The organism is Streptomyces sp. NPDC058335 (assembly GCF_042723915.1).
Lineage (GTDB): Bacteria > Actinomycetota > Actinomycetes > Streptomycetales > Streptomycetaceae > Streptomyces.
Genome location: NZ_JBHXHX010000005.1, coordinates 341830 through 396467 on the forward strand (window position 1 = coordinate 341830; position 54638 = coordinate 396467).

Annotated in this window: 53 protein-coding genes, 4 tRNA genes and 1 pseudogene (1 of these 58 running past the window's edge); 28 read left to right on the plus strand and 30 right to left on the minus strand. The window is 72.3% G+C overall.

Annotated features, from left to right (window positions below):
- Window positions 1–127: 127 nt before the first annotated feature.
- The 3 genes from ACFWJX_RS11920 to ACFWJX_RS11930 form a co-directional block, all read right to left on the minus strand.
- Window positions 128–1093, minus strand: a complete 966-nt coding sequence (locus ACFWJX_RS11920; protein ID WP_383240511.1) for a DUF5926 family protein — start codon at window positions 1091–1093, stop codon at window positions 128–130.
- A gap of 175 nt (window positions 1094–1268) precedes the next feature.
- Entirely contained in the window at window positions 1269–1847 is a 579-nt protein-coding gene (locus ACFWJX_RS11925) for an ATP-binding protein (RefSeq protein WP_383240514.1), read from the minus strand.
- A gap of 274 nt (window positions 1848–2121) precedes the next feature.
- A complete protein-coding gene (locus ACFWJX_RS11930) occupies window positions 2122–2961 on the minus strand; it encodes a glycerophosphodiester phosphodiesterase (protein ID WP_383240517.1) in 840 nt (279 codons plus the stop codon).
- Between the two features lie 313 nt (window positions 2962–3274).
- Between ACFWJX_RS11930 and ACFWJX_RS11935 the strand changes: the two genes are divergently transcribed.
- Both ACFWJX_RS11935 and ACFWJX_RS11940 read left to right on the plus strand, forming a co-directional pair.
- On the plus strand, window positions 3275–4786 hold the full coding sequence (locus tag ACFWJX_RS11935) for a S1C family serine protease (protein ID WP_383240520.1): 1512 nt from the start codon (window positions 3275–3277) through the stop codon (window positions 4784–4786).
- 85 nt (window positions 4787–4871) lie between these two features.
- Window positions 4872–4956 (plus strand) — tRNA-Ser (locus ACFWJX_RS11940).
- A gap of 73 nt (window positions 4957–5029) precedes the next feature.
- Here ACFWJX_RS11940 and ACFWJX_RS11945 read toward each other — a convergent pair.
- Window positions 5030–5959 (minus strand): bifunctional DNA primase/polymerase, encoded by a 930-nt coding sequence (locus ACFWJX_RS11945; RefSeq protein WP_383240523.1) that lies wholly within the window; start codon window positions 5957–5959, stop codon window positions 5030–5032.
- Between the two features lie 370 nt (window positions 5960–6329).
- On the opposite strand from ACFWJX_RS11945, the gene ACFWJX_RS11950 reads away from it, so the two are divergent.
- The 6 genes from ACFWJX_RS11950 (at window position 6330) to ACFWJX_RS11975 (ending at window position 11994) form a co-directional block, all read left to right on the plus strand.
- Complete coding sequence (locus ACFWJX_RS11950; RefSeq protein ID WP_383240525.1) at window positions 6330–6644, plus strand: hypothetical protein; 315 nt, start codon at window positions 6330–6332, stop codon at window positions 6642–6644.
- Between the two features lie 196 nt (window positions 6645–6840).
- Complete coding sequence (locus ACFWJX_RS11955) at window positions 6841–7764, plus strand: bifunctional MaoC family dehydratase N-terminal/OB-fold nucleic acid binding domain-containing protein (RefSeq protein ID WP_383240528.1); 924 nt, start codon at window positions 6841–6843, stop codon at window positions 7762–7764.
- 58 nt (window positions 7765–7822) lie between these two features.
- Window positions 7823–8260: a MaoC/PaaZ C-terminal domain-containing protein gene (locus tag ACFWJX_RS11960; RefSeq protein ID WP_383240531.1), complete on the plus strand. Its 438-nt coding sequence runs from the start codon at window positions 7823–7825 to the stop codon at window positions 8258–8260.
- Window positions 8257–9423: a lipid-transfer protein gene (locus ACFWJX_RS11965; RefSeq protein WP_383240534.1), complete on the plus strand. Its 1167-nt coding sequence runs from the start codon at window positions 8257–8259 to the stop codon at window positions 9421–9423. The genes ACFWJX_RS11960 and ACFWJX_RS11965 overlap by 4 nt, the downstream gene beginning before the upstream one ends.
- Before the next feature lie 223 nt (window positions 9424–9646).
- Entirely contained in the window at window positions 9647–10195 is a 549-nt protein-coding gene (locus ACFWJX_RS11970) for a SigE family RNA polymerase sigma factor (protein ID WP_383240536.1), read from the plus strand.
- Between the two features lie 155 nt (window positions 10196–10350).
- The gene (locus ACFWJX_RS11975) at window positions 10351–11994 is read left to right on the plus strand and encodes a long-chain fatty acid--CoA ligase (RefSeq protein WP_383240825.1); all 1644 of its coding nucleotides are present in this window, start codon (window positions 10351–10353) and stop codon (window positions 11992–11994) included.
- A gap of 547 nt (window positions 11995–12541) precedes the next feature.
- Here ACFWJX_RS11975 and ACFWJX_RS11980 read toward each other — a convergent pair.
- Window positions 12542–13777: an MFS transporter gene (locus tag ACFWJX_RS11980; RefSeq protein ID WP_383240539.1), complete on the minus strand. Its 1236-nt coding sequence runs from the start codon at window positions 13775–13777 to the stop codon at window positions 12542–12544.
- Window positions 13778–13908: 131 nt separating this feature from the next.
- On the opposite strand from ACFWJX_RS11980, the gene ACFWJX_RS11985 reads away from it, so the two are divergent.
- Window positions 13909–14505 carry a TetR family transcriptional regulator gene (locus ACFWJX_RS11985; protein ID WP_383240541.1) on the plus strand — a complete coding sequence of 199 codons (597 nt, stop codon included), beginning with the start codon at window positions 13909–13911 and terminating at the stop codon, window positions 14503–14505.
- A gap of 10 nt (window positions 14506–14515) precedes the next feature.
- Here the strand turns inward: ACFWJX_RS11985 and ACFWJX_RS11990 are convergent, their stop codons facing one another.
- Window positions 14516–18742, minus strand: a complete 4227-nt coding sequence (locus ACFWJX_RS11990) for a PAS domain-containing protein (protein WP_383240543.1) — start codon at window positions 18740–18742, stop codon at window positions 14516–14518.
- 336 nt (window positions 18743–19078) lie between these two features.
- Window positions 19079–19567 carry an SSI family serine proteinase inhibitor gene (locus ACFWJX_RS11995; protein WP_383240546.1) on the minus strand — a complete coding sequence of 163 codons (489 nt, stop codon included), beginning with the start codon at window positions 19565–19567 and terminating at the stop codon, window positions 19079–19081.
- Window positions 19568–19723: 156 nt separating this feature from the next.
- Here ACFWJX_RS11995 and ACFWJX_RS12000 point away from each other — a divergent pair.
- The 4 genes from ACFWJX_RS12000 to ACFWJX_RS12015 all read left to right on the plus strand — a co-directional run bounded on the left by ACFWJX_RS12000 (window position 19724) and on the right by ACFWJX_RS12015 (window position 20792).
- A tRNA-Ser gene (locus ACFWJX_RS12000) sits at window positions 19724–19814 on the plus strand.
- Window positions 19815–20022: 208 nt separating this feature from the next.
- Window positions 20023–20095: transfer RNA gene (locus ACFWJX_RS12005), tRNA-Arg, on the plus strand.
- Between the two features lie 215 nt (window positions 20096–20310).
- Window positions 20311–20517, plus strand: a complete 207-nt coding sequence (locus ACFWJX_RS12010; protein ID WP_383240549.1) for an Imm53 family immunity protein — start codon at window positions 20311–20313, stop codon at window positions 20515–20517.
- Between the two features lie 53 nt (window positions 20518–20570).
- Window positions 20571–20792, plus strand: a complete 222-nt coding sequence (locus tag ACFWJX_RS12015; RefSeq protein ID WP_383240552.1) for a hypothetical protein — start codon at window positions 20571–20573, stop codon at window positions 20790–20792.
- A 290-nt stretch (window positions 20793–21082) separates the two neighbouring features.
- On the opposite strand, the gene ACFWJX_RS12020 is transcribed toward ACFWJX_RS12015, so the two are convergent.
- Entirely contained in the window at window positions 21083–21805 is a 723-nt protein-coding gene (locus ACFWJX_RS12020) for a GAF and ANTAR domain-containing protein (RefSeq protein ID WP_383240555.1), read from the minus strand.
- 396 nt (window positions 21806–22201) lie between these two features.
- Between ACFWJX_RS12020 and ACFWJX_RS12025 the strand changes: the two genes are divergently transcribed.
- Entirely contained in the window at window positions 22202–22747 is a 546-nt protein-coding gene (locus ACFWJX_RS12025; protein ID WP_383240558.1) for a YciI family protein, read from the plus strand.
- 33 nt (window positions 22748–22780) lie between these two features.
- Here ACFWJX_RS12025 and ACFWJX_RS12030 read toward each other — a convergent pair.
- Window positions 22781–23250 (minus strand): annotated as a pseudogene (locus ACFWJX_RS12030) (carboxymuconolactone decarboxylase family protein); the annotation flags it as partial.
- A 66-nt stretch (window positions 23251–23316) separates the two neighbouring features.
- Entirely contained in the window at window positions 23317–23793 is a 477-nt protein-coding gene (locus tag ACFWJX_RS12035) for a MarR family winged helix-turn-helix transcriptional regulator (RefSeq protein ID WP_383240561.1), read from the minus strand.
- 115 nt (window positions 23794–23908) lie between these two features.
- On the opposite strand from ACFWJX_RS12035, the gene ACFWJX_RS12040 reads away from it, so the two are divergent.
- From ACFWJX_RS12040 to ACFWJX_RS12080, 9 genes are all read left to right on the plus strand, one after another.
- Window positions 23909–24328 (plus strand): HGxxPAAW family protein, encoded by a 420-nt coding sequence (locus ACFWJX_RS12040; protein WP_383240564.1) that lies wholly within the window; start codon window positions 23909–23911, stop codon window positions 24326–24328.
- Window positions 24249–25127, plus strand: a complete 879-nt coding sequence (locus tag ACFWJX_RS12045; protein WP_383240567.1) for a DUF2797 domain-containing protein — start codon at window positions 24249–24251, stop codon at window positions 25125–25127. The genes ACFWJX_RS12040 and ACFWJX_RS12045 overlap by 80 nt, the downstream gene beginning before the upstream one ends.
- 156 nt (window positions 25128–25283) lie before the next feature.
- Window positions 25284–26267, plus strand: coding sequence for an alpha/beta fold hydrolase (locus tag ACFWJX_RS12050; RefSeq protein ID WP_383240570.1), 984 nt, complete (start codon window positions 25284–25286; stop codon window positions 26265–26267).
- 232 nt (window positions 26268–26499) lie between these two features.
- On the plus strand, window positions 26500–27240 hold the full coding sequence (locus tag ACFWJX_RS12055; protein WP_252555963.1) for a response regulator transcription factor: 741 nt from the start codon (window positions 26500–26502) through the stop codon (window positions 27238–27240).
- On the plus strand, window positions 27237–28841 hold the full coding sequence (locus ACFWJX_RS12060; protein ID WP_383240573.1) for an ATP-binding protein: 1605 nt from the start codon (window positions 27237–27239) through the stop codon (window positions 28839–28841). The genes ACFWJX_RS12055 and ACFWJX_RS12060 overlap by 4 nt, the downstream gene beginning before the upstream one ends.
- Window positions 28842–28855: 14 nt before the next feature.
- Window positions 28856–30361, plus strand: a complete 1506-nt coding sequence (locus ACFWJX_RS12065; protein WP_383240576.1) for a glycosyltransferase — start codon at window positions 28856–28858, stop codon at window positions 30359–30361.
- Entirely contained in the window at window positions 30358–32523 is a 2166-nt protein-coding gene (locus ACFWJX_RS12070) for a glycosyltransferase family 39 protein (RefSeq protein WP_383240579.1), read from the plus strand. Before ACFWJX_RS12065 ends, ACFWJX_RS12070 begins: the two co-directional genes overlap by 4 nt.
- 120 nt (window positions 32524–32643) lie before the next feature.
- Window positions 32644–34125, plus strand: a complete 1482-nt coding sequence (locus ACFWJX_RS12075) for an MFS transporter (RefSeq protein ID WP_383240582.1) — start codon at window positions 32644–32646, stop codon at window positions 34123–34125.
- Window positions 34126–34220: 95 nt separating this feature from the next.
- Entirely contained in the window at window positions 34221–34979 is a 759-nt protein-coding gene (locus ACFWJX_RS12080; protein WP_383240585.1) for a TetR/AcrR family transcriptional regulator, read from the plus strand.
- Between the two features lie 98 nt (window positions 34980–35077).
- Here the strand turns inward: ACFWJX_RS12080 and ACFWJX_RS12085 are convergent, their stop codons facing one another.
- The 4 genes from ACFWJX_RS12085 to ACFWJX_RS12100 all read right to left on the minus strand — a co-directional run bounded on the left by ACFWJX_RS12085 (window position 35078) and on the right by ACFWJX_RS12100 (window position 39577).
- On the minus strand, window positions 35078–35548 hold the full coding sequence (locus ACFWJX_RS12085; RefSeq protein WP_383240588.1) for a PPOX class F420-dependent oxidoreductase: 471 nt from the start codon (window positions 35546–35548) through the stop codon (window positions 35078–35080).
- A gap of 49 nt (window positions 35549–35597) precedes the next feature.
- Window positions 35598–36419 (minus strand): YceI family protein, encoded by an 822-nt coding sequence (locus ACFWJX_RS12090; RefSeq protein ID WP_383240591.1) that lies wholly within the window; start codon window positions 36417–36419, stop codon window positions 35598–35600.
- Between the two features lie 70 nt (window positions 36420–36489).
- Window positions 36490–39006 carry an MFS transporter gene (locus ACFWJX_RS12095; protein ID WP_383240594.1) on the minus strand — a complete coding sequence of 839 codons (2517 nt, stop codon included), beginning with the start codon at window positions 39004–39006 and terminating at the stop codon, window positions 36490–36492.
- Between the two features lie 13 nt (window positions 39007–39019).
- Complete coding sequence (locus ACFWJX_RS12100) at window positions 39020–39577, minus strand: MarR family winged helix-turn-helix transcriptional regulator (protein WP_383240597.1); 558 nt, start codon at window positions 39575–39577, stop codon at window positions 39020–39022.
- A 215-nt stretch (window positions 39578–39792) separates the two neighbouring features.
- Between ACFWJX_RS12100 and ACFWJX_RS12105 the strand changes: the two genes are divergently transcribed.
- Window positions 39793–39990, plus strand: coding sequence for a hypothetical protein (locus ACFWJX_RS12105; protein WP_383240599.1), 198 nt, complete (start codon window positions 39793–39795; stop codon window positions 39988–39990).
- Window positions 39991–40488: 498 nt separating this feature from the next.
- Here ACFWJX_RS12105 and ACFWJX_RS12110 read toward each other — a convergent pair whose 3' ends face one another.
- From ACFWJX_RS12110 to ACFWJX_RS12150, 9 genes are all read right to left on the minus strand, one after another.
- On the minus strand, window positions 40489–40779 hold the full coding sequence (locus ACFWJX_RS12110; protein ID WP_383240602.1) for a hypothetical protein: 291 nt from the start codon (window positions 40777–40779) through the stop codon (window positions 40489–40491).
- Window positions 40780–41286: 507 nt separating this feature from the next.
- Entirely contained in the window at window positions 41287–42198 is a 912-nt protein-coding gene (locus ACFWJX_RS12115) for an RNA polymerase sigma factor SigF (RefSeq protein WP_383240604.1), read from the minus strand.
- Window positions 42199–42556: 358 nt separating this feature from the next.
- Window positions 42557–43387, minus strand: coding sequence for an RNA polymerase sigma factor SigF (locus tag ACFWJX_RS12120; RefSeq protein ID WP_383240607.1), 831 nt, complete (start codon window positions 43385–43387; stop codon window positions 42557–42559).
- Window positions 43388–43562: 175 nt separating this feature from the next.
- Window positions 43563–43856: a Dabb family protein gene (locus tag ACFWJX_RS12125; RefSeq protein ID WP_383240610.1), complete on the minus strand. Its 294-nt coding sequence runs from the start codon at window positions 43854–43856 to the stop codon at window positions 43563–43565.
- 35 nt (window positions 43857–43891) lie between these two features.
- Window positions 43892–44068 carry a hypothetical protein gene (locus ACFWJX_RS12130; RefSeq protein WP_319263458.1) on the minus strand — a complete coding sequence of 59 codons (177 nt, stop codon included), beginning with the start codon at window positions 44066–44068 and terminating at the stop codon, window positions 43892–43894.
- A gap of 181 nt (window positions 44069–44249) precedes the next feature.
- Window positions 44250–44334: transfer RNA gene (locus tag ACFWJX_RS12135), tRNA-Ser, on the minus strand.
- A gap of 93 nt (window positions 44335–44427) precedes the next feature.
- On the minus strand, window positions 44428–44859 hold the full coding sequence (gene tadA / locus ACFWJX_RS12140; RefSeq protein ID WP_383240613.1) for a tRNA adenosine(34) deaminase TadA: 432 nt from the start codon (window positions 44857–44859) through the stop codon (window positions 44428–44430).
- 59 nt (window positions 44860–44918) lie between these two features.
- Window positions 44919–45470, minus strand: coding sequence for a hypothetical protein (locus ACFWJX_RS12145; RefSeq protein ID WP_383240828.1), 552 nt, complete (start codon window positions 45468–45470; stop codon window positions 44919–44921).
- A 312-nt stretch (window positions 45471–45782) separates the two neighbouring features.
- Window positions 45783–46001 carry a hypothetical protein gene (locus tag ACFWJX_RS12150; RefSeq protein ID WP_383240616.1) on the minus strand — a complete coding sequence of 73 codons (219 nt, stop codon included), beginning with the start codon at window positions 45999–46001 and terminating at the stop codon, window positions 45783–45785.
- 138 nt (window positions 46002–46139) lie between these two features.
- On the opposite strand from ACFWJX_RS12150, the gene upp reads away from it, so the two are divergent.
- A complete protein-coding gene (gene upp / locus ACFWJX_RS12155) occupies window positions 46140–46775 on the plus strand; it encodes a uracil phosphoribosyltransferase (RefSeq protein WP_359063363.1) in 636 nt (211 codons plus the stop codon).
- Between the two features lie 28 nt (window positions 46776–46803).
- Here the strand turns inward: upp and ACFWJX_RS12160 are convergent, their stop codons facing one another.
- Window positions 46804–47445, minus strand: coding sequence for a LytR C-terminal domain-containing protein (locus tag ACFWJX_RS12160; protein ID WP_383240619.1), 642 nt, complete (start codon window positions 47443–47445; stop codon window positions 46804–46806).
- Between the two features lie 124 nt (window positions 47446–47569).
- A complete protein-coding gene (locus ACFWJX_RS12165; protein WP_004943146.1) occupies window positions 47570–47866 on the minus strand; it encodes a type II toxin-antitoxin system VapB family antitoxin in 297 nt (98 codons plus the stop codon).
- A 105-nt stretch (window positions 47867–47971) separates the two neighbouring features.
- Here ACFWJX_RS12165 and ACFWJX_RS12170 point away from each other — a divergent pair, with 105 nt between their 5' ends.
- Window positions 47972–49537, plus strand: coding sequence for a helicase HerA-like domain-containing protein (locus ACFWJX_RS12170; RefSeq protein ID WP_383240623.1), 1566 nt, complete (start codon window positions 47972–47974; stop codon window positions 49535–49537).
- Window positions 49538–49556: 19 nt separating this feature from the next.
- Here the strand turns inward: ACFWJX_RS12170 and ACFWJX_RS12175 are convergent, their stop codons facing one another.
- The 5 genes from ACFWJX_RS12175 to ACFWJX_RS12195 all read right to left on the minus strand — a co-directional run bounded on the left by ACFWJX_RS12175 (window position 49557) and on the right by ACFWJX_RS12195 (window position 52342).
- Window positions 49557–49694, minus strand: coding sequence for a hypothetical protein (locus ACFWJX_RS12175; protein WP_383240626.1), 138 nt, complete (start codon window positions 49692–49694; stop codon window positions 49557–49559).
- 66 nt (window positions 49695–49760) lie between these two features.
- Window positions 49761–50072, minus strand: a complete 312-nt coding sequence (locus ACFWJX_RS12180; RefSeq protein ID WP_383240629.1) for a hypothetical protein — start codon at window positions 50070–50072, stop codon at window positions 49761–49763.
- 102 nt (window positions 50073–50174) lie between these two features.
- Window positions 50175–50873, minus strand: coding sequence for an HdeD family acid-resistance protein (locus ACFWJX_RS12185; RefSeq protein WP_383240631.1), 699 nt, complete (start codon window positions 50871–50873; stop codon window positions 50175–50177).
- A 55-nt stretch (window positions 50874–50928) separates the two neighbouring features.
- Window positions 50929–51522: an HhH-GPD-type base excision DNA repair protein gene (locus ACFWJX_RS12190; RefSeq protein ID WP_383240634.1), complete on the minus strand. Its 594-nt coding sequence runs from the start codon at window positions 51520–51522 to the stop codon at window positions 50929–50931.
- A gap of 109 nt (window positions 51523–51631) precedes the next feature.
- Window positions 51632–52342, minus strand: a complete 711-nt coding sequence (locus tag ACFWJX_RS12195) for a siderophore-interacting protein (RefSeq protein WP_383240637.1) — start codon at window positions 52340–52342, stop codon at window positions 51632–51634.
- 76 nt (window positions 52343–52418) lie between these two features.
- Here ACFWJX_RS12195 and ACFWJX_RS12200 point away from each other — a divergent pair, with 76 nt between their 5' ends.
- Together ACFWJX_RS12200 and ACFWJX_RS12205 are read left to right on the plus strand one after the other, a co-directional pair.
- On the plus strand, window positions 52419–54542 hold the full coding sequence (locus tag ACFWJX_RS12200; RefSeq protein ID WP_383240640.1) for a penicillin acylase family protein: 2124 nt from the start codon (window positions 52419–52421) through the stop codon (window positions 54540–54542).
- Window positions 54535–54638, plus strand: the start of a protein-coding gene (locus ACFWJX_RS12205) for a GNAT family N-acetyltransferase (protein WP_383240643.1). The gene runs 490 nt beyond the window's last position; only the first 104 of its 594 coding nucleotides appear in the window; its start codon is at window positions 54535–54537; the stop codon falls past the right edge of the window. The genes ACFWJX_RS12200 and ACFWJX_RS12205 overlap by 8 nt, the downstream gene beginning before the upstream one ends.

Here is a 54638-nt window from a genome sequence, read left to right on the forward strand (position 1 = left end):
GCTTTCGTGCGGTTTTTTCGGCTTAACATACTGTTTATAGTGGGGTTGTGGGGCGCGGCCCCCCCCCCCCCCGCGGGGGGCGGCGCGCCCCCCCCCCGCCCCCCCCACCGCCGAACGGATTCGTGCGTCAGCTGAGCGTCACCTGTCGGTTGGTCAGGCCGCCACGCGCCCGACGCTCGTCGGTCGTGAGCGGCGCGTCCGAGGCCAGCGCGGTGGTGAGCCGGTCGGCGAACTCGGCGGCCGGCTTCTCCACATCCTCCGCGGAGACCCCGCTCGGCAGGTCCCACACGGGCACGGTCAGGCCGTGCGCCCGGAAGGACCCCACCAGTCGGGTGCCCTCGCCCAGGCTCGACCGACCCGCCGCGTGCAGCCGCGCGAGCGCGTCCAGAAGATGCTCCTCCGGGTACGGCATGACCCAGCGAAGGTGGTTCTTCTCCGGGGTCTCGCACCAGTACGCGGCGTCCACACCGGTCAGCTTCACGGTCGGGATCGCCGCCGCGTTGGCCCGCTCCAGGGAGGCGGCCACCTCCGGCGTCGCGTTCTCCGGGTCCGGGACCCAGAACTCGAAACCGCTGTGCACAACTGGCTCGAACGCGCCTTCCGGGTCGAGCAGATCCTGCATCCGCGGACCGTCGGCCGGTGCGCGCCGGGCCTGCACGGGCGTGCCCGGCTCCGCCGCCAGCGCCCGCAGGAGGGTGTCGGCCAGGTCGCGGCTGATGTCGCCGGAGGGGGTGTCGTTCTGCAGACCCAGGAGGACCGAGCCGTCGTCGCGGCGCAACGCCGGCCAGGCCATCGGCAGCACCGTGGCGAGCGTGACCGACGGGACGCCCTCGGGCAGGCCGTCCTTCAGGGGCAGTTCCACCGTGGCCGCCGGGACCAGCTCGCGCAGTGCCACCCAGTCGCCCTCGCCCGGCAGGCCCTCGAAGGGACGCTGCACCAACTCGGTCACGGCATGGGCGGCGGCCCGGCCGTGACAGGCCTTGTAGCGGCGGCCGCTGCCGCAGGGGCAGGGCTCCCGCGCGCCGACGACCGGGATCTCCCCCTCGGTGAGCTGCGGCCGCTGGGCCTTCGTCTGAGGTCGCTTCTTGGCCATCTGGGTGTCTCCCGGGTACGGCTCGTCTGGTACTGGCGGGAGCCTAGCCGCTCGCACGGAGAGCCACGGGAACCTGTGGACGACGGCGGGGCCTGTGGACACCGCGCCGGGGCCTGGCGGGCGGAGAGCCCGGCCGGTTCCGACCGGTTCCCGTCGGCCCTTGTCGGTCCCGCGGTCAGCGGTGCCGGATGTGCGGTCCCGCCTGGTCGAAGTCGTCGAACGCGTCCGCGAAGTCCAGGCCCGGCATCGACGCCACCGACGGCGCCCCGACCCGGGAGGCGAAGTCGTCACGCCGGCAGCCCGCGTCGGGGTCGTACGCGTCCGCGTGGACGACGACCCACACGGTGATCTCACCGCGGACGTCGTCCCGGACGCCCCAGTCGTCGGCCAGCGCCGTGATGATGTTGAGTCCGCGTCCGCCGTGCGCCGTGACGGAGGGGGTCGCCGGGGCCGGCCGGGTCGGCCCGCCGCCGTCGGTCACCTCGACGACCAGCCGGCCGCCGGAGTCCACCCGCCACGCGGCCCGCACATCGCCGTCCCCGGCCAAGGCGTCGCCCAGCGGACGGCCGTGCTTGCACGCGTTGCTCAAAAGTTCGGAAAGGATCAGAACGGCATCGTCGATGACCGCCTCCGAGACTCCGCCCGTGCGCAGTTGATCGCGCATACGGTGTCTCGCCTCACCCACGCCCGCAGGGCCATGGGGTACGGCCATGCTTGACGACGTGGGCACCTCTTGTGCCACCACCAACGCCACCCCCGAGACCTCCTTCGCCCCACGCCACGGTGTGGATGCCCCATTGGCCTGTACCGGAAACCGGCCAATCCATGTCCCGTGACGCACTCGCACCGATCGAACACGGAGCGAATGCGCCGGAGCACTCCCGGTGAGCGGAAGGTCGTCATGTGGCTGGATTTCTTCGGTATGGCCGAGAAGCGAGGATGGTTCAGGTGGTGCTCGGGGTCAAGAGGTGTGGATGGGGCCAGTGGGGCTTCTGCGACTTTCTGTTCCTTCCTACGGAAGAGGGGGTTCAGCGGCCCAGGCGGTCCAGCACCGCGCGCGGGCGGTTGGTGATGATGGCGTCGACGCCCAGACGCACACAGAGGTCGACGTCCGCCGGTTCGTTCACCGTCCACACGTGCACCTGGTGGCCGGCCTTCTTCAGCCGCTCCACATAGGCGGGGTGACTGCGCACGATGCGCATCGAGGGCCCGGCGATGCGGACGCCCGCCGGCAGGCGGCCGTCGCGCAGCCGGGGCGAGACGAACTGCATCAGGTAGACCGTCGGCAGCGTCGGCGAAGCGGCACGCACGCGATGCAGTGAGCGCGCCGAGAAGCTCATCACCCGCACCGGGGACGCCTCGCCGGTGACGGGCGCGTCCAGGCCGAACCGCTTCAGGAGCACCAGCAGCCGTTCCTCGACCTGCCCGGCCCAGCGCGTCGGATGCTTGGTCTCGATGGCCAGCTCCACCCGGCGCCCCGCGTCGGCGACCAGCTCCAGCAGTCGCTCCAGGGTGAGGACGGAGGTCGCGTCGCGGTCCTCGGGCCGCACCTCCCAGTCGGGCTCCTCGTCGCGCGTGTTCCAGGCCTCCCGCGCCGCTCGCGTCTTCCAGGAGCCGAAGTCCAGGGCCGCCAGGTCGGCGAGCTCCAGCTGGGAGACCGCGCCGCGGCCGTTGGACGTACGGTTGACGCGGCGGTCGTGGACGCAGACGAGATGGCCGTCCGCGGTCAGCCGTACGTCGCATTCGAGGGCGTCCGCGCCGTCCTCGATCGCCTTGCGGTACGCGGCCAGGGTGTGCTCGGGAGCATCCTCGGAGGCCCCGCGGTGGGCGACGACCTGGATGCGTTGCTGCTGCCGTGCGTGGGTCACCGCGTCATGGTGCCACCGGTACGGGGTACGCGTCCGGCGGGCCGTATCGGAGGTGTCGGCGGGTGGCTGTCTGAGAACCCTCTGAGAACCGTCTGAGATGTTCCGGGGAAGTGCCGCCAATGCGCCAAATGCCCCGTATAAAGAATGGCCAAGGACCCACAGGCAGCGCTTATGGTGCTCTGACGGCCCGTGGGAAAAGCTGACACCGAACAAAAGCACATGCACAGCTACAGCGCGCGGGGTCGACGACAAGCGTGAACGGGCGTGACCGAGTGCGACCGAGTAAGACAGCCGTGGACCGAGGAGAACAGCTGTGAACACCGAGAACGAGGGCACCAACGAGGGCACCCCGGTTCCCCCGGCCCCGTCCGCGCCCCCCGTGCCGGTGGAATCTCCCACGGCCTCCCCCCAGCAGGCCGCCCCCGGCACCGGGGCACCCACCACCCCGCTGCCGACGACGCCCCCGCCGGCGCCGACCGCCCACCACGCCCCGCAGGGCAGCGCCCCCGACGGTGACTGGCCGCCGCCCACCGCCCCCAGCGCGGCCGCCCCCGCGGACGGCGCCTGGCCGCCCCCGCAGCCGCCCGCCCCGTCCTACGCCGACAACGGCTTCGGCGCGCCCTCGGCGCCCCCCGGGAACCCCGGCGGAACCGGAATCGACACCGCCGCCTGGGGCGCCGCCTACCCGCAGCCCGCCCCGCCGAAGGCCCGCCGCGGCCGCGGCGGTCTCGCCGCCGCCGTCCTGGTCGCCGCGCTCGTCGCGGGCGGCCTCGGCGGAGGCCTCGGCTACACCCTCGCCAAGAACGACGACACGGGCTCGACCACCGTCTCCGCCTCCGACAGCGGCGGCTCCGTCAAGCGCGACCCGGGCACCGTCGCCGGCGTCGCCGCCAAGGCACTGCCCTCCACCGTCACCATCCAGGCCGAGTCCAGCGACGGCGAGGGCGGCACCGGCACCGGCTTCGTCTTCGACACCCAGGGCCACATCGTCACCAACAACCACGTCGTCGCCGACGCCGTCGACGGCGGCAAGGTGACCGCCACCTTCCCGAGCGGCAAGAAGTACGACGCCGAGGTCGTCGGCCACGCCCAGGGCTACGACGTCGCGGTCATCAAGCTGAAGAACGCCCCCTCGGACCTCAAGCCGCTCACCCTCGGCGACTCCGACAAGGTCGCCGTCGGCGACTCGACGATCGCCATCGGCGCGCCCTTCGGCCTGTCCAACACCGTCACGACCGGCATCATCAGTGCGAAGAACCGCCCCGTCGCCTCCTCCGACGGCACCGGCAGCAGCGCCTCGTACATGAGCGCCCTCCAGACGGACGCCTCGATCAACCCGGGCAACTCCGGCGGCCCGCTGCTCGACGCCCAGGGCAACGTGATCGGCATCAACTCCGCGATCCAGTCCACCGGCAGCGGTGGCCTGGGCGGCACCACCCAGTCCGGTTCGATCGGCCTCGGCTTCGCCATCCCGATCAACCAGGCCAAGTACGTCGCCCAGGAGCTGATCAAGGACGGGCAGCCGGTGTACGCCAAGATCGGCGCCTCCGTCTCGCTGGAGGAGTCCACCGACGGCGCGAAGATCACGGACCAGGGCGCGGGCGGCGCCGCCGCGGTCGAGGCGGGCGGCCCCGCGGCCAAGGCCGGCCTCAAGCCCGGCGACGTCATCACCAAGCTCGACGACACGGTGATCGACAGCGGCCCGACCCTCATCGGCGAGATCTGGACCCACAAGCCGGGCGACAAGGTCACCATCACCTACGAGCGCGACGGCAAGACCCACACGGTCGACCTCACCCTCGGCTCCCGCAAGGGCGACAGCTGACCGTCTCCCACCCCCACGACGACACCACACGCGCGTGGCCACCCGTTACTCTTGTCCTCGCGTCACCCCTCAACGGGTGGCGCGGGGTGGGTTGCCCGAGCGGCCTAAGGGAACGGTCTTGAAAACCGTCGTGGCGCGAGTCACCGTGGGTTCAAATCCCACACCCACCGCGTAGCAGGTCAGAAGGTTGCAGTTCAGAAGGGGTGCCACCCTCCCAGGTGGCACCCCTTCCCTGTTCCCCCGTCACTGTGGCTCGTCCGGGCCGGGGTGTCGGTGGGGGAGGCCGGGTCGCGGGGAGCGTCGCGGGTAGGTCATGTGGGCTGCCGAGGCCAGGGTGGAGCGGGCTTCTCGGGGGGTCAGGCCGGTGCGGACGGCCGCGTCGATGAGGGCGTCGGAGAGGGCGTCGCCGATGCCGTCCTCGTAGGCCCGGCAGGCCGCCCAGTACAGGCGGGTGTTGCGTTGGCCCTGGTGGGCGGCGAGGACGAACTGGACGAGGCCGCGGCCGTGGGCGCCGCCCGCTGCCGGGGACGTGGAGCGGGGAGTGCGGGGCGGGGGGAGGAGCAGGCGCAGGAGGGCGCGGGGGCAGGGGGCGGGGACGAGGTGGGCGGTGCCGGGGGCGGTGGCGTACACGCCGTGGTCGGTGCGGGAGCCGGGGCCGACGAGGTAGCCGCCGGCGCCGCGGATGTCGATGCCGGGGGCGAGGCGGCCGGCCGAGTTGGGGACGACGGCGTCCGGGGGGCCGCTGAGCCAGAGGTGACGGCCGCCGGAGGGGGTCAGGACGACGACGGTGGGCGGGATGGTGAAGCGGTGGCGCAGGGCGAGTTCCCGCAGGGCGGTGGTGGAGTCGGTGCCGGACTTGGTGTCCAGGTCGACGCCGATGAGGTGGTGCGGGGGGAGTCCGCAGGCGATGCCGTAGCCGGTGGACCAGGGGGCGGCGGCGAAGAGTTCGCGGATGCGCGTGGGGTCGGTGCCGGCGTCGTACACGCCGTGGCCGGGTCGGCCGCATTCGCCGTGGCAGGGCGGGGCCGTCGGGTCGTCACGGTGGGGGGAGCGCAGGGCCGGGAGCTTGGTCCGGGACAGGGGGATGACGGCCAGGCCGCGTTCGGCGGCCGACAGGGCGTGGGCGAGGGCCAGCGTGGTGGCCTGCCGGGGGTACCGGTCGGTGGTGGCCATGGATCTATTTTCGTATGTGTGTTCGAAAAAGGGAAGAGGGTGAGGGTCCGACGCGCCGAGCGGGGTCGGACCGGCTGGGAAGGTGCCGGAACGCTTCGCCTCTTGTGGGGCTTGAGGGGTGGGTGTCCGACTTGCCAGGGATTGAGGCGGCACGGGTAAGAAAAGTGACGCAAGGGGTTTATCGACTTGTCATCACGCTTGGGTGCTAATCATGGCTTCCGGGGTGGTTCGACGGGGATTCGGTGGGCAACTCTGGTCTCGCGACGTCGTCACAGCACCGGGGCGGTCGGCCAACTTCCCTGGTGAAAGCCGTACTTCTCGAATCGTCCGGTCACGAGCCGGTGCGTAGTCCCCGTTCTGGAGGAACAACATGGCAAGCATCCGTACCGCCCGCGTCATCGCCGCCGTCTCCGCCCTTCCGCTGGCAGCCGCTCTGTTCACCGGCGTCGCGGCGGCGGACAACGGCGCCATCGCGGACGACGGATCGAACGCGGGTGTCGCGAGTATCGTCGGCAGCGGCGTCGGGCACGACAACAACGGCAACTCGTCCACCACACAGCAGAACGCCGTCGGCTCGGGCGCCTCGAACCAGAGCAACACCGCTCAGGTCAACGGCTCCGCGTTCACGGCCGTCAACCAGGGGAACAGCAACGTGGCGGTCAGTTTCACGCCCCTGTGGTGGTGATCTGAGGGGCTGGTGCCCCGGCGCCGGCCCTCCTCCTTCGTGCTGGGTGCTCTGTGGGGGTGGGAAACGCGTCTGCGCGGCGGTGCTTCGGCGCCGCCGCGCAGGCGTTTTCGCGCGTCCGGAAACCGGTGACCTTGACATCGACACGCATCTGACGGACAGTCAGAAACCTTGCCAGGGGGCGGTGGTGATGAGGATGAGCGGCACGGAAGACGTACGGGACGCGCTGGAGGCGCGGCTGAAGGCCTACGAGGGCCGGCCCGCCGCGACCGCCGGAGCCGGCCGTGATCCGGTCAACGCGCCCATGATCCGCCACTGGTGCGAGGCGATCGGTGACACCAACCCGGCGTACACCGGCCCCGACGCCATCGCTCCGCCCACCATGCTCCAGGCCTGGACCATGGGTGGTCTCGGCGGGCACGCCGGGCGCGCGCCCGCCTACGAGGAACTGCTCGCCCTCCTCGACGAGGAGGGCTGCACGGCCGTCGTCGCCACCGACTGCGAGCAGGAGTACGTACGTCCCCTGCGCCCCGGCGACGAGATCACCTTCGACACCGTGATCGAGTCGGTCTCCGGCCGCAAGACGACGAAGCTCGGCACCGGCTACTTCGTGACGACCCGCACGGTGGTGCGCGTGGCCGGGGAGCCGGCCGGCGTCCACCGGTTCCGCATCCTCAAGTACGCCCCGGCGCACCGGGAATCCGATCCCACCGAACCCGAGGAGCGCCGCCCGCGCCCGGTGATCAACCGGGACAACGCCGGTTTCTGGGAGGGGGTGCGCGGCCACCGGCTCCTCATCCAGCGCTGCACCGCCTGCGGCACCCTCCGTTTTCCCTGGCTGCCGGGGTGCGCGAGCTGCGGAGCGCAGGAGTGGGACACCGTCCGGGCATGCGGCGAGGGGACCGTCTACTCGTACGTCGTCATGCACCACCCGCCCTTCCCCGCCTTCTCCCCTCCCTTCGCCGTCGGTCTGATCGAACTCGCGGAGGGCGTGCGGATCGTGAGCGACGTGGTCGGGGTGCCGTACGACAAGGTGCGCATCGGGATGCCGGTGCGGCTGGAATTCCGGCGGTACGACGAGGAGTTGGTGCTGCCGGTCTTCCAGGGGGTGACCGCGTGAGGGCGACGGGCCGGCCGCATGAGCGCGGGGGTGGCCGTGTGAAGGCCGGGAGGGTCTCATGAGGGCCGGGGACGAGCTTGCTCCGCTGGAGGTGGCGATCACGCGGACACTGATCGTCGCGGGGGCGGTCGCCTCCCGCGACTACCAGGACGTGCACCACGATCCCGAGGCGGCCAGGGCCAAGGGCTCCCCCGACATCTTCATGAACATCCTCACCACCAACGGCCTGGTCGGCCGCTACATCACCGACCACTTCGGCCCGACGGCGGTGCTGCGCCGGGTCGCCATCCGGCTCGGGGCGCCCAACCGTCCCGGCGACACGATGGTGTTGAGGGGCACGGTCGAGGAGGTCGACGGGGACACGGCGGTGGTGCGGGTGTCCGGCGACAACGGCATCGGGCGGCATGTCAGCGGCACCGTCACGGTCACCGTCCCGGGGTCCGTCTCCGGGTCCGTCTCCGGGTCCGTCTCCGGGACGGGGGAGGAGGCGCGGTGAGCGTGCGGACGCGGGACGGTCTCGGGGGGCGGGCGGCGATCGCCGGGATCGGGGCGACGGAGTTCTCCAAGGACTCGGGGCGCAGCGAGCTGCGGCTGGCGGTGGAGGCGGTGCGGGCGGCGCTGGCCGACGCGGGGCTGCGACCGTCGGACGTGGACGGCCTGGTGACCTTCACGATGGACACCAGCCCGGAGATCACGGTGGCGCAGGCCTGCGGCATGGGGGAGCTGTCCTTCTTCTCCCGCGTCCACTACGGCGGCGGGGCGGCGTGCGCGACCGTGCAGCAGGCGGCGCTGGCGATCGCGGCCGGGGTGGCCGAGGTCGTCGTCTGCTACCGCGCCTTCAACGAGCGCTCGGGCCGCCGTTTCGGCTCCGGGGTCCGGCAGCGGGAGCCGTCGGCGGAGGGGACGGCGCTCGGCTGGACCCTTCCGTTCGGGCTGCTCACCCCGGCGTCCTGGGTGGCGATGGCGGCACAGCGGTACCTGCACGCCTACGGGCTGACCCCGGAGGCGTTCGGGCAGGTGGCCGTCACGGCGCGCAGGCACGCGGCGGCCAACCCGGCGGCGTACTTCCACGGCCGGCCGATCACCCTCGCCGACCACGCGGCCTCCCGCTGGATCGCCGAGCCGCTGCGGCTGCTGGACTGCTGTCAGGAGACCGACGGCGGTCAGGCGCTGGTGGTGACCTCGGTGGAGCGGGCCCGCGATCTGCCACGGCCGCCGGCCGTGATCGCCGCGGCCGCCCAGGGCGCCGGGCGGGCCCAGGAACAGATGACCAGCTTCTACCGCGACGACCTGACGGGCCTGCCGGAGGTGGCGGTGGTCGCCCGCCAGCTGTGGCGGACGTCGGGGCTCGCGCCCGCCGACATCGACGTGGGGATCCTGTACGACCACTTCACCCCGTTCGTGCTCATGCAGCTGGAGGAGTTCGGCTTCTGCCCGCCGGGCGAGGCCGCCGCGTTCGTCGCCGAGGACCGCCTGCCGCTCAACACCCACGGCGGCCAGCTCGGCGAGGCCTACCTGCACGGTATGAACGGCATCGCGGAGGCCGTACGACAACTGCGCGGCACGTCCGTGAACCAGATACCCGGCGCCGCCCGCACCCTGGTCACGGCGGGGACGGGCGTGCCGACCTCGGGGCTGGTGCTGGCGGCCGACGGCTGAACAGGGACAGGGGCGCCGGAACCGGGCACCGGGACGACGGCGTTCGGACCAGGGTGCCGGTACCGCCGGTGTCCGCCCCCCCAGGGGTGATCCCGCAGTAGTCGGCGTGCTCTCGTCCACCTTCAGGAGGTGGAGCCGGCACCACCCCTACAACCTGAGGCGGACTCGCCTTCGGCACCTGCGGCCGATCCGCGGGAGGCGGGTCCGAACCTAGCGTGGAGCCATGACCACACCCGTCTGCACCCGCGCTTCGAACGGCAAGACGCGGCCTTCTTCGTACCCGTCCTTCGCGTCGTACGTCAGCGCCCGCCAGCCGGTGCTGCTGCGTACGGCACGGTCGCTGACCGCGAACCCGAGCGACGCTGAGGACCTGCTGCAGACCGCGCTCGCCAAGACCTATGTCGCGTGGGAGCGGATCGAGGACCACCGGGCGCTCGACGGCTATGTCCGCCGGGCCCTGCTGAACACGCGCACCTCGCAGTGGCGCAAGCGCAAGGTCGACGAGTTCGCCTGCGAGGAGCTGCCGGAACCGGAGCCGCAGCCCGGCGACGACGACCCGGCCGAGAAGCAGGCGCTGCACGACGCGATGTGGCGGGCGATCATGAAGCTGCCCGCCCGGCAGCGGGCCATGGTCGTCCTCAGGTACTACGAGGATCTCAGCGAGGCGCAGACGGCGGAGGTGCTCGGCGTCTCGGTGGGCACGGTGAAGTCGGCGGTGTCGCGGGCGCTCGGCAAGCTTCGGGAGGACCCTGAGCTGGGCGTTGTTCGTTAGCGCGCTGACGTGGCGGTTCGACGTGCGCTTTAACGTGACCTGATCGATCATCGCTCCCTAGTGACATACCGAGTGGTATGTGCGCAGAATCAGCGCAACCGTTACCACCGCGTAGGCAATGACGCCGCACCTGGGAGGACGCCGTGCTGAGCACCATGCAGGACGTACCGCTGCTGATCTCGAGGATCCTGACGCACGGGTCGACGATCCACGGCTCGTCGCAGGTGACCACATGGACCGGCGAGGGGGAGCCGCAGCGCCGCACCTACGCCGAGATCGGCGTCCGAGCGGCCCAGCTGGCGCACGCTCTGCGGGAGGACCTCGGGGTCACCGGCGACGAGAGAGTCGCGACCTTGGCCTGGAACAACGCCGAGCATGTCGAGGCCTACTTCGCCATCCCCTCCATGGGCGCGGTGCTGCACACCCTCAACCTGCGGCTGCCGGCCGAACAGCTCGCGTGGATCGTGAACCACGCCGCCGACCGGGTCGTCATCGCCAACGGCTCGCTGCTGCCGCTGCTGGCCCCGCTGCTCCCGCACCTCAAGACGGTCGAGCACGTGGTCGTGACCGGCCCCGGCGACCGCTCGCTGCTCGCCGGAGTGAGTGCCCAGGTCCACGAGTACGAGGACCTGATCGCCGGCAAGCCGACCGCCTACGACTGGCCCGAGCTGGACGAACGCCAGGCCGCCGCCATGTGTTACACCTCCGGCACGACCGGCGACCCCAAGGGCGTGGTCTACAGCCACCGCTCGATCTACCTGCACTCCATGCAGGTCAACATGGCCCAGTCGATGGGTCTCACCGACCACGACACGACACTGGTCGTCGTGCCCCAGTTCCACGTCAACGCGTGGGGCCTGCCGCACGCCACCTTCATGACCGGCGTCAACATGCTGATGCCGGACCGCTTCCTCCAGCCCGCGCCCCTCGCCGAGATGATCGAGAGCGAGAAGCCGACCCACGCGGCCGCGGTGCCCACCATCTGGCAGGGCCTGCTGGCCGAGCTGACCGCCAAGCCGCGGGACGTCTCCGCCCTCACCCAGGTCACCATCGGCGGCGCGGCCTGCCCGCCCTCCCTCATGGAGGCCTTCGACCGGCTCGGCATGCGGGTCTGCCACGCCTGGGGCATGACGGAGACCTCCCCGCTGGGCACCATCGCCCGCCCGCCGGCCGCCGCGGTCGGCACCGACGCGGAGTTCGGGTACCGCCTGACCCAGGGCCGTTTCCCGGCCGGGGTCGAGGCCCGCCTCACCGGACCCGGCGGCGAGCGTCTCCCCTGGGACGGGGAGTCCGCGGGCGAGCTGGAGGTCCGCGGTCCCTGGATCGCGGGCGCCTACTACAACGGGCACGGTGCCGAACCCCTCCGCCCCGCCGACAAGTTCAGCGAGGACGGCTGGCTGAAGACGGGTGACGTCGGCACCATCTCCCCCGACGGCTTCCTCACCCTCACCGACCGCGCCAAGGACGTCATCAAGTCCGGCGGCGAGTGGATCTCGTCGGTGGACCTGGAGAACGCGCTGATGGCCCACCCGGCCGTCGCCGAGGCCGCCGTCGTCGCCGTCCCCGACGACCGGTGGGGCGAGCGCCCGCTGGCCACGGTCGTCCTCAAGGAGGGCGCCACCGCCGACTTCGAGTCCCTGCGCGCCTTCCTCGCCGACGAGGGCGGCGTCGCCAAGTGGCAGCTCCCGGAGCGCTGGACGATCGTCGAGGCGGTCCCGAAGACCAGCGTGGGCAAGTTCGACAAGAAGGTGCTGCGCAAGCAGTACGCGGCGGGCGACCTGGACGTCACCCGGCTCTGACCCACCCCGCCCGCCCGGCGGAGCACCTCGCGGCCTCTGCCGGGCGGGCGGCTGTTCGGACGGGGCCGACGGGACGGTGTCCGCCCGGCCCGCGGCTGCGGCGGAGGACGCTCGTCCCGGCCGGCGGCGGGGCCGGTCTCGGCCGTCGGACCCCTTTCGGCCCAGTCGGCCCAGTCGGCCCAGTCGGCCCAGTCGGCCCAGTCGGCCCGGTCGGCCCATCGGCGTACGGCGGGCAGATCGGGTGCGCGTGGCGGCACGCGGCTGGGGGAGGCCCTCCCGGCCGGACGGCGAAGCCTCCCGCGCCCACGGCCACTCCACCGCCGTACTCCGGGCCGGTGCGGCTTGGTCTGCGGTGGGGTGGCTTCCTGGCGGGGGCCGGGTCCGGTCGGGGTCACTCGTGTCCGTGGTCGCTCCGGGTGTGGCAGCTTTCCAGTGACGGCGCCGGGTCTACGGCGGCTGCGCCGCCGTACTCCGGGTCGGTGTGGCGGTGTCGTGGTTTCCTGGTCGGGGCCGACTCCGATCGGGGTCGGAGTCCCGGGCCCCCGGCCTACGCCCGCTTCGCCCCGTGGCCCGCCCGCTTACCCTGCCTGATCACCGTGCTCCCCCACCCCGCCACCAGCCACACCCCCGCGATCGTGACCACGCCGGTCCAGCCGAAGTGGGTGTAGGCGAGGCCTGCCAGGGCTGAGGCGGTGGCTCCGCCGGCGAAGCCCGCCACGACGTAGGCGCTGTTGGCGGTGGCGGGGGCGTCGGTGGTGGTGAGGGCGAGGGTCTGGTTGGCGACGTGGGAGGCGACGAGGGCCGTGTGGATCACGATCGCGGCGACGAACAGCGCGACCATCACCTGACCGCCCAGCCAGAACAGCGGCACGGACACGGCGGCCAGCAGATACGCGTTGCGGACCACCTTCGCCGCGCCGAAGCGGTCGACCAGGCCGCCGGCCAGCGGGGCGACGACGCTGGCCGCGAGGCCGAAGAGGCCGAACAGGCCGGCGGTCGCGGTGGAGAGGCCGTACGACTCGTCCGTCAGGAGCAGCGCCAGCGACGTCCACAGCGCGCTCCAGGCGCCGTACATGCCGGCCTGTCGCACGCAGGCCCGCCAGAGGTCGGGCGACCGACGCACCAGGCCGGGCATCGCGCGGAGTCCGGAGAAGAGGCCGCCCGCGCGGGGGCGACGGTGTTCGGAGGGCAGGGCGGCCGCGGTGAGCAGGCCGAGGACCGCGGTCAGGACGGCCGAGCCGACGAACACCGCGCGCCAGCCGAAGGCCTGTCCGGCGAGTCCGCCGAGGACGCGGGCCGCGACGATGCCGGTGAAGAGTCCGGCGATGACGGCGGCGACATGCCGGGCGCGGTGGTGGGCGGGGGCGCGTTCGGCGACCAGGGGGACGAGGAGCTGCGGTACGACGGTGGCGGCCGAGGCGATGAACACGGTGGCCGCGAGGACGGCCGTGCCGGAGGCCGCGGCACCGGCGACGAGGGCCGCCGTGGTGACCAGCGAGAGGCCCGCGACGAGCCGGCGGCGGTTCACGCGGTCGCCGAGCGGGGCGAAGAAGAGGAGGCCGGCGGCGTAGCCGAACTGGGCGACCGAGGCGATCCAGGCGACGGCCGAGGGCGCGGTGCCGAAGTCGTGGGCGATGAGGGGGAGCAGCGGGGCGGCCACGTAGATGTTGGCGGCGGTGACCGCGGTGCAGAGGGCGATGAGGGGAAGGAACAGGCGGTGGGCGAGTCGGGCCCGCTCTAGGGGCTCGGTGTGCTGCTGCCTGGCGGTGACTGCGGACGGCATGGCGGAGGCGCTCCTTCGAGCCGACTCTTCGATAACTAACCGGTTGGTTGGAACAGCAGGGGAACAGTCTCGGCGGTCCGCCCATTCCCTGTCAACCAACTAGTTGGTTACCCCGCGGCTACCATGTCCCCATGGCAACGACCAGGACCACCACCCGCGACCCCGAGGCCACCAAGGCGCGGATCTTCGAAGCGGCGGTCGCCGAATTCGCCCGGTACGGCATCGCGGGCGCCCGCATCGACCGCATCGCCGCCGAGGCCAGGGCCAACAAGCAGCTCATCTACGCCTACTTCGGCAACAAGGCGGAGCTGTTCACCCAGGTCCTCGGCCGCTGCATGGTCGACCTCGCCGCCGCCGTGCCCGTCGACCCCGACGACGTCGAGGGCTGGATGGACCGGCTGATGGACTACCACGCCGCCCACCCCGAACTCCTGCGGCTCCTCTACTGGGAGGGCATCGAGTACGGCACCGCCGAGCTCCCCGACGAGCCCGAACGGCAGGAGCACTACGCCCGCAAGGTCGCCGCCGTCCAGGACGGCCAGGACCGCGGCGTCATCGACGACACGATCCCCGCCCGCGACCTGCTGTTCCTGCTCGTCGCGCTCGCCAACTGGGCCACCGTCGTCCCCCAGATGAACCGCATCCTGGTCGGCGCGGACGACTCCGACCGCGACCGCCTGCGCGCCTCCGTGAAGGAAGCGGCCCGCAGGCTGGTCACCCGCCTCTGAACCGCGTCCCTCAGTTGGTCCCGATGCGCGCCAGCAGGTCGACGATCCGCCCCTGGACCTCCGTGCTGGTGGACCGCTCCGCGAGGAACAGGACCGTCTCCCCGGAGGCCAGCCGCGGCAGGTCGGCCTGGTCGACGGCGGCCGTGTAGACGACCAGCGGCGTGCGGTTGAGCTGCTGGTTCGCCCGCAGCCAGTCGACGATCCCGGCCTGACCCCGGTGTACCTGCATCAGGTCCATCACGACCAGGTTCGGCCGCAACTGCCCGGCCAGCGTGACCGCGTCCGCGTCGCTGGCCGCCCGCGCGACCTGCATCCCCCGCCGCTCCAGCGTCGCGGTCAGCGCCAGCGCGATCTCCGCGTGCTCCTCGATCAGCAGCACCCGCGGCGGATGCTGCTCACTGTCCCGAGGCGCGAGCGCCTTCAGCAGTACGGCGGGATCTGCGCCGTACGCCGCCTCGCGCGTCGCCTGTCCCAGCCCGGCCGTCACCAGCACCGGCACCTCCGCGGCCACCGCCGCCTGGCGCAGCGACTGCAACGCGGTCCGGGTGATCGGACCGGTCAGCGGGTCGACGAACAGCGCGGCCGGGAAGGCGGCGATCTGCGCGTCGACCTCCTCGCGCGAGTGCACGATCACCGGCCGGTAGCCGCGGTCGCTGAGCGCCTGCTGCGTACTGACGTCCGGAGCCGGCCACACCAGCAGCCGGCGCGGGTTGTCCAGCGGCTCCGGCGGCAGCTCGTCGTCCATCGGCTGCGGCCGGGGCGGGTCGGCCACCTCGACGGCCCCGCCCGGCCCGTCCAGCGGCTCGGGCCCCTCGGCGGCGTTCTTGTCCGGTGCCCCTATGGCGTACGACCGCCCGGCCCCCTCGGTCCCGGGCGCCAGCCGCGACTGCCCGGCCAGGGACTGCCCGGCCATGGACTGCCCGGGAAGTGGCTGAGCCGCGGGTACGGCGGCCTGCTCGGCCGTCGGATGCGGACGGGCCGCCTGCTCCTGTCCCGCCGCCGGGTCGGGCGGCGTACCCAGCTTGCGGCGCCGCCCGGAGCCGTTCGGGTTGTGCGGGGCCGGAGTGGCGGAGGTGGAGTGGGTGGTGGTCGTGGGCTGGGGGGCCTTCGGGGCCTGCTGGACTTGTTGCGTCTGCTGGACCTGCTGGACCTGCGCGGCCTGCCGGGTGAAGGGCACGCCCTGGCCCAGCGTCCGCACGCTGATCGCGCGGCCCTGTGTGGAGTTGGGGTCGAACGGCGGGTTCGTCGCCGCCGCCTCCGCGGGCAGGGGCTGAGCCACCCTCGGCTGTGCCGTGGCCGCCTCGGGCGGCAGCGGGGTGCCCGAGCCGGGGGTCGGCGTCGCCGGGACCGCCGCTTGGGCGGGGAGCGGCCCGACGGGCGGCACCGGCGCGGGGGCATCTGCCTGTACCGGCACGTTCGGGGCGACGGGGGCGGCCGGGGCGGCCGGATTCGGCTGACCGGGGAGCGGCTGAGCCGGAAGCGGCAGCTCCGGGGCGATCTGGACGGGCGCGGGCGCCTGCGCTCGGGGAGCCTGGGCCTGCGGAGCCTGCGCCGGAACGGCGGCAGCCGGAACGCCCTCCGTCCGGGGCTGGGGCTGAGCCCCCGTCACCGTCTCCGCCTCCGTCACCGGCTGCCCGGCGGCCCGCCGCCGACGGCCCGTGGGTGCGGTGGTGGGGTGCGGCTGCGGCGGGGTGTGGTCGTCGGCCTGGCCGTGCGCGACCGCGTCGTGCCGGCCGTGGTCGATCAGCGAGTCGTCGGACGTGGCCTGAGCGGGCACCTGAACCTGCCCCGGACCGGGAACGGGACCGGGAACGGGACCAGGAACGGGACCGGGAAGGGGCCCCGGAGCGACCGGCATCGACGCCTGCTGTCCGGCTTCCTGCGCCCTCGCGTTCCCCTCCGCCCCGATCGCCCCCTCCGTCGGCCGGTCCGCCTCCGCGGGCGGCAGGGCGAACACCGTACGGGGCCCGGCCTCCTGCGCGGCGGCGCGCTCGTTCGCGGCGGCCAGGGCACGGCGGCGGCGTCCGGTCGGCTGTTCGGCATCCTCCGCGGGCACCGGAGTGCCCGCGACCGAGGGCAGGGCAGGCGGCAGGGCCAGCTGAGGTTCGTCGTCGTCGTGCCGGGCCCGCCGTCCGCTCGGCGCCGGTACGCCCTGCGGCGGAACGGTGCCGCCGAGTCCGGTACCCGAGGCGGCGGTCCCCGCCGCGTGTTCGGCGGCCGTGAGTACGGCGCCCTCGCTCACACCGGCGTCCTCGCCGGGTGCGGCGGACCGTGCGCGGCGCCGGCCGGTCCCGCCGGAGCCCTCGGGCTCCTCGGCGGGGGCCAGGGCCGGCATCTCCTCGGCGGCCGGGCCACGCCTGCGGCGTCGGCCGGTCGGCACCGCGGCCTCCCCCTCGGCACCGGCGCCCGCCGCACCCGGCACCCCGCTCTCCAGGAAGGCGTCCACGGAGGACCGCCGCGCTCGTCGCCGCCCGGCGACGGAGTTCTGCTCACCTTCGGCGTCGGCCGCCTCCGGGGCCACGTCCGGCGGACCGGCCAGTGCGAGGGCGGACCCGACCGGAGCGGCGACGGCGCCCGCGCCTCCGCCCAACGGCACCTCGAGGACGTACGCGCTGCCGCTCATGCCCGGCACCTCGTGCGTCTGGAGCACGCCGCCGTGCGCGCGCACGATCCCGCGCACGATCGGTTCGTGCACGGGGTCGCCGCCGGCGTACGGGCCGCGCACCTCGATGCGGACGACCTCGCCGCGCTGGGCGGCGGCCACGACGACCGTGTTGTCCATGTAACCGCCCGCGGAGACGGGCGCGTTGCCGGTGGCGTCGACGCCCGCGACGTCGGCGACGAGGTGGGCGAGCGCGGTCGCGAGGAGCCGCGCGTCGACCTCGGCCTCGATGGGCGGGGCGTGCACGGCGAACTGGACCCGGCCGGGCCCGACCAGCTCCACGGCCCCGTCGACACCGGCGGCGACGACGGCGTCGAGCATCACCTTCGTACGGGTGATGGCCTCGCCGCCGGTGTCCAGGCGCTGGTAGTCGAGGACGTTGTCGATGAGGGTGGTGATACGCGCGTACCCGGCCGAGAGGTGGTGCAGGACCTGGTTGGCCTCGGGCCACAGCTGCCCGGCGTCGTCGGCGGCGAGCGCGGACAGCTCGCGGCGCAGTTCGTCCAGGGGTCCGCGCAGCGACCCGCCGAGGAGGGTCAGCAACTGGTCGTACCGGGCGGCGAGGGCCTCGTACCGGTCCTTCTCCCGCTCGCCCAGCGCGGCGTAGCGCTCCTCGCCGGCCGCCAGCTCCTCCTCGTGCTGCCCACGCAGCTCCTCCAGCTCGGCGACATGCTGCTGGCGCAGTGCGGTGAGGTCGGAGGAGTGCTCCTCGGAGAGCCGCTCCAGCTCGTCCCGGTGCCGCTTCTCGACGGCGTCCTTCTCCTCGGCGAGCGAGTCGTACGGCCGCCGGTCGGTGAAGGTCATCACGGCGCCCACGAGCTGGTCGCCGTCACGGACGGGCGCGGTCGTCAGGTCGACCGACACCTTGTCCCCGCCCTTGGACCACAGCACCTGCCCGCGCACCCGGTGCTTGCGCCCGGAGCGCAGGGTGTCGGCGAGCGGCGACTCGTCGTACGGGAAGGGGGAGCCGTCGGCGCGGGAGTGCAGCACGAGCGTGTGCAGCTCCTTGCCGCCGAGGTCGCTCGCCCGGTAGCCCAGGGTCTGGGCGGCGGCCGGGTTGACCAGCACGATCCGCCCGTCGGTGTCGGTGCCGACGACGCCCTCGGACGCGGCCCGCAGGATCATCTCGGTCTGCCGCTGCGACCGGGCCAGCTCGGCCTCGGTGTCGACGGTGCCCGACAGGTCGCGTACGACGAGCATCAGCAGCTCGTCGTTGGCGTAGCCGTAGCTGTCGTAGGCCTGCTGGCCGTTCTCCAGGTTGGCGCTGGTGACCTCGACGGGGAACTCGGTGCCGTCGGTACGCCTGGCGACCATCCGCGTGGGCTTGGTCCGGCCGCGCGGGTCCATGTGGTCCGGGCGCCGCATCGAGCCGGGGATGAGCTTGGAGTCGAACTCCGGAAGGAGATCGAGCAGTCCGCGCCCTACGAGGGCGGTGCCCGGCGTCTCGAATGCCTCCAGCGCGATCGTGTTCGCGTTGACGACGGTTCCGTTGGCGTTGACCAGGACCAACGCGTCGGGAAGTGCGTCGAGTATGGCTGCGAGGCGAGCAGCGCCTCGGGATGGCCTGCTGCTCACGAGTCGCTTCCTCCCTGTTACCGCCCTTTGCCGACCGCTCGGGCCATATTGCCAACCGTCCCGCAGCGTGTCACGCGAGGGAGTCTAAGGGCTGGGGTCGTGCTCGCGGCGCCGGATGAGAGGCAGCTCGCACGACGAAGTGACACAGAACGTATGACCGCCCACCCCGGTTTCGCGGGACCTTCGCGTGACGTTTACGCGACGGGTGCTTCTGCCATGGGAAACCTGTGCGAAATCTGTGGGGTGGCGGGGGCGCCGGACCGCCGTCCGGCGGGCCCGTCCGGGCGGCGGCGGAACGGAACCGGGTCGACCGCCCTCGGCCCGCCTTCTCCGGGGTCAGGGCCGGGTCAGTGCCCGACCCACCTCCGGCAGCAGCGGCACGAACCTGTCCCAGCGTTCGATATGACAGCCGTTGCCGCGCTCGAACGTCGTGTCGACGGGCCGCCCGGCCCACCGGCCGGTGACATGCGCGGTGGCCGGACCGCCGTATCGCATGGTGCACACGCTGCCCTCCGGCACGGGCGCGAAGGCGTCCCTCCCCCAGCGGGTGTTGCGGTCCACGGCGGCACAGGCCCCCGACACGTCCGGGTGATTCCCGCGGCCCGGGTGACAGCGCACCGCGAACGTCCCGTCGGCGCCCCCGCCCGCGCCCCGGACGGTCACGGTGAGGTGATCGCCGGCGGGCGGCGGTGCGAGGGGCGGCCGGGCCGCGCCGGGGCCCGCGTGGGCGGTGACGGAACCGGCGCCGAGGGAGCCGGTGACGGCCACCGCGGAGGCGGCGGAGAGGATGAGAAGGAGCCGCCGGAGCGGTGTGACCTGGACCATGGCCTGCCTAACGCCCCGCCGCCGGGGACGTTCCGCCCGGCGAATGCCTTTGCCCTGCGGGCCGCCCGCCTAGTACCGTGGACGCCGATTGGTGACACGACGCTCGACTGTGTCATCATCTGCACGCGCCACTCGCACACACGCGAGTGGCTGTGTGGAGGCGTCGCCTAGTCCGGTCTATGGCGCCGCACTGCTAATGCGGTTTGGGACTTCAATCCCATCGAGGGTTCAAATCCCTCCGCCTCCGCTCGACGTCGAAGCCCCGGTCCTCCGCGACCGGGGTTTCGTCGTTCCCGGCCCGCCTCCGACTGCCCCCCAAATCGGGCCTTCTCGCAGGTCACAAGGGGTATGGGAATCGGATTTCACATGGCGGCGGCTGTCATGTAATGTTCTTCCTGTCGCCGCGAGCGGGCCGGAAGGGCCGGGACCGGAGACAGAAAACAGAAGAAAGACAAGCACTCGTAGCTTAACGGATAGAGCATCTGACTACGGATCAGAAGGTTGCAGGTTCGAATCCTGCCGAGTGCACACGGACAAGAGGCCCCGGAGAGATCCGGGGCCTCTTGCGTTTCCCGTTCGGTGACTGCGCCTCCGGCCGCCGGCCTGCGTACGATCAGCGGCCGTGGTGGACGCGGGTGGAGAACTCGGCTGGTTGCAGCGGTGGTACCGAGCCCGGTGCGACGGTGACTGGGAGCACGCGTGGGGGGGGGCGGATCGCGACGCTCGAGAATCCGGGCTGGTCGGTGGACATCGACCTCGAAGAGACGTCGCTGGCCGGCCGGCCCTACTCGCGGACCGTCGTTCGGCGCAGCGCTTCCGACTGGGCGATGACGCGGGTGTCGGACGGTGTCTTCCAGGCGTCGTGCGGGCCGCTCAACCTCGACGAGGTGCTGCGCCTGTTCCGCGAGTGGGCCACCCCGCTGGACGGGGAACCCCGGCTTCCGCGGTAGTGGGGGCGTTCGAGCGCTGCCGGGGGGTTGCGGGCAGGCGCATACTGGAAGCAATGACAAAGCCTGCTGCATCGAAGCGCTATTTGCCCACCAGCCCCTTCAAGGCCCCGGTCGCGCCGCCGCCCAAGGAGTTCGCCGTGGGTGACCAGGTCACGCACGACATGTACGGCCTCGGCCGGGTGATCGGCATCGAGGAGGGAATCGCGGTACTCGTGGATTTCGGCTCGGCGCAACAGCGGATCCTGAGCCCGTACCCCAAGCTGACCAAGCTGTAGAACCCGCCGTGCCCGGTCACGGCACACCAGCTTCCTCACGGACCTGTAACGAATGGGAGTCCTCTCATCGACTCGACCTCGCTGTTCTCCGCTCCGGAAGGGGCGCCGCGCAGTGCCACCGCGACGTCGCCGCCTCCGACGGCGAACCCCTTCCAGGCACCGGACTTCGGAGACTTCGTGTTCGCGGAGAACGAGAACTTCCCGCCCGACGACGGGCCGGAGTTCATCCCCGAGTCGGCCACGGCTCGGCGTCGCAGGGCCGGCTAGCTCCCACCGGGAGCTTCCCGGCCTCACGAGCCGTACGGATCACCGACGACGACGGTCGGGTCCATGGTGCGGCTCACCAGGGCGTGTGCCGTGTCGGCGAGACTCACCCGGTGACGGCGGGCGTAGTCAATCAGGCGGCGCCCTGCCTCACTCACCTCGATGCCCCCGTACGCGGCGATCATCCCCTTGGCGATCTCCAGCGCGGCCTTGGCCGCGATGGCGCTCCGCACGCGGGTGACGACGTCGTCGACACGCCTCGGTTCCGTGGACCAGTGCATCAGCGACAGCGCCGCTGAGTCCGCCAGTGCCTGAGCCAGGTGCGCGTCGCCCTCGGAGAGGTTCCCGACCCGGGCGTCGAGCAGGGTCACGGCTCCCAGAGCACGATCGCGCAGACGCAGCGGGACGGTGTGCACTGCCCGGTACCCGTTGTCGAGCAAGGCGCGGACCAGCCTCGGCCAGCGGTCCCGTTCGGCGGTGATGTCCGGGATGCCACGGGTCTCGCCGGTGCGGAAGCAGTCCATGCAGGGGCCGCGGCCCGTCTGCATCTGGAGCAGCTCGATGAACGCGGCGCCGTCCTCCGTGGCCGCCATCGTCTTCAGGGTGCCCCGGCCGTCGTCGGCCATCACCGCCGCCGCGTCCACCTCCAGCGGTCCCCGGCAGGTGTGCACCAGACGGTTGAAGAGAATCAGTGGGTCGAAGCCGGAGGCAGGTCTCCTCCTCGGCGTCACCGCCACCGGAACACGCATTGCCGCCCATGGTCATCACCTCCCGGCGGGAACCGTCACCTTGCTTCCCTCCGACCCTGCCTCATCGACCTGCCCACGGGCTGCCCCGGCGCTCCCGCCGGATGCCCGGCGCGGGGAGGCGCGAAACGCGCGGTCAAAGGGGCCGGGGAGGGCGCCTGGTACCGCGTGCCGTCTTCGTCGATCAGCCGGGGCCGGGGCGTCCCAGGGCCTGTTTCAGCTTCTCGGCCCAGCGGTCCAGTTCCTGGAGGCGGCGTCCAGGGCGGCGCCGGCTCGGGCCAGGCGGTAGTACGAGACGGCCGAGGCGGCAAGCACCTCGGGATACGGGACGGGGGCCGCGGAGAGGCCTGGTCCGGTGGATCGGTCCCGCCCCCCAGGGTGTTCACCGAGACTGGGCGCATGGAGTTCTTCTGTCATCACCGTGACCGGCCCGGCTCTCTCGCCCTGCGTACCGAGCTGGTGGAGGAGCACTGGGCCTACATGGACCGGTACGAGGCGGAGCTGATCGCCCGGGGGCCGACCTTCGACGAGGGAGTGCTCACCGGCAGCGTGCACATCGTCGACCTGCCGGATCCGGCCGCCGCGCGGGCGTTCGCGTTCGACGAGCCCAACTACCAGGCCGGTGCCTACCGGGACGTGATGCTGCGGCGGTGGCGCAACCTGCTGGGGCGCACGATGTGGGACTTCCCCGGCGGCCGGGACGGCGGCGAGCGGTACCTGGTCCTCGGGCTCGGCGCGGGCGAGGCCGCCGATCTCGACGTACCGGACGCCCGCGACGAGCTGATCGCGTACGGGCCGCTGCTGTCCGACGACGGCGGCGCCTGGCTCGGGACGGCGGTGCTGGTCCGGGCGCCGGACCCGGACGCGGCACGCGCCGTCCTGACCCAGGACCGGTACGCCGGGATCGAGGTCCACGAGTGGGAGTTCGGAGGCCGGCGGTCCTGACCCCGTCCTCCCTCGGGCCCGCCGACGGGACCAGCCGAACTGACCCGGCCGGTAGTCGCCGGCGGGCTGCCGGACGATGACGTTCATACGGTCGTAGGTGTTGATGACTGCGATCAACTGACCGGGGCGACGAGCCGGTCCTCGTCGTAGTGCTTGGCGGCGTTCGCCGCAGGCCTCGTCCGTGACGCCGCCGGCCGCGTCTGCGATGCGGGTCCCCCGTTCGGTCAGTTCCAGGGCGGTGCGCTCGGCGTCGGTGAAGACCTTCGCCTCGCGCCAGGCCGCGACCAGATGGAGGCGCTGCGCGGTCTGCCCGGCGTGCGCGGCGTCCTTGACGTGCATGTCGGTGCGGTATCCGCAGCCGTTGATCTGGCTGGCGCGGATCTTCACCAGCTCCTGCGCAGCCGCCGCAGCGTCGAGTCCGTGATCTCCCCGCCGACCGAGTTGATGTGCTTCACGAGCTTGGCGGCGAGCGGGCTGCCGTAGAAGTTCAGGCGCCCTTCCATGGTGACTCCTCTGCCGTCGGTGCGGGTCACACCTCTCTGACGCAGCGACTCGCGGCGGGGGCGGACTCACCGCTCCCGCAGCTCCTCCCGGTAGGTGTTCGCCAGTGTGGTCGCGCGGGTGAACCAGTCCGTGAGGACGGCGATCTCCTCGGGGGAGTAGTCGGCGAAGAGGGTGTTGAGGCGGGCGTAGTAGGGCTCGTACAGGGCGTACACGCGGGCAACCGCGGTGGGTTCGGCGGCCACGCGGACGCGGCGGCGGTCCTGGGGGTCGGGGCGGCGGGTGACGTATCCCGCCCGTTCCAGGCGGTTGAGGATGCCGGTCACGGCGCCCGTGGTGACGTGCACGCGGGTCGCGAGGTCGCCCGCGGTGAGGAGGTCCTCGCCGGCCTGGATGACGTAGGCGAAACAGGTCAGGTCGGTGACGTTCAGGCCCAGGCGCTGGGCCATCTCCTGCTGGCCGACCAGGCTGGCCGCGATGAGGTCGTCCATCGCCGACAGTGCCTGCGCGGGGGTGGCGGGGGGACGGGGTGGTTGGGCGGTCATCGCGGGACGGTGCTCCCTCTGCGGTCGGTTTCTGCTGCCTCCTTGTTATCTGCTTTCGGTTTCTCTTACCTTGTAAGAGGTTAGCTACCTAAACTTCTTAGAGCGTGAGGGTTCCATGTCTCTGTACGACGAAGGGCATACGGTCGCCGGCTGGACCGGGGTCGCCGTCGCCACCGTCGGCACCTCGGTGGCGGGGGTCGGCGTGTGTGCCGTGTCCGGGGTGCTGGTGGGGGCGGGGCTCCTGGTCGTGGCGCTGAGCGCACTGGTCACGTGGGTGCTGCACCTGTCCGGGTGGGGCAAGCCGCCGGGCGTGCGGCCACGGGCCGAGTGGGGCATGCGGTTGCGGGACCTGGAGGCACGGGCCGGTCATCCCGGGTGCGTGGGGTGCCGGCTCGCGGGGCGCGGACGGGTGGCCGAGGGGGCGTTGTCAGTGGCGGCGCCTACCGTGGTGGGTGATGGCACAGGCATGGAAGTGCACGGGGCTGCGCTGGTCGGAGGCGGGGCCCGAGCTGATGTGGGACGGGGGGCGTCGTAGCCCGCTGTCGTGGGGGAAGCGGGTGGCTTTCGGGGTCGCGGAAGGGGGTGTGCGGGCCTGTTCGGGGGCGCGGGGGCATGCGTGCCCGGTGCGGGCGGCCGTGCCGGCGCGGAGCACGGGGGCGCGCTGCGAGGAGTGCGGGCGGCTGGACCGGGCGCACTCCGTCGCCGCGGACGGTGTCGCCGACGATCCGCGGCCGTACCGCGTGTACCTGGCCTGGTTCGGCCCCGGCCTGGTCAAGGTCGGCATCACCGCGGTCGGGCGCGGTTCGGCGCGGCTGCTGGAGCAGGGCGCCGTCTCCTTCAGCTGGCTCGGCACCGGCCCTCTGATGGCCGCCCGGCGCACCGAGGAGCTGCTGAGGGCCGCGCTGCGCGTCCCGGACCGGATCCCGTACGCCGAGAAGCGGGCCGTGCGGGCCGAGTTGCCGGTGGCGGAGGGGGACCGGGCGCTGGAGACCCGCGAGTTGCACGCGAGGGCGGTCGGACTGGGCGACTGGCCGGAGTCGTTGACGCGGGAGCCCTTCCTGGCCGTCGACCACATGGAGGTCTTCGGGCTGGCGGGGACACCGGCCGCCGCCGGCTCGGTGAGCGAGCTGGTCGCCGGGGGCGCGGTGAGCGGGGAGCTGGTCGCCGCCGCCGGACCGGATCTGCATCTGGCGACGGCGGCGGGAGTCGTCGTACTGGACACCCGGCTGATGCGGGGCTGGGAACTGGTCCCGGCCGGGGGAGCGGGTGAAGTGACCGTTCCGGTAAGGGAGTTCGACAAGCCGGCCGGACATCTCCAGGACGAGCTGTTCTGAGGCGACCGCCCCGCCCCTCCCCCGGTTTGCCGAATCGGCAAGCCCCCTCGCCCCGCCCGGGATCCTCCCCGCAGGATGCTGGCGACGGGGTTCCGACCGGCTCGGGGTGCCACCCCCGGCCGGCCGGGGCCGTAGATCCGCAGTTGTGGAGTTCTCATGTCGCAGCAGGCCTTGGACGTCACCCACCGGACGGTCCCTTCTCCCGCGGGCCGGATCCATCTCGTGGAGCAGGGCACCGGGCCGCTGGTGCTTCTCGTGCACGGGTTTCCCGAGTCCTGGTACTCCTGGCGTCATCAACTGCCCGCCCTCGCGGCCGCCGGATACCGCGCGGTCGCCCTCGACGTCCGGGGCTACGGCCGTTCCTCCCGGCCCGCCGCCCCGGAGGCGTACCGCATGCGGGAGTTGGTCGCGGACAACGCCGCCGTGGTGCGCGCCCTCGGTGCGGAGACCGCGGTGGTCGTCGGCCACGACTGGGGGTCGGCCATCGCCGCCCACTCCGCGCTGCTCCGCCCGGACGTCTTCCGCGCGGTCGGACTGCTCGGCGTCCCCTACACCCCGCGCGGCGGACCGCGGCCCAGCGAGATCTTCGCGGGGATGGCGGGCGCGGAGGAGGAGTTCTACGTCTCCTACTTCCAGGAACCCGGCCGCGCCGAGGCCGAGATCGAGCCCGACGTACGCGGCTGGCTCGCCGGTTTCTACGCGGCCCTGTCCGCCGACACGATGCCCGCCCCCGACGCGCCGAGCCCGTACTTCGTCCCCCGCGGCGGCCGGATGCGCGACCGCTTCCCCGCCGGCCGACCGCCCGGCTGGCTCGGCGAGGCGGAACTCGACGTCTACGCGGCGGAGTTCGAACGGACCGGGCTGAGCGGGGCGCTGGCCCGCTACCGGAACATGGACCGGGACTGGGAGGACCTCGCCGATCAGGACGGTGCCCCCGTCACCCAGCCGTCCCTGTTCGTCGCCGGCCGGCTGGACGCCTCCACCACCTGGCTGGCCGACGCGATCGACGCGCACGCCACCACCCTGCCCGGCCTGGTCGCCTCACACCTCCTCGACGGCTGCGGCCACTGGATCCAGCAGGAGCGGCCCGCCGAGTTCAACCGCCTCCTCACGGAGTGGCTCGCCGCCCTGCCGGACTGAGCCCCCGGCGGGTGCCGGTTTCTCAAGGAACTCCCAGGATTCCCCAGGGTCTCCACCGCGGAGTCAGGCACTCCACCAGTCCGCCCCGGCCGCGGAAGCGGGTCATACGCGGACGGACGGGCCGCCCGAGCGCGCCCGCACCGCGCTTTCCTGAGAGCCTGCTGTGCGTTTCTCAGGGAAATCACAGACAGGGGAAAGCGTGCTCTCAGAGGACCCCGACATGGTGTCTTCCATGACCACGACCTCGCCCCAGGGGCGCACCGAACTGCTGAGGCCGGACGGGAGCCCCGTCCGAGTGCTTGTGGTGGACGACGAGTTGTCGATCACCGAACTGCTGTCCATGGCCCTGCGCTACGAGGGATGGCAGATCCGTAGTGCCGGTGACGGCACGGGCGCCATCCAGACCGCCCGCGACTTCCGGCCCGACGCCGTCGTCCTCGACATGATGCTGCCGGACATGGACGGGCTGACCGTCCTCGGCCGGCTGCGCCGTGAGCTGCCGGACGTTCCCGTCCTGTTCCTCACGGCGAAGGACGCCGTCGAGGACCGTATCGCCGGTCTCACCGCGGGCGGCGACGACTACGTCACCAAGCCGTTCTCCCTCGAAGAGGTCGTGGCCCGGCTGCGCGGGCTGATCCGCCGCTCCGGCGCCGCCGACCGCCGCTCCGAGTCGGTGCTCGTCGTCGGCGACCTCACCCTCGACGAGGACAGCCACGAGGTCTCGCGGGGCGGCGACAACATCCACCTCACCGCCACCGAGTTCGAGCTGCTGCGCTTCCTCATGCGCAACCCGCGGCGCGTGCTCAGCAAGGCCCAGATCCTCGACCGTGTGTGGTCCTACGACTTCGGCGGCCAGGCGAATGTGGTCGAGCTGTACATCTCGTATCTGCGCCGCAAGATCGACGCCGGGCGCGAGCCGATGATCCACACGCGGCGCGGCGCCGGTTACCTGATCAAGCCCGCCGCGTCATGAGCGGCCGACGACGGCCGCGTGCGCAGAAGCGAGCAGGCAAGCCCCGCAAGCCCCGCACCCTGCGGACCCGGCTCGTCGTCGCGTCGGTGGTGCTGATCGCGGTGGTCTGCGCGGTGATCGGCACGGTGACGACGCTGGCCCTGCGGTCGCATCTGTACGAGCAGCTCGGCGATCAGGTCTTCGACGCCGGCAAGCGGCTCTCGGGACCGCCGTTCGGCAGGGACGGTGAGAAGACCACCCTCGTGGAGGACCGGGTCGACGGCTTCGTCACCAACGGTCCGACACAGGAGAAGACCGTGGCCGCGGAGGTCGCCGCCGACGGCACGATCACCAAGGCCGCCGTCGCCGACCGGGTGTCCGACGACATCCGTCAGCAGATGAAGGCCACGCCGCTGAGCGCGGCCCAGCGCTCCGTGTTCGAGGGCGTGTCCACGACCGGCACGCACACCGTGACCATTCCCGGCCTCGGCGACTACCTGGTGGCGTATGTGCACGGCGACGACGGGTCCGGCTACTACGTCGCCCTGCCGACCGCCGCGGTCGACAGCACCGTCAACACGCTGATCCTCGTGGAGATCAGCGTCACCGCCGCCGGTCTCGGTGCCGCCGTCATCGCCGGCTGTGTGCTCGTCGGCCTGGCCACGCGCCCCCTCCGCAAGGTCGCCGCCACCGCCACCCGGGTCTCCGAACTCCCGCTGCACACCGGCGAGGTCAACCTCTCCGAGCGGGTCCCCGAGTCCGAGACCGACCCGCACACCGAGGTCGGCCAGGTCGGCGCCGCGCTCAACCGGATGCTGAACCACGTCCACGGCGCCCTGCACGCCCGCCAGGAGAGCGAGATGCGGGTCCGCCAGTTCGTCGCGGACGCCAGCCACGAACTCAGAACCCCCCTGGCCTCCATCAGGGGCTACGCCGAACTGACCCGCCGCGGACGCGAGCAGGTCGGACCGGACACCCGGCACGCGCTGGGCCGTATCGAGTCCGAGGCCGGCCGGATGACCTTCCTCGTGGAGGATCTGCTGCTGCTCGCCCGCCTCGACGCGGGCCGCCCGCTCCAGTTCGAGCGGACCGACCTCGTCCCCCTCGTCATCGACACCGTCAGCGACGCCCGCGCCGCCGGACCCGACCACGTATGGCGCCTCGAACTCCCCGAGGAGCCCGCCCTGGTGTCCGCCGACTCGGCGCGTCTCCAACAGGTCCTCGTCAACCTCCTCGCCAACGCCCGCACCCACACACCGCCGGGTACGACCGTCACCGCGAGCGTGCAGCGGCGGGGCCCGTGGCTGTGCGTGGACGTCCAGGACAACGGCCAGGGCATCCCGGCGGACCTGCTCCCGCGTGTCTTCGAACGGTTCGCCCGCGGCGACTCGGCGCGCTCCCGGGCCACCGGCTCGACCGGCCTGGGCCTCGCCATCGTGGAGGCCGTCGCGACCGCGCACGGCGGTGCCGTGACCGTCGACAGCGTGCCCGGACGGACCGTTTTCACCGTGCACCTGCCCGCTCTTGCCCCCGCCCTGCCCCGTCCCGCGCCCGAAACGAACTGGCAGCAGGACTCACAGGGCCAGCACAGGGCCAGCACATGGGTGCAACAGGGCGCCTGACGAAAGTCGTCGACATGCGAACCGACTCTTCTCCCGGCACCTTGCCGGCGCGGGAGCACCTCCCGGCCGACACCGCCGGTACGCCTGTCCTGGACGTAGTGATCCCCGTCTACAACGAGGAGAAGGACCTCCAGCCCTGCGTCCGCAGACTGCACGACCACCTGACGCGGACGTTCCCGTACCCGTTCCGCATCACCATCGCGGACAACGCGTCGACGGACAGCACCCCGGATGTGGCGAGGCTGCTGGAGGCGCGGGTCCCGGAGGTGAGGTCCTTCCGGCTGGAGCAGAAGGGCCGCGGCCGGGCACTGCGGACCGTCTGGTCGGCCTCGGAGGCCCCGATCCTCGCCTACATGGACGTCGATCTGTCCACCGACCTCAACGCGCTGCTGCCGCTGGTGGCGCCGCTGATCTCGGGCCACTCCGACCTGGCGATCGGGTCCCGGCTGGCCCGCAGCTCGCGGGTGGTGCGCGGGGCCAAGCGGGAGTTCATCTCCCGCTCCTACAACCTGATCCTGCGCGGCTCGCTCCAGGCCCGCTTCTCGGACGCCCAGTGCGGCTTCAAGGCGATCCGCCGCGATGTGGCGCAACTTCTGCTCCCGCTGGTGGAAGACACGGGCTGGTTCTTCGACACTGAGATGCTGGTGCTCGCCGAACGAGCCGGACTCCGTATCCACGAGGTGCCGGTCGACTGGGTCGACGACCCGGACTCCACGGTGCACATCGTGAAGACGGCGACCGACGATCTGAAAGGGGTATGGCGCGTGGGCCGGGCGCTGGCCACCGGTTCGCTTCCTCTGGACCGGCTGACCAGGCCGTTCGGCGACGATCCGCGCGACCGCGAGATCATGGACGTACCCAAGGGCCTGGCCCGTCAGCTCGTCGGCTTCTGTGTCGTCGGTGGCTTGTCCACCCTCTTCTACCTGCTGCTCTACAGCGGTTTCCGGCAGTTCTCCGGCTCCCAGACGGCCAACGCGCTCGCGCTGCTCGTCTCCGCGGTCGCCAACACGGCCGCCAACCGCCGGCTCACCTTCGGGGTGCGCGGCCGGGCCGACGCCGTCCGCCACCAGGCGCAGGGCCTGGTCGTGTTCGGCATCGGCCTCGCGCTGACCAGCGGTTCCCTCTTCGCGCTCGACGCGGCGACGTCCGACCCGGCGCACGCCACCGAGCTGGCCGTCCTCGTCGCCGCCAACCTCGCGGCGACGGTCCTGCGCTTCCTCCTCTTCCGCGCCTGGGTGTTCCCGGACCGGCGGGGCGACGAGGAGCCCGAGGCCCAGCACCGGGTCCAGCCCCCGACGAGGACCGCCGCCGCACCGACGTACCCCGCGCCCGGTCCGCTGCCGCAGCGGCCCCACACCCCTTCCCAGAACAGCGCCACGACCCAGTTCCGCGCCGGCGAAGCCGCGGACGGCACCGTGGGGGTGCCCCCGCTCGAGCGAAGCCGAGAGTGGGGGAGGGACGCCACCATCCGGTTGCAGCCGGTGCGCCCGCACGACACCGACCCGAGGGACGCCCGATGACCACCCACCTCGACGACACGGCTCGGACGGCCGGCTCGGGCGGCACGGCCGCTACGGCCACCTGGAGCGAGCCGGAGACGGCCCCTCCCGCGCCGGACGCCCCGGCCCTCGGTCCGGGCGAGCCGAAGCGGCCCCTCGCCGCCAGAGTCTGGCGCGGCCGGCCCGAGGACCCCCGCTGGGCGCGCCCGGCCTTCCTCGCACTGCTGCTCGCCGCCTGCGTCCTGTACCTCTACAACCTGAGCGCCTCCGGCTACGCGAACTCCTTCTACTCCGCGGCCGTACAGGCCGGCAGCCAGAGCTGGAAGGCCTTCTTCTTCGGCTCGCTGGACTCGGCCAACGCCATCACCGTCGACAAGCCCCCGGCCGCCCTGTGGCCCATGGCGCTGTCCGTGAAGATCTTCGGCTTGAACTCGTGGGCGGTCCTCGTCCCCGAGGTGCTGATGGGCGTCGGCTCGGTCGCCGTCGTGTACGCCTCCGTGCGCCGCCGCTTCAGCCCCGCGTCCGGCCTGATCGCGGGCACGGTGCTCGCCCTCACCCCGGTCGCCGCGCTGATGTTCCGGTTCAACAACCCGGACGCCATGCTGGCCCTGCTGATGGCCGTGGCCTGCTACCTGGTGGTCCGCGCCCTGGAGGACGGCCGCACGAAGTGGCTGGTGTGGGCCGGGGTCGCGATCGGCTTCGCGTTCCTCGCCAAGACCCTCCAGGCCTTCCTGATCCTGCCGCCGCTGGCGATCGTGTACGCCGTCTGCGCGCCGGTCTCGCTGAAGAGGCGTTTCTCGCAGCTGGCCCTGGCGACGGCCGCGCTGGTCGTCTCCGGCGGTTGGTGGGTCGCGATCGTCGAACTGTGGCCCGCCTCCTCCCGCCCCTACATCGGGGGCTCGCAGAACAACTCGTTCCTGGAGCTGACCTTCGGCTACAACGGGCTCGGCCGCCTCAACGGCGAAGAGACCGGAAGCGTCGGCGGCGGTGGCGGCGGTGGCGGCACCGGTCAGTGGGGTGAGACCGGCTGGGACCGGATGTTCAACTCCGAGATCGGCGCCCAGATCTCCTGGCTGCTGCCCGCCGCGCTGATCCTGCTGACCGCCGGCCTGGTGGCCACCCGCAAGCTGAAGCGGACCTCGGTGACCCGCGGCGGGTTCCTGGTCTGGGGCGGCTCGCTGCTGATCACCACCCTGGTCTTCAGCTTCATGGCCGGCATCTTCCACCAGTACTACACGATCGCGCTGGCCCCCTACATGGCCGCCGTGATCGGCATGGGCACCGGCATCCTGTGGGAGAAGCGGTCCGAGATCTGGGCCTCGCTCACCCTGGCCGCCGCCTCCGTGGCAGCCGCGGCCTGGGGATACGTTCTGCTCAACCGCACCCCGGACCACCTGCCCTGGCTGAAGTGGCTGGTGCTGGTCGGCGGCCTGGCCGGCGCGCTCGGCCTGGTCTTCGCGGGCCGGCTGCCCCGGCGGTTCGCCCTCGCGGCGGCGGCCGTGAGCATCGTCGCGGCGCTGGCCGGACCGACGGCGTACACGCTGAGCACCGTGAACTCCGCGCACACCGGCTCCATCCCGACGGCGGGCCCGGCGGGCGCGTCCATGATGGGCGGCGGCCGGGGCGGTCCGGGCGGCGGCGGTGGCGGGTTCGGCGGCGGCGTGCCCGGTCAGCAGGGTCAGCAGGGTCAGGGCCAGCAGAACGGCGGCGGCTTCCCGGGCGGCACGCCCGGCCAGGGCCAGACCGCCCCCGGTGGGCAGACGAACGGCGACGGCGGCCGGATGGGCGGCGGCGGAGGCGGCGTGGGCGGTCTGATCAACGGCGCCACCGTCACCGACGAGGCCAAGAAGCTGCTCGACACCGACTCCGACAAGTACACCTGGGCCGGGGCGGCCATCGGCTCCCAGAACGCCGCGAGCTACCAACTGGCCACCGGCGACCCGGTGATGGCGATCGGCGGCTTCAACGGCACCGACCCGTCCCCGACGCTGGCGCAGTTCAAGCAGTACGTCGCCGACGGCAAGATCCATTACTTCATCAGCAGCGGATCGGGCGGCGGCGCCATGGGCGGGAGCAGTGACGGCACGTCCGCCCAGATCACCGAGTGGATCGAGGCCAACTTCAAGCAGGTCCCGGTCGGTTCGGCCACCTTCTACGACCTGACGCAGGAGGCGACCGGCTGACGTCCGGCTGTCGTCCGGCAGTCGAGGGGGGAGGGCGGTGACCGTGGTCACCGCCCTCCTTCGCGTCTGTGCCCGCCCCTGTGTTGTACGCCGTATAGGGATCATTCTACGCTGTAGAACATGACCGTGTCCTCGTCGTCCCCTCAGAGCCACCCCCAAGGCCACCCCCAGCGCTGGCTGATCCTCGGCGTGATCTGCCTCGCACAGCTCACGGTGCTGCTCGACAACACCGTCCTGAACGTGGCGATCCCCTCGCTCACCCGCGAGATGGACGCGACCACCTCCGACATCCAGTGGATGATCAACGCCTACTCGCTGGTCCAGTCGGGCCTGCTGCTCACCGCGGGCAGTGCCGCCGACCGCTACGGCCGCAAGAAGATGCTGATTGCGGGCCTGGCCCTGTTCGGCACCGGATCCCTGGCGGCCGCCCTCGCCGGGACCACCGGCCAGCTGATCGCGGCGCGCGCCGGGATGGGCGTGGGCGGGGCGCTGCTGGTGACCACCACCCTCGCCGTGGCGATGCAGATCTTCACGCCCGAGGAGCAGCCGAAGGCGATCGGCATCTGGGCCGCGGTCAACTCGCTGGGCTTCGCCGTCGGCCCGCTCGTCGGCGGTTTCATGCTCGACCACTTCTGGTGGGGCGCGATCTTCCTGATCAACCTGCCGGTCGCCGCTCTGGGTGTGGTGGCCGTCGTCGCCCTCGTCCCCGAGTCGAAGAACCCGCAGGGCGACCGCCCCGATCTGCTGGGCGCGCTGCTCTCCACGATCGGCATGAGTTCACTCGTCTTCGTGATCATCTCCGGTCCCTCGCACGGCTGGACGGCGGGCCGGGTCCTGCTGAGCGCGGTCGTCGCGGTGACCGCGCTCACCCTGTTCGGCTGGTGGGAGAGCCGCATCCCGCACCCCATGCTCGACCTCCAGTTCTTCCGCGACCGCCGGTTCACGGGCGCCGTCGCCGGCATGGTCCTGGTCGCCTTCGGCATGGGCGGCGCCCTCTTCCTGCTCACCCAGCACCTCCAGTTCGTCCTCGGATACGGCCCGCTGGAGGCGGGCCTGCGCACCGCGCCGCTGGCGCTGACCGTCGTCGCCCTCAACTTCACCGGAATATCGGCGAGGTGGCTGGCGAGGCTGGGCGGCCCGGCGTCGATCCTGACCGGCATGACGGCGATGTCGGCGGGGCTGGTCGCCATCGCCACAACGGCCTCCGGCGGTTACGCCGGGACGCTGGCCGGGCTGCTGCTCATCGGCGTCGGCACCGCGCTGGCCAGCCCGGCGATGGCCCACGCCATCATGAGTGCGATACCGCCCGCCAAGGCCGGGGTCGGTGCCGGGATCAACGGCACGCTCGCGGAGTTCGGGACCGGGCTGGGCGTGGCCGTGCTCGGGGCGGTGCTCAACTCGCGGTTCGCGGCGGAGTCCCTGCCGGAAGCGCTGGCGGCGGCGGGCTCGGCGCAGGAACAAGGCCGGGTGGTCGACTCGTTCGCCGCGGGCCTGGAGAGCAGTCAGTTGGTGGGCGCGGCGGCCGTGCTGCTGGGCGGTCTGGTGGCGGCGGTGCTGCTGCGCAGGGCGGCGAGGAAGGACGCGGAGGTCCTGGCCGCGTGAGCTGCCCATCGGCACGGCCACGCGCCCTTGAAGGCTCGGCTGCCGCCTAGCATCGTCATCAGCAGTGACCCGGAGAACCCCCAGAGAGGTGCGCCATGGTGAAGGCTGCCGAGCAGGCCGCGCGGACCAGCGTCTGGCTGCAGGGCAAGGCACGCCGGGGGCGGGGCGGGGGCCAGCCGTCGGGGCTGGACCGGGACCGGATCACCGAGGTCACCGTACGGCTGCTGGACGCGGAGGGTCTGGACAGGTTCTCCATGCGCCGGCTGGCGACCGAGCTGAGCGTGACGGCGATGTCCGTCTACTGGTACGTCGACACCAAGGACGACCTGCTCGAACTCGCCCTGGACGCGGCCTTCGGCGAACTGGAACTGCCCGACCCGGAGACGGCGGACGAGGACTGGCGCGAGCAACTCCGGGCGCTGGCGGCGTCGTACCGCGCGCTGCTGGTCCGTCACCCCTGGCTGTCGCCGCTCGCCGGGCGGTACCTCAACATCGGGCCGAACTCGCTGGTCTTCTCCCGCACGATCCAGCGGGTGGTCCGCCGCACCGGCCTGCCCGACCACCGCATCACGAGCGCCATCTCGGCGGTCTTCCAGTTCGTGTACGGCTACGGCACGATCGAGGGCCACTTCTTCGGCCGGGTCGCGGACGCGGGCATGACCCCGGACGAGTACTTCCAGCACTCCATGAGCAAGGTGACCGAGGTACCGGAGACCGCCGAGGTCATCGAGGAGTCCAAGAACCTCATGGCGGCCCGCGGCGGCGACACGGTCGCGGAGATGCTGGACCGCGACTTCGCCTTCGCCCTGGACCTGCTGATCGCGGGCATCGAGGCGATGGTGGAACGAGGCTGAGACGACCCCGCTCGGTTCCCACTCCTGCGGGGCGGGCCGTGCCGGGAAGCCGTCGGTGGCCGCCGGGCCTGGTCGGTCCTGTGGGGCGGGGGACGTGGTCAGTCCTGCGGGGCGAGTCGTGCCGGGAAGCCGCCGGTGGCCACCGGGCCCCATCGTTCCGGTGCGACGCGGATGATCGACTTGCCCTGCTTGACCATCGCCGCACGGTATTCGTCCCAGTCCGGGTGTTCGCCGGCGATGTTGCGGTAGTACTCGACCAGCGGCTCGACGGAGTCGGGGGAGTCGATGACCTCTGCGGTGCCGTCGATCTGGACCCAGGGGCCGTTCCACTCGTCGCTCAGGACGAGCAGGCTGACCCGCTCGTCGCGCTTGGCGTTGCGCGTCTTGGCCCGCTCCGGGTAGGTGGACACGACGATCCGGCCCGAGTCGTCGACCCCGCAGGTCAGCGGCGAGGCCTGGGGGCTGCCGTCGGCGCGCCGGGTGAGGAGGATCGCGCGGTGCCGGGGACGGACGAAGTCCAGCAGCTCGTCGAGGGAGACGGACGTGTTGGTCGCGATGTTCGGTGCCATGGGGCCAGCGTAGGCGCCGGGGTGCCCGTCGAGGCTGACCCCGCCGGTCCTACGCCTGCGGCAGCGACTCTCCCTGCACGGCCTGGATGTCCAGCTCGACCTTGAGCGTCGTACCGATCGCGGCGATGCCCGCCTGGACGACCTGGTTGTAGTTGATGGCGAAGTCCTCGCGGTGCAGGTCGGCCGTCGCGCGGAAGGCGGCGCGGGTGCCGCCCCACGGGTCGGCGCCGGTGCCGAGGTAGGCGAGGTCCAGGTCGACGGGCCGGACGATCCCGCGCAGCGACAGGTCGCCGTGGACCGTCCACCGGTCGGGCCCCGCGGCCGTCACGCCGGTCGAGCGGTAGGTGATCTCCGGGTGGGCGTCGACGTCCAGGAAGTCCGCCGAGCGCAGGTGGGTGTCGCGCATGCCGTTGCCGGTGTCGATGGAAGCGGCCCGGATCACCGCCTCCACCCGGGACTTGGTGACGTCGTCCGGGGCGATCTCGACGGACCCGCCGAAGTCGGTGAACCGGCCGCGCACGCTGGAGATGCCCAGGTGCTGGGCGACCGCGCCGACCGTCGAGTGCGCCGGGTCGACGGTCCACGGGCCGGGCGGCGGCAGTTCGGAGCCGCCCTGCCGGGCCAGTGTGACCGTGCCGACCTCGGCCCGGCCGCTCGCGGTGACCAGCGCGCTCGCGGCGGCCGGCGCGTATCCGACGGCGGTGACGATCACGGTGTACGCCCCCGGCACCAGCGGGGTCGCGTCGCGTACGCCGCCCTCCGCGTCGGCCTCGGCGCGCAGCACCTGCGTGCCCGTCATGTCCGTCACCGTGACGACCGCGTGCGACACGGCCCATCCGTCCCGGGTGCGGATCCTCGCGGTCAGTCCCATCTCACGTAACTCCTCGGAGAAGACCGGCCCGTGGCAGGGGAACTCCGCCACGGGCCGGTGCCGTGTCGTGCTACTCGCCGGGGTGGGCGAGTTCGATGTCGTGGCCGTCCAGGCCCGTGCCGGAGACGGTCAGGGCGGTGGCCACCGGCGGGTAGCCGGTCGCGATGACCGTGTACTCGCCGCCGTCGAGGTCGGTGAAGGCGTACGCCCCGTCCGCCCCGGTGGTGGCGGTGCCGACCACGTTGCCCGCCGCGTCGACGAGCGTCACCCGCGCGTCGGCCAGCGGACCGTACGGCGCCCGGACGACGCCCTGGACCTGTGCCCCGGCGTCGAGGACCAACTCCACGCGGGTCACACCGGTCACGCCCACCTCGACGGGCAGGGCGCGCGGCCGGAACCCTTCGGCGTTCACCGCGACGGTCACGGCACCCGGCACCAGCTCCGTGAAGGCGAACTCGCCCTGCTCGCCGGTGGTGCCGGTGGCCAGCAGATCGCCGCGCACATCGGTGACGATGACCATGGCGTCCTTGACGGGCTCGCCCGACTCGGCGGCCCGCACGACACCGCCGAGCCCGCTGGTCCCGCTGAGCAGGATGTCGTACGCGACCGGCTCGCCGTTGACGACGATCGTGGACGCCTGCGGCTGGAACCCGTCGGCGGAGGCGATCAGGACGTACGACCCCGTGCCCGGCGCGTCCAGCCCGTAGGAGCCGTCGGCCTGCGCGACCGAGCGGCCCAGCTGACGGCCCGCGAGGGAGATCAGCGTGACGGCGGCCTGCGGGACGGGCGCGCTCTCGGCACCGCGGACGAAACCGCGGACCGGGATGCCGCCCGAGGAGGCCGCGGGGGCGTCGGCGGTCGCGGCGGCCGCGAGCCGCTGGGTGCCCTCGGGACCGCCCTCGACGGCGGAGCCGACACCGGCGAGGACCTTGTCACCCGCGGGAGCCTGTGCCCGCGCCTCGGTCCCGGCCGGAGCCTCGGCGGGGGTGGCCTCCGAGGCCGTCTGCGCCAGCGCGCCCCTGGTCTTCAACGGGACCTCCTTGATGAACAGGGTGATGAGGAGGGCCAGCAGGGCCATGGCGGCGGCGATCAGGAAGACGTCCGCGATGCCGTGGCCGTACGCGCTCTCCATGACCGTGCGCAGCGGCAGCGGCAGCTCGTCCATGTCGGGGATGGTGTCCCCCGAGCTGGAACCGGCGGCGACGGAGGCGTAGTCGGGGCCGAGGCCCGCGATGCCGTCCTGGGCGTAGTCGCCGATGCGGTTGGCCATGACGGCGCCCAGCGCCGAGACGCCCATCGCACCGCCGAGGGAACGGAAGAAGGTGACCGTGGAGCTGGCCGCGCCGAGATCGCTCGGGGCGACCTGGTTCTGCGTGGACAGCACCAGGTTCTGCATCATCATGCCGATGCCGAGGCCCAGCAGGGCCATGAAGACGGCAGTCTTCCAGTACGGGGTGTCGTAGCGGATGGTGCCCAGCAGGCCGAGGCCCGCCGTGATGAGCACACCCCCGCCGACCAGCCAGGCCTTCCACTTGCCGGTGCGGGTGATGAGCTGCCCGGACACGGTGGAGGAGATGAACAGTCCGGCGATCATCGGGATCGTCAGCACACCGGACATGGTCGGCGACTCGTCACGGGCCAGCTGGAAGTACTGGGCGAAGAAGACCGTGCCGGAGAACATCGCGACGCCGACGAACATCGATGCGGCGGAGGACAGCGTGATGGTGCGGTTGCGGAAGAGGCGCAGCGGGATGATCGGCTCGCTGGCCCTCGACTCGACGAACACGAAGACCAGCCCGAGCGCGATCGAGCCCGCGACCATCGCGTACGTCTGCCAGGACAGCCACTCGTACTTGTCACCGGCGAAGGTGACCCAGACCAGCAGCAGCGAGACCGCGGCCGAGATGAAGAACGCGCCGGCCCAGTCGACCTTGACGTCCCGCTTCACGACGGGCAGGTGCAGGGTCTTCTGGAGCACGATCAGCGCGATGACGGCGAAGGGAACGCCGACGTAGAAGCACCAGCGCCAGCCCAGCCAGCTGGTGTCGGTGATGACACCGCCGAGCAGCGGGCCACCGACGGTTGCGACGGCGAAGGTCGCGCCGAGGTAGCCGGAGTAACGGCCGCGCTCACGCGGGGAGATCATCGCGGCCATGACGATCTGCGCGAGGGCCGAGAGGCCGCCCACGCCGACGCCCTGGACGACACGGCAGGCGATCAGCATGCCGGGGTTCTGCGACAGACCGGCGGCAGCCGATCCGAGCACATAGATGACGAGCGCTATCTGGACGAGCGCCTTCTTGTCGTACAGGTCCGCGAGCTTGCCCCAGAGGGGGGTCGTCGCGGTCATCGCGAGCAGGGTGGCGGTGACGACCCAGGTGTAGGCGGACTGGCCGCCGCCGAGGTCGCCGATGATCTCCGGGAGGGCGTTCGAGACGATCGTGGACGACAGGATCGCCACGAACATGCCGAGGAGCAGTCCGGAGAGGGCCTCCATGATCTGCCGGTGGGTCATCGGAGCGTCGCCGGCGGACCCTCCGCCGTGCTTCGCGTGAGCCCGCACACCGGCTGGTGTGGTCGTTGCCATGGGCTTCCTTCTCTTACGTCGCTTGTGCGGGTGTACGGGTGGTCTGTTCACCTGACGGTCCACGTGGGGGTTCGCTCACGGGAACGGGAGCGGGGACCGGAGGGGGAACGGGAGGCGGCCGGTGGGGCCGGTGCGTGGTGGACCGGCAGTCGCCGAAGCTGGCGCGCAACCGGGTCATCAGCCCGATGAGCTGGCCGACCTCGTCGTCGGTCCAGTCGCTCAGCCGCTCCGCCAGCAGATCGGTGCTGCGCCGGGTCAGCTCGGCGAGCATCGCGTGGCCCTCGGGGGTGATGTGCAGGATGCGCGAGCGCTTGTCCGCCGGGTCCGGGGACCGCTCGATCCAGCCCCGCTCGGCGAGGTGCGCGGCGTGCCGGCTGGTCACCGACATGTCCACGGCCAGCAGCTCGGACAGGGCGCTCATCCGCAGGTCACCGTGACGGTCGAGCAGCGTCAGCACACCCGCCGAGCCCGGCGAGCAGTCGGCCGGCAGTATCCGTCCGAGGTCCCGCTTCACGGCTCCGACGGCGCTGAGCTGACGCGCCAGCTCCTCGAACTGCGCCTGCCCGGCCATCACACCTCCCGTGTTCGTTGCTTAGGGCAACCATAGAAGCGCTTGGTTGCTACAGGCAAACAAATCGAGGGCGAGGGCCGCAAAAAGTTGGCAAAGGCAAGTATTGCGAACGTAAATGCCCAGGTGGCAGCGGTCCCCCATGGCCGCGTCCCGAGCGGACCGGAGCACGCCCCCCGCTTGGGTCCCCCCGGCCACTTTCGCTAGTGTCTCGGGGCATGGCTAACACGCAGGGCCCCCAGGGCACCAACGACCCCGCCGGCAGCACCCAGATGTTCCGAGCGTTCGTCGACGAGGGCACCCCCCAGGCCTCCCGCCCGGCCCCCGCTCCGACCGGCTCCCGCCTCGGCCTGATCCTCGGCATCGTCGCGGCGGTCGCGATCGTGGCGGCGGTGGCTTGGCTGGCGCTCAAGTAACGGACGGCGGCACGCGCCTCGGCCGCGCGGGGCCTCGGCCGCGCGGGGCCTCGGCGGCGCCGGTGCGGGGTGCGGGTTGGTGGTACGGGGCCCCGGCGCGGGCGCGTATCGGCGGAGTCTGCGCGGGGTGCGGCTTCGGCGTACGGGTCTCGGCGGAGTCTGCGCGGGGTGCGGCTTCGGCGTACGGGTCTCAGCGGCTCTGACGCGGGGCGCGCCTTGGTGGTACGGGCCTCAGAGGGTCCCGCGCGGGGCACGCCAGCCCAGATCAGGCGCGCTCAGGCGACCAGGGGGCGCTCCCCAGGACATACGCGTCGGCCACGCCCACCGTGCCCGTTCCTGCCCGGGTCCGTTCCCGCCCGGTCCGTTCCCGCCCTGGGTCCGTTCCCGCCCCCGGGTCCGTTCCCGCCCCGGGTCCGTACCTGCCCTGGGTCCGTACCTGCCCTGGGTCCGCACCCGCCCCGGTCCGCACCCGCCCCGCCCCCGGTCAAACCGACGGAGTCACTCCCACCGCACCGACACGTCCCGTGTCTCCACGTGCATGCCCAGGGGGACGCGCCAGGCGTCCACGCACACCGTCCAGGTGCCGCGCTCGCGGGCGCCAGGGGCGATCGGCGTGGGGAGGTCCTGCGTGGACTCGATCGTCGCCCAGTCGATGCCCAGGGCGCCGATGATGTGCGTTCCCAGGGTCACCGAACCCGAACGGACCGCCGTACCACCGGAGTTGTGGAAGGTGAGCGTCACCTGCTCGCACCACCGGCGGTCCGTGGCGGTGCGTTCGGGCTCGCCCACGTCCAGGACGGCAGGGCCGGCGGATGGCACCGTGGGTGAAACCGGCACCGAAGACGGGGACTTGGAGGGGCCGGCGGATGCCTGGGGCGGGACAGGGCTGGTCCGCACTCCGGGCGACGACGGTCGCGGGTCCGGGGACGGAGGCGGGGTCGGCGGGGCGCCGCTCGTCGGCGGCCGGGGCCTCGGGTCGGCCTCGCCCGAGGGCGATGACCCGGACTCCCCGTCGTCCAGCGGTATCAGCCGCACCCCGGCCGTGGGCGGCGCCGCGGCTCCCGAGGGACCCGGTGCCGCGCCTGTCGCCACGTAACCCCCGTCCTGGCCGCCGCCTCCCGCGGCCAGGAGTCCGAGTCCTCCCGTACACATGACGACGGCCGCCGACGCGCCCAGTACGGCGCCCCGGCGGCCCTGTGTCCACGTTGGCCGGCGCATCGCGCCAGTGTGGCTGACGGTTCGTCAGGAAGGAACCCCGCGGACGGGCACGGACCCGGCAGGGGCCCGCTCGGTGGCTCAGTCGGAGATCAGGCCCTCGCGGAGCTGGGACAGCGTGCGCGTGAGGAGGCGTGAGACGTGCATCTGGGAGATGCCGACCTCCTCGCCGATCTGCGACTGCGTCATGTTGGCGAAGAAGCGCAGCATGATGATCCGCCGCTCGCGCGGTGGCAGCTTGGCCAGCAGGGGCTTCAGCGACTCGCGGTACTCCACGCCCTCCAGTGCCGTGTCCTCGTAGCCGAGGCGGTCGGCGAGGGAGCCCTCGCCGCCGTCGTCCTCGAGGGCCGGGGAGTCGAGGGAGGAGGCCGTGTACGCGTTGCCGACGGCCAGGCCGTCGACCACGTCCTCCTCGGACACGCCCAGGACGACGGCCAGTTCGGCCACCGTCGGTGAGCGGTCCAGCTTCTGGGCGAGTTCGTCGCTGGCCTTGGTGAGGGCCAGCCGCAGCTCCTGGAGGCGGCGCGGGACGCGCACCGACCACGAGGTGTCGCGGAAGAAGCGCTTGATCTCGCCCACGACCGTCGGCATCGCGAAGGTCGGGAACTCGACGCCCCGTTCGCAGTCGAAGCGGTCGATCGCCTTGATCAGGCCGATGGTGCCGACCTGGACGATGTCCTCCATCGGCTCGTTGCGCGAGCGGAAGCGTGCTGCCGCGTACCGCACGAGCGGGAGGTTCAGCTCGATGAGCGTGTCCCGGACGTACGCGCGCTCGGGGCTCTCCTCGTCGAGCGCGGCCAGCCGCAGGAACAGGGAGCGGGACAGGGTGCGGGTGTCGATGGCCCCCGTGGCCGGAAGGGCCGGGACGGGAGCGGCCTCGAGGGCCGTGACGGCGTCGAGCACGTCGGGCTCGACGGGCGTGACGGGCTCGGTGGGCGCGGACTCGCTCTTTGTGAGCATGAGCACCTTCGAGCTGCCCTGGTCTGCGGACATGCCACCCCCTTTGGGTCGCGGGACGGTCGTGACGAACGCTCCGGATCGAGGAACGCCAGCCTTCACCTGAATACCGGAGCCGAAGCCCTGGCAAACGCGCTTCCGGCAGAATGTCACATGTCGGCAACACGCTGTAGTGACATGTCGACATGTGAGTCACGAATCAGCCCTGGAAAGAGGGGGTGTGACGGTGTTTCAGCACAGTTCGGACAGGAAGCGCCCCGCTGAGTGATTCGCCCATGGCGGTGATGGATCGATCCCGCGTTCGGTTACGCGTCTTCACCCCGAAGGAGTACTCCTGAAGGAGTACCCCCGAAGGGCTACCCCGAGGGTTGCGGGCCACCCCCGCCGAGGCCCCTCAGGCGTCGATGCGGTTCGCCGACCGCAGCCGCTGGAAGCTGCGGGCCAGGAGGCGTGAGACGTGCATCTGGGAGACCCCGAGTTCCGCGCTGATCTGGGACTGGGTCAGATTGCTGTAGTAGCGCAGCAGCAGGATCCGCTGCTCGCGTTCGGGGAGCTGGACCAGGAGGTGGCGGACCAGGTCGCGGTGCTCCACCCCGTCCAGCGCCGGGTCCTCGTAGCCGAGCCGGTCCAGCAGGCCGGGCAGCCCGTCGCCCTCCTGCGCGGCCTCCAGGGAGGTCGCGTGGTACGAGCGGCCGGCCTCGATGCAGGACAGCACCTCGTGCTCGGGGATCCGCAGCCGCTCGGCGATCTCGGCGGTGGTCGGCGTACGGCCGAAGGCGGTGGTCAGGTCCTCGGTCGCGCTGTTGACCTGCACCCACAGCTCGTGCAGCCGGCGCGGTACGTGGACGGTGCGCACGTTGTCGCGGAAGTACCGCTTGATCTCGCCCACGACCGTCGGCATGGCGAAGGTCGGGAACTGCACGCCCCGGTCGGGGTCGAAGCGGTCGATGGCGTTGATCAGGCCGATGGTGCCGACCTGGACGACGTCCTCCATCGGCTCGTTGCGGGAGCGGAAGCGTCCGGCGGCGTAGCGGACGAGCGGAAGGTTGGCCTCGATGAGCGCCCCGCGCACGCGGTCGTGCTCCGGCGTGCCCGGCTGGAGGTTCTTCAGCTGGCCGAAGAGCACCTGGGTCAGTGCCCGGGTGTCCGCGCCGCGGCGCCGCTCGGGCGTCGTCGGGGTGGGTGCCTCTTCCTGAGGCGGCGCAGTACTGGCCGGCACGGTCAACGCCACCTCTTCATCAGGTCAACTTCGGTCAACTCATCCATCAAAAGCGGTCATAGCATCACAAGACATGTGCACTGTGTGCAAGCACCCCATAACACCGTGTTGAGGGAGAAGTTGGGCGCAGGACGCGCGAAAGCCCCCCGCCCGTTCCGGCGGAGGGCTCAGTGGGGGCGCTTCAGAACGCGTAGTCGGCGACCACCCAGGTGGCGAACTCGCGCCAGAGGGCGACGCCGGCCTGGTGCGCCGGGTGTTCGATGTACCGCTTGAGGGCGTCCGCGTCCTCGACCGCCGAGTTGATCGCGAAGTCGTAGGCGATGGGCCGGTCGCTGATGTTCCAGCCCAGCTCCCAGAAGCGCAGCTCCTCGATCTGCCCGCCCAGGGCGCGGAAGGCCGCTTCGCCCTCCGTCACCCGGGGGTCGTCGCGGGTGACGCCCTCGTTGAGCTTGAAGAGGACCAGATGGCGGATCAAGGGCACTCCCAGTGGCTACTGCCGCGCAGCGCCTTCTACTTCGCTCCGTCGGCGAGCCAGGTGAAGAAGTCGCCGATGGCGCTGGCGGCGTCCGATATGCCCTCGAAGCCTATCTGGACGTAGTCCGCCGCCTTCTCCGGGTCCGTGATGATCACGTAGAGCACGAAGACCACGAGTGCGTAGACGGCGATCTTCTTTGCGTTCACCGCCACCGCGGCCTCCCTCTGAGTACTGCCCCTAGGGCCCCCTGTTGCCGGCCGCGAGTGTAACCCTCACATCATTTTTCCTGACCAACGCCACGACCGGCGGGGCGTTTTCGGGGGGTACGCGGCATCGGCCGTACAGCAAGACACCCCCTGACCCGTGTCGCCACGGTTCAGGGGGTGTCATCAGCGGTAGCGGAGGGATTTGAACCCTCGGTGACTTGCGCCACACTCGCTTTCGAGGCGAGCTCCTTCGGCCGCTCGGACACGCTACCGAGAGAGACCTTACAACAAGGTGAGCCCCGCTTTGAAATCGGATTCCGCGGGAGGATTCGCGGAAGGACCAGCGGCAGCTGTCGGCGGAGGAATCAGCGGGAGCGGAAGAACTCGGTGAGCAGCCCGGCGCAGTCCTCGGCGAGGACGCCCTCGATCACCTCGGGGCGGTGGTTGAGCCGCCGGTCGCGGACGACGTCCCAGAGGGAGCCGGCCGCGCCCGCCTTGTCGTCGCGGGCGCCGTAGACGACCCGGTCCACGCGGGACTGGACGAGCGCGCCCGCGCACATCGTGCACGGTTCCAGCGTCACGACGAGCGTGCAGCCCGTCAGTCGCCACTCCCCGGTCCGCGCGGCGGCCCGCCGCAGGGCGAGCACCTCCGCGTGGGCCGTGGGGTCGCCGCCCGCCTCGCGTTCGTTGTGGCCGGTCGCGAGGACGGTGGTGCCGTCGGCGCCCAGGACGACGGCGCCGACGGGTACGTCGCCGCCGCGGGCGGCCAGCGCGGCCTCGTCCAGGGCGAGCCGCATCGCGGCCCGCCATCGGTCACGTACGGGGTCGGCGGACCGGCCCCCCTCGGTCGGTGCGGTCAGCGGACGGTCTCCAGGACCTCCGAGGCCCCGAGGGACTCGGCGATCTCGGTGAGCGCGTCCGAGGACAGCGACTTCAGTTCCTTCTCGCCGACGCCGAGGTCGTCGAGGATGCCGGCGTCGCCGACGGGGCCGTGCGGCACCGCCTCGGCCGGACCGGCGCTCGCCACGCCGTCCTCGTCGTCGTCCCCTTCGTCGTTCTCGTCGTCACCGTCCTCGGTGCCGTCGAGGTCGAGGTCGAGGGCGTCCAGGTCGTCGGCGTCGCCCGGATCTCGGCCGAGCAGTTCGTCGGTGAGCAGGATCTCGCCGTAGGAACTGCGGGCGGCGGCGCTCGCGTCGGAGACGAAGATGCGCGGGTCCTCCTCGCCGTCGATGCGGACGACCCCGAACCAGGAGTCCTCCTGCTCGATCAGCACGAGGACGGTGTCCTCGTCGGGAGAGGCTTCCCGGGCCAGGTCGGCCAGATCCGACAGGGTTTCCACATCGTCGAGCTCTGTGTCGCTCGCTTCCCACCCGTCTTCGGTGCGCGCGAGCAGTGCGGCGAAGTACACCGTGACTCTCCCACTGGTCATAGGCGTGCCGGTTGGGGGTCCCCCCGGCGGAGGTTGCGGGCGGAGAGAGCTAATGCGCTCCGAGCCCCACCCACTCGGAATCGTGGCAGAAACAAGGCGTCCAGGGGACGTCTTCGGCTCCCTGTGTCCGGACGTTTTGATCGCGGTTCCACGGGGACGTCCGCGAGCAACTCACCAGCGCACTCGTTGCCACCACCGCGGATCGTACGCGGCTTTGCCATACGGCCACGCATGCCCACCCCGTAACTCGCGCGCCGTCGGCGATCTTCCCGACGGGCACCGGGCGGGCGGCTACCAGCGGAATGTGCGCATGCGCATCGCGTGTCGGAGCCGGGCGGTCTTGGCGCGGCGCGGCTGGACGCGGTCGCGCAGTTCCCGGGCCTCGGCGAGGTCGCGCAGGAACTGGGCGCGTCGCCGGCGGCGCTCGCCCTCGGTCTCCGGAGGCCCCTCCGACGGCTTGTCCGACGGCTCCTCCGGTCGCGGCGCCGCACGCTCTGGCAGGTCAGCCATTGGTCCACCACCCTGGTCCGTGTCCACCCACCTTCCCTGCGAAGGGCGGTTTGATGCCCACGGAAACCGGAGCCCTGGGGCAGAGGCTCACTGTGTGTGGGGACGCCGGGCCGTTCGGGCGCGGTTACTGTTGTGGACATGCGTCTCCACGTCGTCGACCACCCCCTGGTCGCCCACAAGCTCACCACGCTGCGCGACCGCCGCACGGACTCCGCGACCTTCCGTCGCCTCGCCGACGAGCTGGTCACCCTGCTCGCCTACGAGGCCACGCGGGACGTGCGTACCGAGCAGGTCGACATCGTGACGCCGGTCGCCGGCACCACCGGCGTCAAGCTCGCCCGTCCGCGTCCGCTGGTGGTGCCGATCCTGCGGGCCGGTCTCGGCATGCTGGACGGCATGGTCCGGCTGCTGCCGACCGCGGAGGTCGGCTTCATGGGCATGATCCGTGACGAGACGACGCTCCAGGCCTCCACGTACGCCACCCGCATGCCGGAGGACCTGTCCGGCCGTCAGGTGTACGTCCTGGACCCGATGCTGGCCACCGGCGGCACGCTGGTCGCGGCGATCCGCGAGCTGATCCGGCGGGGCGCCGACGACGTCACCGCGGTGGTGCTGCTGGCCGCGCCCGAGGGCGTGGAGATCATGGAGCGCGAGCTGGCGGGTTACCCGGTCACCGTCGTCACGGCGGCCGTCGACGACCACCTCAACGAGCACGGCTACATCGTCCCGGGCCTGGGCGACGCGGGCGACCGCCTGTACGGCGCGGCCGAGTAGTACGCGCCGTACCTGAGGGGTACGGCGCTCAGCAGTCCTTCTTCGTGGTCGCCGTCGGTTTCGGCGCGGCCAGGGCCGTGAGTGCCCTGGCCGCCTCCGGTTGGCTGGTCAGCGTCTTGAAGCCGTTGCCGATGATCAGGTCGATCGTGGTGCCCTTGTGGGCGGCGTCGGTGCGGCGCTCGGCGGTGGTGAGCTGGGTGGCCAGGACCGGCAGCGAGGTGTTGAGGGACGACGCGGGGCCGAGCAGCACGCCGGTGCCGGTGACCTTCTTGTCGTACTGCGGACCGGCGTTGCCCACCTCGCCGATCCGGAAGCCGCGCTTCTTGAGTTCGTCGGCGGTGGTCTTGGCGAGGCCGCTGCGGGTGGTGGCGTTGAAGACGTTCACGGTGATCTGCGCGGGCTTCGGCAGCACGGCCGGGGACGCGGTGGCCGCGGGGCTCGCCTTGGTCAGGCAGCCGGCCTTCGTCCCGGCCGCCGACGCGGTGCCCCCGCCGCCGGTGAAGACGTCGATGAGCTGAAGGGTTCCCCAGCCGGCCACACCGAGCACGGCTCCGCAGGCGACGACCGCGCCGACCAGCCTGCCGCGTCGCCGGTGCGGGCGCATCCGGGGGTACTTGTCCCCCGTGATCCGGTATTGGCCGCCCATGCCGGGGGGAGTCAGCATGCTCATGAGCGCAGCGTAGTGCGCCGGGGCGGCCATGCCTACTAGATGATCATTCGACAGCGCGCAGAGCACCCGAAAGGGCCAACCGGCGCGGGGCCGGGAAGTGACGGGTGGGTGCCTCGGGGCCGGCTCAGTCCAGTTCGAGCACGCGCGCGTGGAGCACCTGGCGCTGCTGGAGCGCGGCCCGGACCGCGCGGTGCAGGCCGTCCTCCAGATACAGGTCGCCCTGCCACTTCACGACATGCGCGAAGAGGTCGCCGTAGAACGTCGAGTCCTCCGCGAGCAGGGTTTCCAGGTCGAGCTGCTGCTTGGTGGTCACCAGCTGATCGAGGCGGACCGGGCGCGGCGCGACGTCCGCCCACTGCCGGGTGCTTTCCCGGCCGTGGTCGGGGTACGGCCGGCCGTTTCCGATGCGCTTGAAGATCACACGGAAAGCCTACCGGTCCAGACGTTCCGGGCGCAGCCATGGCGGCGGAGTGCGAGTCTGGAAAAGAAGTGACGAACAGGTCCATAACGGAACGAGGGGCTGTCGATGAGTCTGCCGCCGAGCGCCGCCGGGGTCGCCGCCGGGTACGCCTTCACCGGCCCCGCACTCGATCTCGGCGCCCTGCTGTGGGACGGGAGCTGTCTGCCCGGGGCGCAGGTCCGCGTCCCGCTGCCCATGCTCAACCGGCACGGTCTGGTCGCGGGCGCCACCGGCACCGGCAAGACCAAGACGCTCCAGCTCATCGCCGAGCAGCTCTCCGCGCAAGGGGTGCCGGTCTTCCTCGCCGACGTCAAGGGAGACCTGTCCGGGATCTCCGCGCCGGGCGTCTCGAACGCCAAGGTCGCCTCCCGCTCCGCGGAGGTCGGACAGGAGTGGGCGGGCACCGGCTTCCCGGCCGAGTTCTACGCCCTCGGCGGCCTCGGTCACGGCATCCCGCTGCGGGCCACGATCACCAGCTTCGGCCCGCTGCTGCTGTCCAAGGTGCTCCAGCTCAACCAGACCCAGGAACAGTCTCTCGGCCTGGTCTTCCACTACGCCGACCAGAAGGGCCTGGAGCTGGTCGACCTGAAGGACCTGCGGTCGGTCGTCGCCTTCCTGGCCTCCGACGAGGGCAGGAGCGAGCTGAAGGGCATCGGCGGTCTGTCGGCGGCCACGGCCGGTGTGATCCTGCGGTCCCTCACCGCCTTCGAGGCGCAGGGCATGTCCGACTTCTTCGGCGAACCGGAGTTCGACACGGCCGGGTTCCTGCGTACGGCGGACGACGGCCGAGGGATCGTCTCCGTCCTCGAACTGCCCGCCGTCCAGGACAAGCCGCAACTGTTCTCCACCTTCCTCATGTGGCTCCTGGCCGACCTCTTCCACGACCTTCCCGAAGTCGGCGAAGCCGACAAGCCCAAGCTCGTCTTCTTCTTCGACGAGGCGCATCTCCTCTTCGACGACGCCTCGAAGGCATTCCTCGACGCCATCACCCGGACCGTGCGGCTCATCCGCTCCAAAGGGGTCGGCGTGTTCTTCGTCACGCAGACCCCGAAGGACGTGCCCGGCGAAGTCCTCGCCCAGTTGGGCAACCGCGTCCAGCACGCCCTGCGGGCCTTCACCCCGGACGACCAGAAGGCCCTCAGGGCCACGGTGAGGACCTTCCCCGACTCCGCCTACGACCTGGAGGAACTCCTCACCGGCCTGGGCACCGGCGAAGCCGTCGTCACCGTCCTCAGCGAGAACGGCGCCCCTACACCGGTCGCCGCGACCCGGCTGCGGGCCCCCGAGTCCCTGATGGGCCCGGTCGACGGGACGGCCCTGGACCGGGCGGTGCGGGAATCCGCGTTGTACGGGCGCTATGCACAGGCTGTGGACAGGGAGTCGGCGCACGAGAAGCTGGCGGCGCGGGCCGCCGAGGACGTCGTACCGGCGGAGCGGGCCGCCCGCGAGGAAGCCGGGAAGGCGGGGAAGCCGGGGAAGGCCGAGGCGTCGCGGCGGCGCGGGGAGGACCGTTCCGTCGTCGAACAGGTCGTCGGCAGCGGGATGTTCAAGTCGCTGGCCCGGTCCGTCGGTACGCAGATCGGGCGGGAGATCACGCGCTCGCTGTTCGGCACCGCACGGCGGAGGCGGTAGGCCCGCCTCCGCCGGCGCGTCAGCGACCCCGGTCGTTCTCCGGGACCGGCCGCGCCTTCTGCCGGTCGGTGATGTCGGTCCGCGGTTTCGTCGGCGTACTGCGGGCGGCCTCCGCGCGCACCAGGGCGCGCAGGATCGCGTACGGGTCTGTCGGCATCGCTTGGGTCCTTCTGTCTCTCGAAGCGTCGAACTGACGGGTCCTCCTCGGGGTGGAGCGAGCCCGTCAGCAGCGCAGGACCACCGTGCGCCGGGTGTCCAGGGGATCCAGGGGGTGCGGCGGCCGGGGCGGCGCGGGGAGCGTGCGGCCGGGCGGGACGGCGGATGCCGGGGCCGGGCGGGGGTCCGCGGCGCGGCGGGCGGCGGCCCTGGTGGGGCGCAGGGCGTCGAGGGCGTCGTACTCGGCGGTCTCCGCGGTGGCCACCGACGGCGGCGCGGACACCGCGGCGGGCGCGGCCGGTACCAGGACGGCGAGGAGCAGCACGAGGATCCGCAGCCAGGAGCGCCGGCGCGGGAGGGTTCTTGCGGTGCTGCTCATGGCAGGTCATCTGCCCGCGACACGCCCGGCGTTCAGCACACCGGGCGCCAGAATCGCCCGTTCGGAGCACGTCCGGGGCTCACCGGCGGATCGCCAAGCGGCTCACAGGGGGCGGGGGACCTGCTCCGCCCGGCCCCGGATGCGCAGCCCGGTGATGATCTCGACCACGCCGACCACCACCAGCCAGATGCCGCCCACGAGGGTGAGGACGGCGACCGATTCCAACGGGGAGTCGATCAGGACGACCCCGGCGACGAAGGTGACGATCCCGAGGAAGATCTGCCAGCCGCGCGCGGGCATGCCCCGGTCGGAGACGGCGGCCAGGGTCTGGGTGATCCCGCGGATCACCCAGCCGATGCCGATCCACAGGGCCAGCAACAGGATCGACTGCATCGGGCCGCGGAAGCAGAACAGGCCCAGCAGGAGCGACAGGGCCCCGCTGACGAAGGCCAGCACGCGCAGCGAGGTCGTCTTGTGGGTGCCGAAGGCCGCGACGAGCTGGAGGACGCCGCTGACGACGAGGTGGACGCCGAAGAGGACGCCGGCCGCGAACAGCGAGGCGCCCGGCCAGACCAGGACCAGGATGCCGAGGACCAGCGACGCGACCCCGGTGAGCAGGACGACCTGCCAGGCCGCGCGGGACAGGGCGTGCAGCGGGCCCTCGAACGGCGGTTCGGGTTCGTGCCGGTGCGGTGAGGCCGCGTGCGGTGGGGCCGCGTGCGTGGGCATGGCGTGCTGGGAGTGGACTCTGCGGTCGTCGTACTCCGGGTCCCAGGGGGAGCCGGTGGGAGGCTCGGTCATGGACCCAGCTCAGTCCCGGTGGAGGCGGCCCGCCACCCGGGCCGGGCCGGGCGGCTTACCCCTCGGCGGTCTTCGCCGCCTTGGCCGCCGCTTTCATCTCCTGCTTGTGCGCCCGCACCTTGACCAGCGACTCCGGGCCGGTGATGTCGGCGACGGACCGGAAGGACTTCGCCTCACCGTAGGCGCCGGCCGCCTCCCGCCACCCCTGCGGGCGGACGCCGAGCTGCTTGCCCAGCAGGGCCAGGAAGATCTGCGCCTTCTGCTTGCCGAAGCCGGGCAGCTCCTCCAGCCGTTTCAGCAGCTCCGCGCCGGTGGGCACACCGTCCCAGACGGCGCTCGCGTCACCGTCGTAGTGCTCGACGAGGTACTGGCACAGCTGCTGGATCCGCTTGGCCATCGAACCCGGGTAGCGGTGCACGGCCGGCTTCTCCGACAGCAGGGCGGTGAAGGCCTCGGGGTCGCGGGCGGCGATGTCGTGCGCGTCGAGATCGTCCGCGCCGAGCCGGTCGGCGATGGTCCGGGGTCCCTTGAACGCCCACTCCATCGGAACCTGCTGGTCCAGCAGCATCCCGACCAGCGCGGCGAGCGGGGACCGGCCCAGAAGCTCATCGGCCTCGGGTTCCTGGGCGAGGTGAAGGGTGACGTCCATACCCTCGATCATGCCGCGCGGGGGGATGGGACGCGCGTTCGCCCCGACCCCGGCCCGCCGGTTGGGCCCGGCCCCGCCCGTCACTCCCGCAGTCGGCCCGTCCGGCCCGTCAGCCGACCCGCCAGTACCCCAGCGCGTGCGTCCGCTCCTTGGGAACAGCCAGGTCCTTGCGGACGTACGCCGACAGGGTGCGGGTGGTCCGGGTGTCGCAGGCGATCCAGACGTACGGGTCCGCGGTGGCCGCCAGGAGGGCGGGCAGCTCGGTCATCACCCGGTCGATCAGCTCGGTGCGGGGGGTGCGGCGGAGGTCGTGCCGGGCCGGGTCGGTGCGGAAGGGGAGGTCCTCCCCGCCGCCCTCGAACCAGATGGTGGCCGGTGCGGAGTCGAGGGCGTCGAGGAGGGAGTTGATCGCGGGGAGCGAGGCGGGGTCGCCGATCGCGAGGATGTGGGAGGGGGGCGGGGCGGGTTCGGCGAAGCCCGTGCCCTGGACGGTGGCCTCGATGCTGTCGCCCGGCTTCGCGGCCCGCGCCCAGTCGCTGGCGGCGCCCTCGTGCAGGGCGAACTCGAGGGAGAAGGTGCCGGCCGCCGGGTCGGGGTCGACCAGCGTGTAGGCCCGCTGGTGCGGCTTGCCCGCGTCGGTGAACCACAGCCGCACCCACATCGTGGGGTGGACGCCGGTCGCGGCGAGCAGCCCGCCGTCGGTGAGGTGCAGCCTCCGGTACTCCGGGGTGACCTCCTCGGCCCCCGTGACGGTCAGGGTGAAGTCCTTCGCCCGCATCAACTTGAGGACCGCGCCCTCCCAGCCCCTCCCCTGCGCCATGCCTCTTCACCTCTCGCGTACGATTCCTGCACCGATTATTAGGTGAGCCTAACCTAAACGTAAGAAGGGTCACAGGGTGACGAGCGAGACGGACAGAGCCGCCCGGCAGGCGGAAGGAGAACGCGGGGAGATCTACCGGGACACCTGGGGCATTCCGCATCTGCGGGCCGGCAGCGCCCGCGCCCTCGCCCGCCTCCAGGGCCGGGTCACCGCCCGCGACCGCGCCTGGCAGCTGGAGATCGAGCGGCACCGCGCCCAGGGCACGTCGGCGTCCTTCCTCGGCCCCGAGGCCCTCCCCTGGGACCGCTTCGTCCGCCGCGCCCGCCTCGACGACACCGCCCGCCGCTGCTTCAGCACCCTTCAGGAGCGCGACCCCGAGACCGCCGACTGGGTACAGGCGTACGTCGACGGCGTCAACGAAGGCCTGCGCGTGACCCCCGAGTTCGAGCGCGTAGCCCTCGCCCCCGGCCGCTGGGAGCCCTGGACCCCGCTGGCCGTCTGGCTCTCCACCCACATCCTCTTCGCCGGATTCCCCGCCAAGCTGTGGCGCGAGGAGGCAGCCCGCCACCTCGGCGAGGACGCCGTCGGCCTGTTCGCCACCGACGGACCCGGCACCTCCGGCAGCAACGGCTGGCTGGTCAGCGGCGAACGCACGGTCACCGGACAGGCCGTCATCGCCGGCGACCCGCACCGCTTCATCGAGGACCCCGGCGTCTACCAGCAGATCCGGCTGGCCTGCGAAGAGTTCGACGTCGTCGGACTGGCCGTGCCCGGCATCCCCGGCATCGCCCACTTCGGACACACCGGCACGGTCGCCTGGGCCATCACCAACGCCATGGCCGACTACCAGGACCTCTACCGCGAACGCCTGCGCCGCACCGGCGCCGGTGTCGAGGCCCTCGGCCCGGACGGCGGCTGGCGGCGGGTCGCCCGGCACACCGAACTCGTCCGGGTGGCGGGGGAGGAGACCGTCGAGGTCGAGGTGCTGGAGACCGAGCGCGGCCCGGTGATCGCGGGCGGCCCCGAGGGCCTCGACGACGGGAACCCGGACGGCCTCGACGACGGCACCCCGCTCGCGCTCGCCCTGCGCCACCCGCCCCGCGTCACCGGCGACCTCGGCTTCTCCGCCCTGCTCCCCCTCCTGCGGGCCCGCCGGGTCGCCGACGTCGACCGCGCCTTCGACGTCTGGGCCGAGCCGGTCAACGTCGTCCAGGCCGCCGACACCGAGGGCGGCCTGCTGCACCGGGTCGCGGGCCGCGTCCCCGTACGAGCGCGGGCCAACCGCACCCGTCTGGTGCCCGCCTGGGAGCCCGGCCACGAGTGGACCGGCTGGCACGAGATGCCCCGCGCCGGACTCACCGACGGCGTCGCCGTCATGGCCAACCAGCGCGGACCGGCCGCCGGGCTGGGCGTCGAGTTCGCGCCGCCGCACCGCGCCGACCGCATCCGGGCGCTGCTCGACGAGCGCCGGAAGTGGTCCTCGTCCGACATGCCGGCCATCCACACCGACACCCACCTCGCCTCCGCCGCACCCCTGCTGGACCACCTGGCCGCCCTCGACGGCCTCACCGCGGCGGCGGCCGACCTGCGCGCCCGACTCCTGCGCTGGGACCGCCGTATGGACGCGGGCAGTCAGGAAGCGGCGCGGTTCGCGGCCGTGCGCAGCGCGCTCGTGCGCCGCCTCGCCGCCGAGCCCGCCTTCGCCGCGCTCACCGCCCCGCCCGCCTACCCCGAGGTCCTCCTCCCCTGGCTGGCCCTCCTCCCGCGCATCGGCTTCGCCCTCGAACACCTCCTGCGCGCCGAGGAGTTGTACGGCATCGACCGGCCCGGACTCGTGAAGGAAGCCCTCGAAGAGGCCGCCGGGCAGCCGGCCGCCCGCTGGGGCGACACCCACCGCCTCGCCCCCTGGCGGGCCCTGCCCGACCCCTCCCAGGAGGCCCCCGCCCTCTCCGGTGACCACGACTGCGTGCTGTGCACCTCCGCCGTGCCCGGCTGGACCGACCTCGCGGCCCGCGGTCCGGCCGCCCGCTACGTCTGGGACCTGGCCCGCCGCGAGGACAGCCGCTGGATCGTGCCCTACGGCGCCTCCGGCCACCCCGACAGCCCCCACCACCACGATCAGCTCCCCCTCTGGCTCACGGGCGAGCTGGCCCCGGTTGTCACCGACTGGGCGCACCTGACGAAGGAGAGCGATGACTGACGTGTACGTCCACGAGGAGAAGGCGGACGGCTTCGGCACCGTCCGTATCCGGCCCGTCGACGCCGAGGCCGACGCGACGGTCCTGCACGGCTGGGT

What these genes read in the sequence shown, in the direction of transcription:
- ACFWJX_RS11920 (WP_383240511.1), bottom strand. Translation starts at nt 1,093, where the DNA reads ATGGCCAAGAAGCGACCTCAGACGAAGGCCCAGCGGCCGCAGCTCACC.
- ACFWJX_RS11945 (WP_383240523.1), bottom strand. Translation starts at nt 5,959, where the DNA reads ATGGCCACCACCGACCGGTACCCCCGGCAGGCCACCACGCTGGCCCTC.
- ACFWJX_RS11950 (WP_383240525.1), top strand. Translation starts at nt 6,330, where the DNA reads ATGGCAAGCATCCGTACCGCCCGCGTCATCGCCGCCGTCTCCGCCCTT.
- ACFWJX_RS11955 (WP_383240528.1), top strand. Translation starts at nt 6,841, where the DNA reads ATGAGCGGCACGGAAGACGTACGGGACGCGCTGGAGGCGCGGCTGAAG.
- ACFWJX_RS11960 (WP_383240531.1), top strand. Translation starts at nt 7,823, where the DNA reads ATGAGGGCCGGGGACGAGCTTGCTCCGCTGGAGGTGGCGATCACGCGG.
- ACFWJX_RS11970 (WP_383240536.1), top strand. Translation starts at nt 9,647, where the DNA reads ATGACCACACCCGTCTGCACCCGCGCTTCGAACGGCAAGACGCGGCCT.
- ACFWJX_RS11975 (WP_383240825.1), top strand. Translation starts at nt 10,351, where the DNA reads ATGCAGGACGTACCGCTGCTGATCTCGAGGATCCTGACGCACGGGTCG.
- ACFWJX_RS11980 (WP_383240539.1), bottom strand. Translation starts at nt 13,777, where the DNA reads ATGCCGTCCGCAGTCACCGCCAGGCAGCAGCACACCGAGCCCCTAGAG.
- ACFWJX_RS11985 (WP_383240541.1), top strand. Translation starts at nt 13,909, where the DNA reads ATGGCAACGACCAGGACCACCACCCGCGACCCCGAGGCCACCAAGGCG.
- ACFWJX_RS11995 (WP_383240546.1), bottom strand. Translation starts at nt 19,567, where the DNA reads ATGGTCCAGGTCACACCGCTCCGGCGGCTCCTTCTCATCCTCTCCGCC.
- ACFWJX_RS12015 (WP_383240552.1), top strand. Translation starts at nt 20,571, where the DNA reads ATGACAAAGCCTGCTGCATCGAAGCGCTATTTGCCCACCAGCCCCTTC.
- ACFWJX_RS12020 (WP_383240555.1), bottom strand. Translation starts at nt 21,805, where the DNA reads ATGCGTGTTCCGGTGGCGGTGACGCCGAGGAGGAGACCTGCCTCCGGC.
- ACFWJX_RS12025 (WP_383240558.1), top strand. Translation starts at nt 22,202, where the DNA reads ATGGAGTTCTTCTGTCATCACCGTGACCGGCCCGGCTCTCTCGCCCTG.
- ACFWJX_RS12035 (WP_383240561.1), bottom strand. Translation starts at nt 23,793, where the DNA reads ATGACCGCCCAACCACCCCGTCCCCCCGCCACCCCCGCGCAGGCACTG.
- ACFWJX_RS12040 (WP_383240564.1), top strand. Translation starts at nt 23,909, where the DNA reads ATGTCTCTGTACGACGAAGGGCATACGGTCGCCGGCTGGACCGGGGTC.
- ACFWJX_RS12045 (WP_383240567.1), top strand. Translation starts at nt 24,249, where the DNA reads ATGGCACAGGCATGGAAGTGCACGGGGCTGCGCTGGTCGGAGGCGGGG.
- ACFWJX_RS12050 (WP_383240570.1), top strand. Translation starts at nt 25,284, where the DNA reads ATGTCGCAGCAGGCCTTGGACGTCACCCACCGGACGGTCCCTTCTCCC.
- ACFWJX_RS12055 (WP_252555963.1), top strand. Translation starts at nt 26,500, where the DNA reads ATGACCACGACCTCGCCCCAGGGGCGCACCGAACTGCTGAGGCCGGAC.
- ACFWJX_RS12060 (WP_383240573.1), top strand. Translation starts at nt 27,237, where the DNA reads ATGAGCGGCCGACGACGGCCGCGTGCGCAGAAGCGAGCAGGCAAGCCC.
- ACFWJX_RS12065 (WP_383240576.1), top strand. Translation starts at nt 28,856, where the DNA reads ATGCGAACCGACTCTTCTCCCGGCACCTTGCCGGCGCGGGAGCACCTC.
- ACFWJX_RS12070 (WP_383240579.1), top strand. Translation starts at nt 30,358, where the DNA reads ATGACCACCCACCTCGACGACACGGCTCGGACGGCCGGCTCGGGCGGC.
- ACFWJX_RS12075 (WP_383240582.1), top strand. Translation starts at nt 32,644, where the DNA reads ATGACCGTGTCCTCGTCGTCCCCTCAGAGCCACCCCCAAGGCCACCCC.
- ACFWJX_RS12080 (WP_383240585.1), top strand. Translation starts at nt 34,221, where the DNA reads ATGGTGAAGGCTGCCGAGCAGGCCGCGCGGACCAGCGTCTGGCTGCAG.
- ACFWJX_RS12085 (WP_383240588.1), bottom strand. Translation starts at nt 35,548, where the DNA reads ATGGCACCGAACATCGCGACCAACACGTCCGTCTCCCTCGACGAGCTG.
- ACFWJX_RS12090 (WP_383240591.1), bottom strand. Translation starts at nt 36,419, where the DNA reads ATGGGACTGACCGCGAGGATCCGCACCCGGGACGGATGGGCCGTGTCG.
- ACFWJX_RS12095 (WP_383240594.1), bottom strand. Translation starts at nt 39,006, where the DNA reads ATGGCAACGACCACACCAGCCGGTGTGCGGGCTCACGCGAAGCACGGC.
- ACFWJX_RS12100 (WP_383240597.1), bottom strand. Translation starts at nt 39,577, where the DNA reads ATGGCCGGGCAGGCGCAGTTCGAGGAGCTGGCGCGTCAGCTCAGCGCC.
- ACFWJX_RS12105 (WP_383240599.1), top strand. Translation starts at nt 39,793, where the DNA reads ATGGCTAACACGCAGGGCCCCCAGGGCACCAACGACCCCGCCGGCAGC.
- ACFWJX_RS12115 (WP_383240604.1), bottom strand. Translation starts at nt 42,198, where the DNA reads ATGTCCGCAGACCAGGGCAGCTCGAAGGTGCTCATGCTCACAAAGAGC.
- tadA (WP_383240613.1), bottom strand. Translation starts at nt 44,859, where the DNA reads ATGCGGCTCGCCCTGGACGAGGCCGCGCTGGCCGCCCGCGGCGGCGAC.
- ACFWJX_RS12150 (WP_383240616.1), bottom strand. Translation starts at nt 46,001, where the DNA reads ATGGCTGACCTGCCAGAGCGTGCGGCGCCGCGACCGGAGGAGCCGTCG.
- upp (WP_359063363.1), top strand. Translation starts at nt 46,140, where the DNA reads ATGCGTCTCCACGTCGTCGACCACCCCCTGGTCGCCCACAAGCTCACC.
- ACFWJX_RS12160 (WP_383240619.1), bottom strand. Translation starts at nt 47,445, where the DNA reads ATGAGCATGCTGACTCCCCCCGGCATGGGCGGCCAATACCGGATCACG.
- ACFWJX_RS12170 (WP_383240623.1), top strand. Translation starts at nt 47,972, where the DNA reads ATGAGTCTGCCGCCGAGCGCCGCCGGGGTCGCCGCCGGGTACGCCTTC.
- ACFWJX_RS12175 (WP_383240626.1), bottom strand. Translation starts at nt 49,694, where the DNA reads ATGCCGACAGACCCGTACGCGATCCTGCGCGCCCTGGTGCGCGCGGAG.
- ACFWJX_RS12180 (WP_383240629.1), bottom strand. Translation starts at nt 50,072, where the DNA reads ATGAGCAGCACCGCAAGAACCCTCCCGCGCCGGCGCTCCTGGCTGCGG.
- ACFWJX_RS12185 (WP_383240631.1), bottom strand. Translation starts at nt 50,873, where the DNA reads ATGACCGAGCCTCCCACCGGCTCCCCCTGGGACCCGGAGTACGACGAC.
- ACFWJX_RS12190 (WP_383240634.1), bottom strand. Translation starts at nt 51,522, where the DNA reads ATGGACGTCACCCTTCACCTCGCCCAGGAACCCGAGGCCGATGAGCTT.
- ACFWJX_RS12195 (WP_383240637.1), bottom strand. Translation starts at nt 52,342, where the DNA reads ATGGCGCAGGGGAGGGGCTGGGAGGGCGCGGTCCTCAAGTTGATGCGG.